51 protein-coding genes and 3 pseudogenes (1 of these 54 only partly in view) are annotated in these 56658 nt (G+C 64.7%); 36 read left to right on the top strand and 18 right to left on the bottom strand.

What is annotated here, in order from left to right; all coding sequences use genetic code 11:
• Positions 1 to 391, top strand: partial view of a pyrimidine dimer DNA glycosylase/endonuclease V gene (locus CSC73_RS17765; protein WP_163843276.1) — the 3' portion only. The gene continues 89 nt to the left of window position 1, outside the view; only the last 391 of its 480 coding nucleotides appear in the window; the start codon falls outside the window, past its left edge; its stop codon occupies positions 389 to 391.
• A 42-nt stretch (positions 392 to 433) separates the two neighbouring features.
• On the top strand, positions 434 to 943 hold the full coding sequence (locus CSC73_RS17760) for a YybH family protein (RefSeq protein WP_163843272.1): 510 nt from the start codon (positions 434 to 436) through the stop codon (positions 941 to 943).
• 203 nt (positions 944 to 1146) lie between these two features.
• Here CSC73_RS17760 and CSC73_RS17755 read toward each other — a convergent pair whose 3' ends face one another.
• The 4 genes from CSC73_RS17755 to otsB are packed head-to-tail and all read right to left on the bottom strand — an operon-like array spanning position 1147 to position 6642.
• Entirely contained in the window at positions 1147 to 3279 is a 2133-nt protein-coding gene (locus tag CSC73_RS17755) for an amylo-alpha-1,6-glucosidase (protein WP_163843269.1), read from the bottom strand.
• Positions 3280 to 3283: 4 nt separating this feature from the next.
• Complete coding sequence (locus CSC73_RS17750; RefSeq protein ID WP_163843265.1) at positions 3284 to 4351, bottom strand: glycosyltransferase family 4 protein; 1068 nt, start codon at positions 4349 to 4351, stop codon at positions 3284 to 3286.
• 22 nt (positions 4352 to 4373) lie between these two features.
• Positions 4374 to 5771 carry an alpha,alpha-trehalose-phosphate synthase (UDP-forming) gene (locus CSC73_RS17745; RefSeq protein WP_163843262.1) on the bottom strand — a complete coding sequence of 466 codons (1398 nt, stop codon included), beginning with the start codon at positions 5769 to 5771 and terminating at the stop codon, positions 4374 to 4376.
• 22 nt (positions 5772 to 5793) lie between these two features.
• Positions 5794 to 6642 (bottom strand): trehalose-phosphatase, encoded by an 849-nt coding sequence (gene otsB / locus CSC73_RS17740; protein WP_163843260.1) that lies wholly within the window; start codon positions 6640 to 6642, stop codon positions 5794 to 5796.
• 296 nt (positions 6643 to 6938) lie between these two features.
• On the opposite strand from otsB, the gene CSC73_RS17735 reads away from it, so the two are divergent.
• Positions 6939 to 7358, top strand: a complete 420-nt coding sequence (locus CSC73_RS17735) for a CBS domain-containing protein (RefSeq protein ID WP_163843244.1) — start codon at positions 6939 to 6941, stop codon at positions 7356 to 7358.
• A 228-nt stretch (positions 7359 to 7586) separates the two neighbouring features.
• Here CSC73_RS17735 and CSC73_RS17730 read toward each other — a convergent pair whose 3' ends face one another.
• Positions 7587 to 8366 (bottom strand): LytR/AlgR family response regulator transcription factor, encoded by a 780-nt coding sequence (locus CSC73_RS17730; RefSeq protein ID WP_163843241.1) that lies wholly within the window; start codon positions 8364 to 8366, stop codon positions 7587 to 7589.
• Positions 8363 to 9502 carry a sensor histidine kinase gene (locus CSC73_RS17725; RefSeq protein WP_163843238.1) on the bottom strand — a complete coding sequence of 380 codons (1140 nt, stop codon included), beginning with the start codon at positions 9500 to 9502 and terminating at the stop codon, positions 8363 to 8365. The genes CSC73_RS17730 and CSC73_RS17725 overlap by 4 nt, the downstream gene beginning before the upstream one ends.
• A gap of 220 nt (positions 9503 to 9722) precedes the next feature.
• On the opposite strand from CSC73_RS17725, the gene CSC73_RS17720 reads away from it, so the two are divergent.
• A complete protein-coding gene (locus tag CSC73_RS17720; protein ID WP_163843235.1) occupies positions 9723 to 10118 on the top strand; it encodes a hypothetical protein in 396 nt (131 codons plus the stop codon).
• An 11-nt stretch (positions 10119 to 10129) separates the two neighbouring features.
• Here CSC73_RS17720 and CSC73_RS17715 read toward each other — a convergent pair whose 3' ends face one another.
• The 3 genes from CSC73_RS17715 to CSC73_RS17705 form a co-directional block, all read right to left on the bottom strand.
• Entirely contained in the window at positions 10130 to 10498 is a 369-nt protein-coding gene (locus CSC73_RS17715) for a hypothetical protein (protein ID WP_211840922.1), read from the bottom strand.
• 360 nt (positions 10499 to 10858) lie between these two features.
• Positions 10859 to 11464: a TetR/AcrR family transcriptional regulator gene (locus CSC73_RS17710; protein WP_163843230.1), complete on the bottom strand. Its 606-nt coding sequence runs from the start codon at positions 11462 to 11464 to the stop codon at positions 10859 to 10861.
• A gap of 7 nt (positions 11465 to 11471) precedes the next feature.
• Positions 11472 to 11957, bottom strand: coding sequence for a hypothetical protein (locus CSC73_RS17705; protein ID WP_163843227.1), 486 nt, complete (start codon positions 11955 to 11957; stop codon positions 11472 to 11474).
• A gap of 394 nt (positions 11958 to 12351) precedes the next feature.
• On the opposite strand from CSC73_RS17705, the gene CSC73_RS17700 reads away from it, so the two are divergent.
• Genes CSC73_RS17700 through CSC73_RS17670 form a run of 7 tightly spaced genes read left to right on the top strand, consistent with a single transcriptional unit; the run spans position 12352 to position 18668 of the window.
• On the top strand, positions 12352 to 13437 hold the full coding sequence (locus tag CSC73_RS17700; protein ID WP_163843225.1) for an alpha/beta hydrolase: 1086 nt from the start codon (positions 12352 to 12354) through the stop codon (positions 13435 to 13437).
• A gap of 13 nt (positions 13438 to 13450) precedes the next feature.
• Positions 13451 to 14506 (top strand): alpha/beta hydrolase, encoded by a 1056-nt coding sequence (locus tag CSC73_RS17695; protein ID WP_163843222.1) that lies wholly within the window; start codon positions 13451 to 13453, stop codon positions 14504 to 14506.
• A gap of 22 nt (positions 14507 to 14528) precedes the next feature.
• Complete coding sequence (locus tag CSC73_RS17690; RefSeq protein ID WP_163843219.1) at positions 14529 to 15266, top strand: SDR family oxidoreductase; 738 nt, start codon at positions 14529 to 14531, stop codon at positions 15264 to 15266.
• Between the two features lie 26 nt (positions 15267 to 15292).
• Positions 15293 to 15763 carry a (R)-mandelonitrile lyase gene (locus tag CSC73_RS17685; RefSeq protein WP_163843217.1) on the top strand — a complete coding sequence of 157 codons (471 nt, stop codon included), beginning with the start codon at positions 15293 to 15295 and terminating at the stop codon, positions 15761 to 15763.
• Positions 15741 to 16526: a carboxymuconolactone decarboxylase family protein gene (locus tag CSC73_RS17680; RefSeq protein WP_163843215.1), complete on the top strand. Its 786-nt coding sequence runs from the start codon at positions 15741 to 15743 to the stop codon at positions 16524 to 16526. Before CSC73_RS17685 ends, CSC73_RS17680 begins: the two co-directional genes overlap by 23 nt.
• Before the next feature lie 29 nt (positions 16527 to 16555).
• On the top strand, positions 16556 to 17431 hold the full coding sequence (locus CSC73_RS17675) for an aldo/keto reductase (protein ID WP_163843212.1): 876 nt from the start codon (positions 16556 to 16558) through the stop codon (positions 17429 to 17431).
• A 49-nt stretch (positions 17432 to 17480) separates the two neighbouring features.
• Positions 17481 to 18668: an aldo/keto reductase gene (locus CSC73_RS17670; RefSeq protein ID WP_281353008.1), complete on the top strand. Its 1188-nt coding sequence runs from the start codon at positions 17481 to 17483 to the stop codon at positions 18666 to 18668.
• A 32-nt stretch (positions 18669 to 18700) separates the two neighbouring features.
• On the opposite strand, the gene CSC73_RS17665 is transcribed toward CSC73_RS17670, so the two are convergent.
• The gene (locus tag CSC73_RS17665) at positions 18701 to 19594 is read right to left on the bottom strand and encodes a LysR family transcriptional regulator (RefSeq protein WP_163843209.1); all 894 of its coding nucleotides are present in this window, start codon (positions 19592 to 19594) and stop codon (positions 18701 to 18703) included.
• 87 nt (positions 19595 to 19681) lie between these two features.
• Between CSC73_RS17665 and CSC73_RS17660 the strand changes: the two genes are divergently transcribed.
• The 3 genes from CSC73_RS17660 (at position 19682) to CSC73_RS17650 (ending at position 21563) form a co-directional block, all read left to right on the top strand.
• Positions 19682 to 20665, top strand: a complete 984-nt coding sequence (locus tag CSC73_RS17660; protein WP_163843206.1) for an aldo/keto reductase — start codon at positions 19682 to 19684, stop codon at positions 20663 to 20665.
• Positions 20666 to 20679: 14 nt separating this feature from the next.
• Positions 20680 to 21273 (top strand): flavodoxin, encoded by a 594-nt coding sequence (locus CSC73_RS17655; protein WP_163843205.1) that lies wholly within the window; start codon positions 20680 to 20682, stop codon positions 21271 to 21273.
• Between the two features lie 119 nt (positions 21274 to 21392).
• Positions 21393 to 21563 carry a hypothetical protein gene (locus tag CSC73_RS17650; protein ID WP_163843140.1) on the top strand — a complete coding sequence of 57 codons (171 nt, stop codon included), beginning with the start codon at positions 21393 to 21395 and terminating at the stop codon, positions 21561 to 21563.
• Between the two features lie 151 nt (positions 21564 to 21714).
• Here CSC73_RS17650 and CSC73_RS17645 read toward each other — a convergent pair whose 3' ends face one another.
• The 3 genes from CSC73_RS17645 to gshB form a co-directional block, all read right to left on the bottom strand.
• Positions 21715 to 24417 carry a bifunctional diguanylate cyclase/phosphodiesterase gene (locus CSC73_RS17645; RefSeq protein WP_246197568.1) on the bottom strand — a complete coding sequence of 901 codons (2703 nt, stop codon included), beginning with the start codon at positions 24415 to 24417 and terminating at the stop codon, positions 21715 to 21717.
• A gap of 308 nt (positions 24418 to 24725) precedes the next feature.
• Positions 24726 to 25598 carry an energy transducer TonB gene (locus CSC73_RS17640; RefSeq protein ID WP_163843202.1) on the bottom strand — a complete coding sequence of 291 codons (873 nt, stop codon included), beginning with the start codon at positions 25596 to 25598 and terminating at the stop codon, positions 24726 to 24728.
• A gap of 225 nt (positions 25599 to 25823) precedes the next feature.
• Positions 25824 to 26789, bottom strand: a complete 966-nt coding sequence (gene gshB, locus CSC73_RS17635; protein ID WP_163843198.1) for a glutathione synthase — start codon at positions 26787 to 26789, stop codon at positions 25824 to 25826.
• Positions 26790 to 26976: 187 nt separating this feature from the next.
• Here gshB and CSC73_RS17630 point away from each other — a divergent pair, with 187 nt between their 5' ends.
• The 8 genes and pseudogenes from CSC73_RS17630 to CSC73_RS17600 all read left to right on the top strand — a co-directional run bounded on the left by CSC73_RS17630 (position 26977) and on the right by CSC73_RS17600 (position 38965).
• Positions 26977 to 27375: a response regulator gene (locus CSC73_RS17630; protein WP_163843194.1), complete on the top strand. Its 399-nt coding sequence runs from the start codon at positions 26977 to 26979 to the stop codon at positions 27373 to 27375.
• Positions 27376 to 27392: 17 nt separating this feature from the next.
• A complete protein-coding gene (locus CSC73_RS17625) occupies positions 27393 to 27926 on the top strand; it encodes a chemotaxis protein CheW (protein WP_163843190.1) in 534 nt (177 codons plus the stop codon).
• A gap of 219 nt (positions 27927 to 28145) precedes the next feature.
• Positions 28146 to 30182, top strand: a complete 2037-nt coding sequence (locus CSC73_RS17620) for a methyl-accepting chemotaxis protein (protein ID WP_163843188.1) — start codon at positions 28146 to 28148, stop codon at positions 30180 to 30182.
• Between the two features lie 89 nt (positions 30183 to 30271).
• Positions 30272 to 33265, top strand: a pseudogene (locus CSC73_RS18710) (FimL-related protein); the annotation flags it as partial.
• Between the two features lie 558 nt (positions 33266 to 33823).
• A pseudogene (locus tag CSC73_RS18705) lies at positions 33824 to 36577 on the top strand (response regulator); the annotation flags it as partial.
• On the top strand, positions 36564 to 37871 hold the full coding sequence (locus tag CSC73_RS17610; RefSeq protein WP_246197566.1) for a chemotaxis protein CheB: 1308 nt from the start codon (positions 36564 to 36566) through the stop codon (positions 37869 to 37871). The pseudogene CSC73_RS18705 and the gene CSC73_RS17610, both read left to right, overlap by 14 nt.
• A 53-nt stretch (positions 37872 to 37924) precedes the next feature.
• Positions 37925 to 38395 carry a chemotaxis protein CheW gene (locus tag CSC73_RS17605; RefSeq protein WP_093287339.1) on the top strand — a complete coding sequence of 157 codons (471 nt, stop codon included), beginning with the start codon at positions 37925 to 37927 and terminating at the stop codon, positions 38393 to 38395.
• 246 nt (positions 38396 to 38641) lie between these two features.
• Complete coding sequence (locus tag CSC73_RS17600) at positions 38642 to 38965, top strand: EF-hand domain-containing protein (protein ID WP_163843186.1); 324 nt, start codon at positions 38642 to 38644, stop codon at positions 38963 to 38965.
• A gap of 81 nt (positions 38966 to 39046) precedes the next feature.
• Here the strand turns inward: CSC73_RS17600 and CSC73_RS17595 are convergent, their stop codons facing one another.
• Together CSC73_RS17595 and bioA are read right to left on the bottom strand one after the other, a co-directional pair.
• Complete coding sequence (locus CSC73_RS17595) at positions 39047 to 39775, bottom strand: 16S rRNA (uracil(1498)-N(3))-methyltransferase (protein WP_163843184.1); 729 nt, start codon at positions 39773 to 39775, stop codon at positions 39047 to 39049.
• Positions 39772 to 41154 carry an adenosylmethionine--8-amino-7-oxononanoate transaminase gene (gene bioA, locus CSC73_RS17590; protein WP_246197565.1) on the bottom strand — a complete coding sequence of 461 codons (1383 nt, stop codon included), beginning with the start codon at positions 41152 to 41154 and terminating at the stop codon, positions 39772 to 39774. The genes CSC73_RS17595 and bioA overlap by 4 nt, the downstream gene beginning before the upstream one ends.
• 56 nt (positions 41155 to 41210) lie before the next feature.
• On the opposite strand from bioA, the gene nudE reads away from it, so the two are divergent.
• The 4 genes from nudE (at position 41211) to CSC73_RS17570 (ending at position 44409) form a co-directional block, all read left to right on the top strand.
• Positions 41211 to 41765, top strand: a complete 555-nt coding sequence (gene nudE / locus CSC73_RS17585) for an ADP compounds hydrolase NudE (protein WP_163843180.1) — start codon at positions 41211 to 41213, stop codon at positions 41763 to 41765.
• The gene (gene cysQ, locus CSC73_RS17580; protein WP_163843178.1) at positions 41762 to 42559 is read left to right on the top strand and encodes a 3'(2'),5'-bisphosphate nucleotidase CysQ; all 798 of its coding nucleotides are present in this window, start codon (positions 41762 to 41764) and stop codon (positions 42557 to 42559) included. The genes nudE and cysQ overlap by 4 nt, the downstream gene beginning before the upstream one ends.
• A 442-nt stretch (positions 42560 to 43001) precedes the next feature.
• A complete protein-coding gene (gene mazG, locus CSC73_RS17575) occupies positions 43002 to 43817 on the top strand; it encodes a nucleoside triphosphate pyrophosphohydrolase (protein WP_163843175.1) in 816 nt (271 codons plus the stop codon).
• A 289-nt stretch (positions 43818 to 44106) separates the two neighbouring features.
• Entirely contained in the window at positions 44107 to 44409 is a 303-nt protein-coding gene (locus CSC73_RS17570; protein WP_163843171.1) for an Mpo1-like protein, read from the top strand.
• Here the strand turns inward: CSC73_RS17570 and CSC73_RS17565 are convergent.
• Complete coding sequence (locus CSC73_RS17565) at positions 44399 to 44755, bottom strand: DMT family protein (RefSeq protein ID WP_163843169.1); 357 nt, start codon at positions 44753 to 44755, stop codon at positions 44399 to 44401. The genes CSC73_RS17570 and CSC73_RS17565 overlap by 11 nt on opposite strands.
• Positions 44756 to 44874: 119 nt before the next feature.
• On the opposite strand from CSC73_RS17565, the gene CSC73_RS17560 reads away from it, so the two are divergent.
• The 7 genes from CSC73_RS17560 to CSC73_RS17530 all read left to right on the top strand — a co-directional run bounded on the left by CSC73_RS17560 (position 44875) and on the right by CSC73_RS17530 (position 53236).
• Positions 44875 to 45576: a response regulator transcription factor gene (locus tag CSC73_RS17560; RefSeq protein ID WP_093287368.1), complete on the top strand. Its 702-nt coding sequence runs from the start codon at positions 44875 to 44877 to the stop codon at positions 45574 to 45576.
• A 44-nt stretch (positions 45577 to 45620) separates the two neighbouring features.
• A complete protein-coding gene (locus CSC73_RS17555) occupies positions 45621 to 46904 on the top strand; it encodes a sensor histidine kinase (protein ID WP_163843165.1) in 1284 nt (427 codons plus the stop codon).
• A gap of 103 nt (positions 46905 to 47007) precedes the next feature.
• A complete protein-coding gene (locus tag CSC73_RS17550; RefSeq protein WP_163843162.1) occupies positions 47008 to 48549 on the top strand; it encodes an efflux RND transporter periplasmic adaptor subunit in 1542 nt (513 codons plus the stop codon).
• Positions 48546 to 49277 carry an ABC transporter ATP-binding protein gene (locus CSC73_RS17545; protein ID WP_163843160.1) on the top strand — a complete coding sequence of 244 codons (732 nt, stop codon included), beginning with the start codon at positions 48546 to 48548 and terminating at the stop codon, positions 49275 to 49277. The genes CSC73_RS17550 and CSC73_RS17545 overlap by 4 nt, the downstream gene beginning before the upstream one ends.
• Positions 49274 to 50509 (top strand): ABC transporter permease, encoded by a 1236-nt coding sequence (locus CSC73_RS17540; protein ID WP_163843158.1) that lies wholly within the window; start codon positions 49274 to 49276, stop codon positions 50507 to 50509. The genes CSC73_RS17545 and CSC73_RS17540 overlap by 4 nt, the downstream gene beginning before the upstream one ends.
• Positions 50510 to 50659: 150 nt before the next feature.
• Positions 50660 to 51610, top strand: a complete 951-nt coding sequence (locus CSC73_RS17535; RefSeq protein ID WP_246197564.1) for an isoaspartyl peptidase/L-asparaginase family protein — start codon at positions 50660 to 50662, stop codon at positions 51608 to 51610.
• A 252-nt stretch (positions 51611 to 51862) separates the two neighbouring features.
• Complete coding sequence (locus CSC73_RS17530) at positions 51863 to 53236, top strand: S8 family serine peptidase (protein WP_163843153.1); 1374 nt, start codon at positions 51863 to 51865, stop codon at positions 53234 to 53236.
• Positions 53237 to 53340: 104 nt separating this feature from the next.
• On the opposite strand, the gene CSC73_RS17525 is transcribed toward CSC73_RS17530, so the two are convergent.
• Positions 53341 to 53802 carry a VOC family protein gene (locus CSC73_RS17525; RefSeq protein ID WP_163843151.1) on the bottom strand — a complete coding sequence of 154 codons (462 nt, stop codon included), beginning with the start codon at positions 53800 to 53802 and terminating at the stop codon, positions 53341 to 53343.
• A gap of 74 nt (positions 53803 to 53876) precedes the next feature.
• The gene (locus CSC73_RS17520; protein ID WP_163843148.1) at positions 53877 to 54578 is read right to left on the bottom strand and encodes an SGNH/GDSL hydrolase family protein; all 702 of its coding nucleotides are present in this window, start codon (positions 54576 to 54578) and stop codon (positions 53877 to 53879) included.
• Between the two features lie 146 nt (positions 54579 to 54724).
• Here CSC73_RS17520 and CSC73_RS17515 point away from each other — a divergent pair, with 146 nt between their 5' ends.
• The 3 genes and pseudogenes from CSC73_RS17515 to CSC73_RS17505 all read left to right on the top strand — a co-directional run.
• Entirely contained in the window at positions 54725 to 55111 is a 387-nt protein-coding gene (locus tag CSC73_RS17515) for a diacylglycerol kinase (protein WP_163843146.1), read from the top strand.
• A gap of 14 nt (positions 55112 to 55125) precedes the next feature.
• Complete coding sequence (locus CSC73_RS17510) at positions 55126 to 55869, top strand: TerC family protein (protein WP_163843144.1); 744 nt, start codon at positions 55126 to 55128, stop codon at positions 55867 to 55869.
• Between the two features lie 162 nt (positions 55870 to 56031).
• Positions 56032 to 56499 (top strand): annotated as a pseudogene (locus CSC73_RS17505) (LemA family protein); the annotation flags it as partial.
• Positions 56500 to 56658: the final 159 nt, after the last annotated feature.

The following is a 56658-nucleotide window of genomic DNA, read 5'->3' as shown; positions in this document are numbered from 1 at the left end:
TCGCGGAGAGACCCGCGGTTACAAGCATCATCCGCAGCTCGAGCGTTTCAGAGCGCATCCGTTTCCGCTGTCGGCAATGAACTCCTACCTGGCCAGCGTTCATGCCGAGGCGACGGCGCGCGGCTATGCGTTCGACCGCAGCAAGATCGGCCCGGTCCGGGCCATCGAGCCCATTCCGGTTACCGTTGGTCAGATCGATCGCGAATGGAGCCATTTGCTGCAGAAGCTCGCCATTCGCAGCCCCGGCCTGTGCTCCCGCTGGCGTAGCATAAGAACACCGGTTTGCCATCCGTCGTTTCGTGTACGTCAAGGCCCGGTGGCATCATGGGAGCGGGCGCCGGTGGCGCCCGTCGATTCATCCATTCCGAAGCCGCATCGCGGCTCTACTTGATTCAGGGGTCAAGCATCGTTCCAACACTACCGGGAGCCGAACATGAAATCGTTGCGTTCCTTTGTTTTCGCAGCCGCCCTCCTTGCCGCGGCGTATACAGGTTCCGCCGCAGAAACTTCAGTGCAGTCGGTACCCGACGCGGAGTTGCAGGCCATGCTCGGCAAATACGCCGATGCGGCGACATCGTTCTATAACGGCAAGCCAGAGGCGGTGAAGGCGCTTTGGTCGCATTCGGATGATGCGACGCTGTCGGGTGCGGCTGGCGGCCCTACGGCGAAAGGCTGGAGCGATGTCGGCTCAAGGCTCGACTGGGCGAGCTCCCAGTTCCTCGGCTCCGACGGTTCCAAGACCATCGAGCAGATCCAAACGGCTGTCAGCGGCGACTTCGCCTACATCGTGCAGTACGAACATATCCGCTATCGCCGCCCTGGACAGCCGGAAGTTTCGAAGCGGGACTACCGCGTGACCACCATCTTCCGGCGCGAGGCAGAAGGCTGGCGTGTCGTCCACAGGCATGCCGACACCCTTATGGAAAGACAGGATATCCGCTAGGCAATGCTGCCGGAGCCTGGCAATACATGAAGCCAGTTGCTTCGGCTTGAGGCGAACTCATGCGTTAATGCATGGACAGGGAAGGTGTGGCTGGCCCGCGATCGCGCCAACGTCGCCGGTTTCGACCTGCATTCGGGGCACTGATCGATCTGCGGGATGGGCGTGACATGAGCGTGCTTCAACGCATTCCGGAGATGGCAAGATCAATTGCGGATCTGCAGCGAGACTTGTCCGTTATCGTCGGCATCGAGGAAGGCGGCCACGCGGTCGCCCATTTTGCGGAACGCCAGATCCACGCGGTGTTCTCCCACCGCAAGGCCGGTGATGACGACATCCTGGATACCCTGCGGAAGTTCCGGACGGTGTACATGGATGGTGTGCGAACCGCCGTCGATCTCGACGCCCAGGCACGCTTGAAGGAGCATCAGCCCGGACCCCGCCGCCCAGGCCTGCGGCAGACAGGCGATGGGATAGGCCACGGGCGGCGCGCCCTGTGTCCGCGAGAAGCCGCAGAACAGCTCCGGCACCCGCATGTCGAAATGGACCGCAGCTTCGAATGCCCCGCGCAGCAGCAGGTTGGCCGCTCCGCGCACGCCCTGGCGCGCCATGCCGAAGGCGCACAAGGCGGAGTCGTGCGGCCATACCGACCCGTTGTGGTAGGAGATGGGATTGAAGCGCGCTTCGCCGCGCGCCACCGTGCGCACTCCCCAACCCGAGAAAAAAGCAGGCGACATCAGTTTCTCCGCGACGCTCGCCGCGCGCTCGGCAGAGGGCAGCCCGACGAAAAGCAGATGGCCCGCATTGCTCGCGCGCACGGCGCACAGCTCGCCGGCGCCGTCCACGGCCATGCCGTAATAGCCGGCGTCCTCCATCCAGAACAGTTTTTCCACCGCGGCGCGCAGTTCGTCTGCGCGCAGATTCCATCGCGCGGCCGCATCCGGGTCCCAGCGTTCGTCCAGATCGGCCATCTCGCCCAGTTCGGCCATGGTGCGCAAGGCGGCATAGACGTAGCCTTGCACCTCCACCAGCGCGATGGGGCCCTGCGCAAGCCGGCCATCGGCATGGAAGACCGAATCGCCGCTGTCCTTCCAGCCCTGGTTGGCCAGGCCCCGCTCGCTGGCGCGCGCATAGGCGAGAAAGCCGTTGGGGTGCGAGTCGCAAACGCGCTCTATCCATTGGATGGCCGCCAGCAATGCCGGCCATAGCGCCCGAATGGTGGCTACGTCGCCGGTACGCCGCAGATAGGCGCCGGCCAGTGCGATGAACAGCGGAGTGGTATCGACGCCGCCGTAGTAGAGGCCGAAAGGAAGCTCCTTCAATGCGGACATCTCGCCCTTCCGCGTTTCGTGCAGGATCTTGCCGGGCGCCGCATCCAGAAAAGGCGAGTCTTCCTGCGCCTGGTGCTTGGCCAGGAAGCTGAGCACTCCTTTGGCCAACGCGGGATCCAGCCACAGAGTCTGCAGCGCGGTGATCACCGCATCGCGTCCGAACGGCGTGGAGAACCAGGGGATTCCGGCGTAAGGATAAGGGCCCGTTTCCAGTTCGCTGGTTAACAGCGCCAGGTCCGAGCGGGAACGGCGCATCCACTGGTCGAACAGCGGGCCGCCGCTGGCCACCCGTGCGCCGCGCCGCTGCCGCCGCCGCATGCGCCGCCGTGCGGTCGCGGCTTCGTCGCGGTACCGTTCGCGCGTCGGCGTGCCTTCCGGCATCGCGCCTATCTCGACGTACAGCTCGTCGCTGCCGCCCGGCTCCAGCGCCACGGCCAATTCCAGCAAGCCGGACTCCAGGAACCGCGGCGTACGCGAGAAAAGCACCGACGACGTGCGCACCACGGCGTCGAGTCCCTCGTAGCGGAAACCGTATCCCCAGTCGCCGGTCTCGGACTCGAACAGGCGACCGCGCGCGGAGCGTTTGCTGCCGCGCACTTCGAACATGTCCACGAAGTCCGCGGCCAAGCGGAACCGCAAAGGCAGGCGTGCGGGCCGGGCTCCGTAATTGACGCAGGTGATGCGTTCGAATATGCGTTCCTTGCACAGGAAGCGGCTGCGGGTCAGGTGGATAAGCCCTTCGGGCGCACCCATTTCGTCAAGCGCCGACAGCGCGCGATTGGTCATGTGGGCGACGAACAGCACGTTGTCCTGGGTGACCGCTGCGCTGAGCAGCGCCGGCTCCTGGTCGCCCAGCAGCAGTTGATAGGCCGACAGGATGCGCGTGTCCTGGATGAAGAAGCCCTCGCTGAGGGACACGACGTTGCCCAGGCTGTTGGCGACCAGGAAGCTGTCGCCGTCCTTCAGCACGTAGCGCGTCTGCAACGCGGCATCGGTGGTGGATTCCATCGCGTCAGGCCTTCTTCAAGACCGGCTGCTTCAAAACCGGCTGCTCTTGCGTCAGGCGCAGATACAGTGATTCGTAGCGGTCCACCATGCGCGATGCGTCGAAACGCCGGTCGAAACAGGCGCGTATGCGGCGGCGGTCGTAGGTGCGCACTTCGGCCACCGCGGCCACGGCTTCCTCCATTCCGTCCACGACCCGGCCGCTGATGCCGTCGTCCACGATTTCCGGCACCGACCCTTCGCGCCAGGCCACCACCGGCGTGCCGCAGGCCATCGCTTCGATCATGACCAGGCCGAACGGCTCGGGCCAGTCGATCGGGAACAGCAAGGCCGCGGCGTTGCCGAGGAATTCGCTCTTCCTGGAATCGTCTATCTCGCCGATGAATTCCACATCGGCGCCTTCCAGCATGGGCGCGATGGTCTGATGGAAGTATCGTTGGTCTCCCGCGCCCACTTTCGCGGCGATCTTCAGCGGCATGCCGACTCTTCGGGCGATCTCTATGGCGCGGTCGGGGCGCTTTTCCGGCGAGAGACGCCCCAGGAAAGCGAGATAGTCGCAGGCAGGCCGGGAGGGAGGGATGCACAAGCCGGGCGGCAGTCCATGATGGATCGTATCGAACCAGTTGGCCCAAGGCATGGGTTTGCGCTGGCTGTCGGAAATGGAAACCAATGGGAAACCGGACCAGCGACGGTAGGCCTGTGCCAGGTCCTGCTTGTCCTGGCGGCCATGCAACGTGGTGACGGTCTTGTGCGCTACCGTCTCGAATATGGGGAAGGGCAGCAAGTCGATATGGAAGTGCAGCACGTCGAAATCGTCAGCGCATTGGCGGATGCCGTGCAGCATGGACAAGTGCGCCGCAAGCGCCGACTTTTGCGGCGCCGGGTCCAGGCGCAGCGCCTGTTCCCTGAAACTGGTCAGGTCGCCGGAGGTCGCCGAATCGCCGGAAGCGAACAGCGTCACCTGGTGTCCGCGCTCCACCAGCGCTTCGGTCAGGTAAGACACGACGCGCTCGGTTCCGCCGTACAGCCGCGGAGGTACCGATTCAAGCAAAGGCGCGATCTGCGCGATTCTCATGGGTTCTCCTTTGATTTCTTTCCTAGGTGCGGCGCGTCGCCAGCATCAGCGCCGTCTTGGGCGGTGCCGCGGCATCCAGCCGTGCCGACGGTGCGGTGGCGGGTCCGCGAAGGCGTTCGAGGAAATCCGACGCCCAGCGTTTGATGTCGTTCCGCCGCAGGTTTTCCATCATCGCTTGCCAGCGGCGGCGCCGTTCCGGGGCGGGCATCGATACTGCGGTGTCGATGGCGCTCGCCACCTCGTCCATATCGTGCGGATTGACCAGCAGCGCTTCGGGCAGCGAGTCGGCGGCGCCTGCCATCCGGGACAGCACGAGTACGCCGGGATCGGAAGGATCCTGGGATGCGACGTACTCCTTGGCCACCAGGTTCATGCCGTCGCGCAGTGGTGTCACCAGCGCCAGATCGGCCGCGCGATAGAAGCCGGTAAGGACGCTGTGCGGATAGCTGTGGTTGACGTACCGGATGGGCGTCCAGTCCGGACGGGCGTGCGTGCCGTTGATATGGCCGGCCAGGCCTTCCAGTTCTTTCCGAAGCTTCTGGTATTCGGGTACCGCGGTGCGCGTCGCAGGAGCGATCTGCAGGTAGGTCAGCGGTTCGCGGTGCGCGCGCTTGCGTTCCAAATAGCGCGCGAACGCCCGGAAACGTTCCGGCAGGCCCTTGGAATAATCGAGGCGGTCGACGCCTACGGCCAGCCGTTTGCCGGAAAGGCTGGCCCTCAGCTCCTCGGCCGCCGATAGCGCCACCGGAGCGGCAGCGACCTGCGCAACGGCGTTGGCGTCGATGCCGATGGGGAATGTCGCCAGTTCGCAACGGATGCCATTCCTGCCGATGGTTTCCAGGGAAGCGCGGAGGTTTTCCCTGTCTCCGTCCGTCTGCAGGCCGACCAGATCGTAGTCGGCCAGGCAACCCAGCAGTTCCTCATGGCCCGGCAGCATGGACAGCACGTCCCACGACGGCATCGGGATATGCAGGAAGAAGCCGATGCGCTGGGCGAAGCCCAGCTTGCGCATTTCCTGCGCCAGCGGGATCAGATGGTAGTCGTGAACCCAGACTACGTCGTCCGCGCACAGCTCGCGTGCAAGCGCACGGGCGAAGCGCCGGTTGACGTCCCGATAGCCCTCATAAGCCTCGCGCCGATAATCCACCAGATCGACCCGATAGTGGAAGAGCGGCCACAGCGTACGATTGGCGAAGTGATGGTAGTACGCGTTGAAATCGGGCTCCGGAATGTCCAGCGTGCAATAGCGGATGCCTTCGCCTATGTGGACGTGCGGCGGCCCTTCGCCATAGCTGCCGCTCCATCCGACCCACACCCCTCGCTGTTCGCGAAGGACGGTCTGCAGCGCTGTGGCCAGGCCTCCGGTCTGGACGTCGCCCGGTTGGGCGACGCGGTTGGACACTACGAACAATCTTCCCACGCCGTTTCTCCTGTGCGGCCTCTCATGCGAGCTCTTCCACAAGCCGCGCTTCACGCTTCGCCAGCCATGCCAGCACCGCATCGACATCGGGCAGCCCGAAACGGGCCGACGTCGCGCGTGGCGCGCCCACCAGCACGCTGATTCCCCGCATTTCGTTGACCGCGGCGAAGCCGGGTTCGTCCGCGGGATCGTCGCCGGCGAACGCGGCGCGTCTTCCCGCGAATGGCGGGCTGGACATGAAGTGGCGGATGGCCTCGCCTTTGTCGACGCCGGCGGGGCGAATCTCGATTCCGTGCAAACCGCGGTGCAGGCGATACGAGGGCAGGGCGCTTTCCAGATCTTCGGCAAAGCCGGTAAGCGCAGGCGCGGCCTCGGGCGCCGAGCGCCAGTGCAGGTAAAGGCAGGGACCGTTGTGTTCGACGCTGGCTCCCGGGAAGTGGGCAGCCAACTCGTTGGCGTATTTCGCATGATCGGCAAGCGCATCGTCGTCCCATTGCGCTGCCCGGTAATCCCCGGCCTCCGTCCGGCGCTGGATGCCGTGAAGGCCAGCCAGGCTAACGAGCCGCAGGGGGTGCAGCAAGGCGTCGAGCGAAGCGATGCTGCGGCCGCTCACCAAAGCCAGCGCGCCGCCCAAATAGCCGGAAAGGCCGGTCAGGAGGCGGCGCAGCGCATCGTCCAGCACCACGCCGTCGGGCCGCTCGACATGCGGCGCGAGAGTTCCGTCTACATCCAGAAACAACGCCCAATTGCGGTTTATCGAAGGAGGAATCCGAGATTCATCATCGTTATCCATGGCGTCCATGTTAAAGATGCGCATGTAATGGATTTGTGCACTGCGATGAAGGGAGGCTGGCGAACCGGAATTCTTCATCGGTTACATAAAGCATCCGTGAAGAAGAAAGCGCATTCCATGCGCTAGCGCTATCTTCGAATCCGCATTTTCCGCGGCGAACCTAACGGAAGCGTCCAGCCGACGCTAAATATTCCGTAAGGCTGAATATTCCGTAGGGATCCATCGGCCAATTCATGGCGGTGCTATCGCATGATCCGCGCCGCCGATGCATCGTCGGACATCATCTCCATAGATCACCGGGGGTTAACGGCAGGTTGACGGTCTTTTGATTTCGCTTGCGCGAGGATCGGACGCCCGCCCGAAAGGAAAGATCAGTGAAAGTCAGAACCGTAATGACGCCTAACCCCGTCGCCGCCGCCGCATCCACCTACTTGAGCGAGGTGGCGCGCAAGATGCTCGACAACGACGTCGGCGAAATTCCGATACTGCATGAAGGAAAACCGATCGGCGTGGTCACCGACCGCGACATCGTGGTCCGCCTGGTCGCGTACGGACAGGATCCGAAGCAGGTGCGAGCGGAAGACTGCATGACCAGTCCGGCGATAACCATAGAACAGAACGCCGATATGAAGGATTGCGCCGAACTGATGGTCCGCGAAAAAATCCGTCGCATACCGATAGTCGACGACCAAGGCCTGCTGTGCGGTATCGTGGCCTTGGCCGATCTGGAGCGCAGAACCGACATGCGCTCGCTGAAGGCGGAGGTTTTCCGGCACGTTTCGCAGCCCCATTGAACGATGGCCGGTGCGCTCAAGCGAACCGGCGTCGGTCCACCTATGTGTTTCCTGTCCGTGAAAGCGGCATTGGCGTTCCGATATGCGATGCGGAAAGGCATGGCCGGAATGCGAACGACTCCGCAATTCAAATTGGATTAAGTGCGTAGGAGCGACGTGAGTCGCGAATGCATGTCCCTTCGCGAATCGCGTCGCTCCTACGCGCGCCAGGAGAAACGTCGATTCGAATCACTCCTCCTTGCGGGTGGAAACCAGCCGCAAGAAGGTCTCGTGCTGGTAACGGCTCATGCGCAGTTGCTGGCCGGTATCCATGGTGACCACGTGATGGCCGTTGAACCAGGGGTGGATGGCCTTGACCCGGCGCACGTTGACGATCGCCGAGCGGTGCACGCGGGCGAAGTGGCGCGGGTCCAGGCGGGCGGCCAGCGTGGCCATGGTCTCGCGTAGTTCGTGCGCGCGGTCGGCAAGATGGATCTGCACCGTGTTGCGGCTGGCCCTGATCCAGACGATGTCGTCGACGGCCACGAAGACCACGTGTTCGTCCACGCGAACCGGTATGCGGTCCAGATAATCGTCGCGCTGGCGCAGCGCGTCCAGCGCCTGCAGGATGCGCGCCGAGGCCTGCGGCCCCACGGCATCGGGCGTGGACAATCGCGTCTTCGCGCGTTGCAGCGTGGCGGCGAAGCGCTCGCGGCTGAACGGCTTGACCAGGTAGTCCACCGCGTTCGCCTCGAACGCGCGCACCGCGTACTGCTCGTAAGCGGTGACGAACACCGTCGCCGGCATGCGCTCGGCGCCGATGGTGGCCACCACGTCCAGGCCGGTGATAGCCGGCATCTGGATGTCCAGGAACACCAGGTCAGGCGACTGGTTGCGGATCGCCGACACAGCCGACACGCCATCGCCGCATTCGCCCAGCACTTCGATGTCCGGATCGTCGCGCAGCAGACGCACGATCGCGTGGCGCGCGATCGGCTCGTCGTCCACCACCAGCGCGCCGATGCTCATGCGGAGGCCGGATCCGGTGAGAACTCCGGCGAAAATTCCGGCGCGTCGTCCGGTCCTTCCAGTTCGCGGAAGGGAATGCGGATGCGGCATACCACTCCTTCGGGAAAGATCATTTCCAAGCGTACCTGCGCGGAATCGCCGTAGAGCTCCTTCAATCGCAAGCGCGTGTTCGACAGGCCGATACCGTGTCCGGCCGAGTCCGCAGGTCCGGCGGCCAGCGTGCTGTTGCGGTTGCGCACGTCTATGCACAGCGTATCGCCCTCGCGCCGGCTTTCGATCTCGATATTGTCGCTGCCCACGCGCTGGCCGATGCCGTGGCGGATCGCATTCTCGACGATGGGCTGCAGGATCAGGCTGGGCACCGCGCAATCCAGCGTATCGGGCGCGATGTAGATCTGCGTGGTCAGGCGGTCCTTGAAGCGGGTGCGCTGGATGCCCAGGTACAGTTCGATCAAAGTCAGCTCGTGGCGCAAGCTGATCTCCTGCCCGTCGTAATCTTCCAGAAACGCGCGCAGCAGTTCGCTCAGCCGCAGCAGCATGTCTTCGGCCGACACTTTGTCTTCGTCGAGCAGAGTGATGATGGCGTGCAGCGTGTTGAACAGAAAATGCGGTTGAAGCTGCGACTTCAACGCCAGCAGCCGCGACTGCGCCAGTTCGGTGGCCAGACGGCTCGCCTCGACCTCGCGGCGCGCTTTTTCGGCGTGGAAATGGATCGCCTGCTGGATGGCGAACAGTGCCCAATAGGTCAGCAGCCCGGTGGCGAAGTGCTGGGCCAGGAAGTACCACAGTTGCTGGCTGAACCCGCTGGGTTCGAACACGGTGGAGACCATCGCCCCGATCACCATCGCCAGGAAGGTGACGCACAGGCTGGCCAACAGTTGCGCACCGAGCCCGCGCAAGCGCAGCGGCGCCCGCACCGGATAGCGCTCCGCAAGACGGAATACGGTGGGCGCCAGCGTGGCCCAGGTGTACCACTGGATCATCGACCAGCGCAGATACGTGAATATGCCGAAGCTGGGGCCGTCGTCCAACCCCGCGGTCAGCGATCCTTGTATGGCGAACACCACCGCCACCGCCGTCCAGAGGGCGAAGTAGCGCCAGAAGCCTATTTCCGTAGTGCCGAGGCGGATCTTCATTGCAAGTGTCCTGACCATCCCGGGTATCGGGACAAGGCCATCCTAGGCGCGGGGCGCTGCCCTGAAAAGCGCGGCGACGCGCGGCTACGATTGGCAACCGCGTAGCGACGATTCGTCCCGATCCGGTTGCCGGAGACGTCTTGGCCTGGGTCTGATGCATGCGCCGACCTGCCATCGCAGTGCCATCGGTGTCCATCCATCCCGACCGGAGACCTTCGCCATGCGCCTGACTCGCCCCGCCGTTCTCGCCACCTTCTTGTTCGCCGCCGCCGCGCACGCCGGCGGGAAGAACATCCGCTATCTGGACCTGATCAATCGCGCGCACGACAGCGTGATTTCCCTCGAAGTCGCGCCCGCAGGCAGCGACGCGTTCCAGGAAAAACCGCTGGGTGCGCCCCTGCGCGGGGGCAGCGATTCGACCACCATAGAAATCGCGGGCGAGAGCTGTCTATACGATATCCGCTTCAAATTCCGCAACGGCAGGACGCTGGTCTACAAGGACGTGGACATCTGCAGCGGGGGAAAACTCGCAATTCGTCCGCTGCCGCGGGACACAAGCTGGCTGGTCCGTTCGCAACTGCCGGCTGCGCAATACGCTGGCGGGCAGGTTCCATGACGCGCATGGTTTCATGGTTCGGCGTCGGGTATTTCCTCAAGCGAGAAGTACACCGTCTTGCCGTGCCGACGCGCCAGCTCGACCATTTCATCTGCGCCGGCGGACGGTCCGCCGATGCGCAGGCAGCCGTCGCATTTGGCGACTACACGGCGTGAGACGGGGTGGAATATTTCGTTGAAGACCGGGTCGCCCACGCCGGTGGAGCCGGCGTGCTCGATCAGCGGCAGGGCGTACCACTCGCCCATGACGGGCAGGTGTCCGGCACGGAACAGGCGAAGCGACGCTTCCGTCATCGCCTCCACGTTCTTCGCGATAAGAAGGGGGTCGTCGTTGGTGCCCGAGCGGTACGGGCCGGCGACCAGGATCATTTGGGGTTTCACGAGTACTCCAGATAGAGGTCTGAGGCCTGGGAGCAGGCCGAACCGCGAGGCGGATCCGGCCCGAACGGATTGTCGCGCGTCATTGTCGGTCTGCCTGACGAATAGCCGGGCATAGGAACCCGACCGCCGAACAGCTTGCTCTCTTGCCCAGCTCGGCAGGGATGGTCGCTTCCGACCCGGAGCAGACGGTCGCTGCTGCCGGGTGCCCGTTTGGCAGCGGAAGCGGACATGCATCGGCCTTCAACAGGAAATGGCCGGTATAGCGTGTCCCATCTAAAACCACGGATCAACCGCACATGACGAGATGGTGCGATCAAGCCCTGCACATGCCAAGTGCCTGCGTGATTGCGTCCTTGACCGCTATGTCACCCTCAACCGGTTGGTAGCCGTCTTCGCGATCTCCCAGAAAAGCGGCGCATTACCGGTGGCGCGCGCAGAAAGCATTGCGCCGTGTATCGAAGCCATGAACATGGACGCTTCAGCGGACGGCGTGTCGCTCAACTGCATTTTTCCCTGTGCCACTCCTTGCTCCATGGTCAGGGTAAGCCAGGTATGGAGATCCTTGAAATGCGCTTTGACTTCATCTGCCACTTCGGCCGGCACCGCCGGCAATTCCGCCGCCAGCAGCGCGCAGATGCAGATCGGGGGATTGGAGGCTTGTATGCAGTCCGCCCAATAGCGCGAGTAGGTGACAAGCCGTGCGAAGGGGTCCGGCGTGGATTCATCGAGTGCCTGCAGGCCACGTTGCGTTGCTTCCCTATGCCGCGCCACTGTTGCCTTCACCAAATCCGCCTTGGCGGGAAAGTGATGATGAATGCTGGCTTTGCGTACCTCAACCAGCTGCGCAATGTCCGCGTAGCTGAAGCCGTTGTAACCACCGGAGGCCAGCAGCTCGTTCGTCCGCTGGAGGATCTCCTGCGCTTTGGCCGAGTACTGCAACTGCGAATCTGGTTCTGAAGTGGACATCAACCGATCACCTGGTCTGGAGATGTTGTTGCTTGCGTAGCGCGAGAATCTGCAACGGAATGCCGACGATCAGCGCCAGGAACAGCGCGCCCTGCACGCCAAGCAGTAGTGGGTCTTTCAAATCGGTCACCAGCGGATTGCCGACCGGCAGCCTGCGCAGACTCTCGCTGACGGTGGGGATCATCAGCAGGAATACGCTGATGCTCAGAGAAATCGTCTGGACGTACTTCCAGAAATTCCTCGCCGTTCGCCATCTTGCGATGCCGTATCCCACCAGCAACATCGCCAACGTGACGGTGGCAACGACCACGCTGACCGGCTGGTGCGCAATCGGATACACCGTCAGCACGCCCAGCAGCATGAACCATAAATACGCACGGCCAGCCCCAGTCTCGGGAACAATCCGCCCATGCTTGACCAGCATGTAAGCGGCAAGAGGAATGGCCGGGAGGCTGCCCAGCGTGTGGAGCCAGCCAATTGGAGAGATGCCCACGGGAGTCGTTCCTGTCAGAGGGGAGCGATATCAGCCTACCTACTGGTAGGTAGATAGTCAACAGGCCGTGCGGTGCCCCGTCAGCCATCGGCTGAACGGGTAAGGGGTTCCCACCGCGCTACCGCACAGACAGCCTGGCGCTACCTACCTTTCCTCTCACTGATACAGCATTCGCCACCCACTGCCCGCATCCGTGATCGCTTGAGGCGATGGACTGCATGCGTTTCATCGGGTTGCATGTCATTGAGTTGCAAGTCCGCTTCCGACCCATTGCGGAGATCGGCAACTTGGCTCGACTTATACAAATAACGCATTAGTTCTATTCAACTAATGCTATTTATTTATTAAATGCCGGGGATTAAGTTGCTTCAGCCTATTAGGGTCTGGAGTAACCATGAAGACGAGCGTCGTCCGCAACTTCCTTTTCAGCATTGTCGCGCTCGGGCTAACGCTGGACATCTGCATTGCTGCGGTGGCTGCAGAACGCAGCCCGTTGGCCATCCAGGACCAAGGCAGCGTTGTTGCCGGCGGCACGGTGGCGACGCAGCCGGGCACGTTTGACCCCTACAACCCAATCAAGCCCGATGGCCAGACCTACCACGGTGATCATGTCTATGCGTTCTATCAGGTCCCCGTAAACGCTCGTCCACTCCCCATCGTCATGTGGCACGGTGCAGGCCAATCGGCGAAGACCTGGGAAACGACGGCCGATGGGCGTGAGGGGTTTCAGAACATTTTCCTGCGCCGCCGCTTCTCCACGTATCTCATCGACCAGCCTCGCCGCGGCGATGCGGGACGCACCATGGTCGAATCCACGATCAAGCCGGTGCCCGACGAGCAGCTCTGGTTCAACCAGTTCCGGATCGGGCTGTGGCCCAACACCTTTGAAGGCAGCCAGTTCCCACGCGGGCAAGCAGCGCTGGAGCAGTTCTTCCGCTCGATGACGCCCAACACAGGGCCTTACGACATCGAGGTTGTGTCCAATGGTGTGTCCGCGTTGTTGGACAAGATCGGGCCCGCCATCTTATTCACCCATTCGCAGGGTGGCGGCCCGGGTTGGCTGACTGCGACCAAGAACCGCAACGTGAAGGCCATCGTTGCCTTCGAACCCGGCAGCGACTTCGTGTTTCCAGAAGGTGAGGCGCCCGAGCCCATCGCCAGCGCGTTCGACACCCTCAAGCCGCGCGTCGTATCCAAGGCACAGTTCGAAGCGCTGACGCGCATCCCCATCGTCATCTTCTACGGCGACAACATCCCGGCGCAGCCCGTTCGCTTGCCCGCGCAAGACAGTTGGCGCGCCCGCCTTGAAATGGCGCGCCAATGGCGGGATGCGGTCAATCGCCACGGCGGCGATGTCCAGCTCGTCCATTTGCCGGACATCGGCATCACGGGCAACACCCACTTTCCATTCTCAGACCTCAACAACGTCCAGATCGCAGACTTGGTGTCCAAGTTTCTCGCCGATAAGAACATGGATTGACAGGAGCACTTACATGAAGCGAAAAACCTTCCAGGCAACCCTTCTGGCGGCCATGATCGGGCTGTCGGTCGGCAACGCTGCGGCGGCGGACTACAGGCTCAACCCGTTCACACTGGCCTACGAAGGCGCGATCGCGAAGAACGAACCGGGCCAGGTCAACATCCATCCGGTTTCCTACCAGCTGGATGGTTTGGAAATCGCCGCCAACGTCTACACGCCGGCGAATCACGACCCCAGGAAGAAATACCCGGCGGTGGTCGTTGCGCACCCGAACGGCGGCGTCAAGGAACAAGTCGCGGGCTTGTATGCCCAACGCCTGGCGGAACACGGTTACATCGCGATCACCGCGGATGCTGCCTATCAGGGCGCGAGTGGTGGCCGGCCGCGCAACGTGGACAAACCCACCCACCGGATCGAGGATATCCACGGCATGGCGGACTACATCGCCCGCTATCCGGGTGTGGACGCCGCGCGACTGGGTCTTCTGGGTATTTGTGGCGGCGGTGGCTATTCGCTGGCCGCGGCGCAAACCGACAAGCGGTTCAAGGCGATTGCGACCATCAGCATGTTCAACTCCGGTCGTGTCCGACGCAACGGCTACGTGGATTCGCAATTGGACACGATCCAACAGCGGTTGCAACAGGCCTCCGAAGCCCGCGCGCAGGAGGCGGCCGGTGGCGAAACGCTTTATTCGGGAGACGCCAACCTGACCGATGAGCAGATCGCCAAGCTGCCGTTCGATCTGTATCGCCAGGGTTACGAGTATTACTGGAAGACCCACGCGCACCCGGGCTCGACCTTCAAATACACCACCAGCAGTTTGTTGGATCTGATGCGTTGGGACGCTACCGACCAGATCGAGTTGATCGCTCGGCCGTTGCTGATGATCGCCGGCAGCAAGGCCGACAGTCTGTACATGAGCGAGGACGCGTTCGCCAAGGCGACCGGCACACAAGACAAGGAGCTGTTCAAGCTCGATGGCGCCACCCATATCGAGACCTACTGGGTTCCGAAATACGTAGACGCCGCCGTGGCCAAGTTGGCCGAGTTCTACGGCAGGACCCTCTAAACCTACAACGATGGGCACAACAATGGACAATATTGCAGGCAAAGCGGTCGCCATCACGGGGGCCAGCTCGGGCTTGGGCGCGGAGACCGCGCGCCACCTTGTGAAGGCCGGCGCCAAAGTGGCACTCGGGGCCCGTCGACTGGACCGACTCGAAGCGTTGGCCCAGGAGCTTGGGAAAGAGAATTGCACGGTCTTCCAGGTGGATGTCGTGGACCGTGAACAAGTCGCGGCCTTCGTCGATCACGCGGTGAAGGCCTTCGGGCGGATCGACGTGATGATCAACAACGCCGGCGTGATGCCGCTCGCGCCGCTGGAGATGTTGCGCCTCGATGAGTGGGACCGAAGTATCGACGTGAACATGAAGGGCGTCCTGTGGGGCATCGCCGCCGCTCTGCCCCATTTCAAGGCGCAGCAGTCCGGCCATTTCATCAACGTGTCGTCTGTCGCCGGGCACAAGGTCGGCGTTGGATCGGCCGTCTACTCGGCCACCAAGCATTCGGTGCGCGTGATTTCCGAAGGACTGCGACAAGAGGTGAAGCCCTACAACATCCGCACCACCGTCCTGTCGCCGGGGGCGGTCGATACCGAGCTTCCAGCGTCGGTCAAGGCCGCAGGCGTTTCCGAAGGCGTGGCCCGGTTCTACGAGGCCACCGCCATTCCCGCATCGAGCTTCGCCCGTTGCGTGCTGTTCGCGATGAGCCAACCCGATGGCGTGGACATCAACGAGATCCTGTTCCGTCCGACGAGGCAGGAACTTTAAGCACGATGAACCCTGGAGGATCCACCATGACCAAGACCCTGTTGGGAATTGCGGTATGCGCCGCAGCTCCCTTCGCCCAGGCCGGCGAAGCGGCCACGCAGCAGATCGCCCGCGCAGGTGCCCAAGCCTCGGCTGCCGGGCCTGCGGAGAATTTCACCGGGCGCGTCCGTGTCGATCCTCTGTTTCCCGCCACCGACGAAATTAAGGCATCCGGCGCTTACGTCACGTTCGAGCCGGGTGCGCGCTCGGCCTGGCACACGCATCCGGCCGGGCAACGGCTCGTCGTGGTGTCCGGCGTCGGCCTCATCCAGGAATGGGGCAAGCCCGTGCAGGAGATCCGCCCTGGCGACGTGATCGTCTGCCCGTCGGGCGTGAAGCATTGGCACGGTGCCGCGCAGACGGCCGCGATGACCCATCTGGCCGTGACCGGCTCGGTGGACGGCAAGAGTGTCGAGTGGATGGAGAAAGTCAGCGATGACCAATACAACGCCCGCTAAGCCTTGGCTGGGTGCATTGGCCGCTACGTGGGCATTGAGTCTGGTGCTGGCGACCTCGCCGACCTGCGCCGCCCAGCAAATCGAGGAACCACAAGCCATGACTTCCGTTCCGCCCGCCTCCGAAACGCTCACGGCCAGGCAGAAAGCGATCCCGTTGATCGCGGCCGCCATGGCCACCAGCGACATGCCCCGGCTCAATGTTGCCTTGAACCGGGGGCTCGACGCAGGCCTGACTGTCAGCGAAGCCAGGGAGATCCTGGTACAGCTTTACGCCTACACCGGCTTCCCACGCAGCCTCAATGCGCTGGGCGAATTGTTGAAGGTGGTCGAGGCACGCAAGGCCCGCGGCATCGAGGATGCGCCGGGGCGCGAGCCCGGCCGGGCCATTCCGACCGGCGATGAGTTGATCGCAGTCGGCACGGCCAACCAGACCAGGATTTCAGGCGCTCCGGTCAAAGGCCCGGTGATGGACTTCGCGCCGGTCATCAACCAATACCTGCAGACGCATCTGTTCGGCGACATCTTCGAGCGCGACAACCTCGACTGGCAGAACCGCGAACTGGCCACGGTTGGTGCCTTGGCCGCCACGCCCGGCGTGGAGGCGCAGTTGCGTTCGCACATGGCGGCCAGCTTGCGGGTCGGCCTGACCGTTGCGCAGTTACACCAATTGATCCAGTTGCTCGCCGAAGGCGGAGATGCCGATGCGGCACGGCGGGCCCGCGAAGCGTTAGACCAGCACCTGGCCGCAACGCCGAAGCCGTAAACACGGCGCTCATCACCGAGAACAACACCATGCAAACGATCACATTGAACAACGGCGTCGTTATGCCAATGCTGGGTCTGGGAGTGTTCCAGTCTCCGCCCGATGCCACGGCCGCTGCCGTCCAGGAAGCCTTGCGACTGGGCTACCGCCTCATCGACACGGCGGCCTCCTACGGCAACGAACGCGAGGTGGGCGAGGGCATCCGCCGTTCCGGCCTCGCCCGGGGGGATATCTTCGTCGAGACGAAGGTGTGGATCAGCGACTACGGCTACGACGCCACGCTGCACGCGTTCGACAAGAGCGCCGGCAAGCTTGGAGTCGAACAGCTCGACCTGTTGCTCTTGCACCAACCGTTGACCAGTCGCTTCGATCTCACCAACGGTGCTTACAAGGCGCTGGAAAAGCTCTTGGCCGATGGCCGGGTGCGCGCCATCGGCGTCAGCAACTTCATGCCGGACGCACTGCGACGCCTGTTGGCGGAAACGTCGGTCATGCCCGCGGTGAACCAGATCGAGGTCCACCCCTACTTCCAGCAGAAGGAATTGCAACGGCTGCACGCCGAACACGGCATCCTGACCCAGGCCTGGTCGCCCATCGGCGGCATCACGTCCTACCGGGGTGGCGAGAAAAGCACGTTCGATGATCCCACTTTGCAGCGGATCGCGCGCGAACACGACAAGTCGCCCGCGCAGGTGATGCTGCGCTGGCACCTGCAAGAGGGCCGTTCGGCGATCCCGAAATCCACCAAGCCCGCGCGCATCGCCGAGAACCTGGATGTGTTCGACTTCGAACTCACCCAAGAGCAGATCGCTGCGATCGATACGCTCGACACCGGCGTTCGCGGCGGACCCGAGCCGGACAGCATCACCTTGGAGAACTACGGCCGCGAGATTCCGGAGGCCTGAAACCACCGCAAGCGACCGCCCCAGAGACCCTCAGCCACGAGTGAAGAGCATGGATAACGACCCGACCAGTACCGACCGCCGCAAATTGCTCATGGGAGCCGCGACGCTGGCCGCTGCGGCCCCATTGGCAGCCGGATTGGCGGCATGCCAAGGCCCGCGCGAGCAGGAAACGAAGACCAAAGCCAGCAGCGCAGCAGGAGCTTCGAAGCCGGACGCACGCGTTGCCCTGACCGATCGTCGCAAGCTGGGGAAGTTGGAAGTTTCCAGCTTGGGCCTCGGCGTGCAGAACATGCACCGAACCTACCAGACGACCGTTCCGTACCGACCCGAGATGATCAACATCATTCGGGCGGCCTATGAGCATGGCGTAACCTTTTTCGATACCGCCGAAGCCTACGGCCCGTTTGAGAACGAGCGGATCCTCGGCGAGGCCATCGAACCGTTCAGGGACAAGATCAGGATTACATCCAAGTTCGGTTGGAACATCGATCCGGTGACCGGTGAGCGCGGCCCCGGACTCAATAGCCGCCCTGGACACCTCAAACGGGCGGTCGAAGGCATGCTCAAGCGCCTGCGCACCGACCGCATCGATCTTCTCTATCAACACCGCATCGATCCGCAGGTGCCTATCGAGGATGTCGCGGGAGCGATCAAGGATCTGATGGATCAAGGAAAGGTCCTGCATTGGGGACTTTCCGAGCCGGGGGTACAGACGATCCGTCGCGCTCATGCCGCATTGCCGCTGACCGCGATCCAGAACGAGTACTCGATGGCGACCCGATACCCGGAAAATGAAGTGATCCCCCTCTGCGAGGAGTTGGGCATCGGCTTTGTGTCCTGGTGGCCGCTCGACTGCCAGTTGCTCACCGGCTCGATCGACGCGGACACGCGATTTGCCGCTGGTGATCTGCGCGCCATCACGCCAAGGTTCTCCCCGGAAAATCTCCGGCACAACATGCCGCTGATCGACCTGATCAAGACCTGGGCCCAACGCAAGAAAGCGGCGCCTGCGCAGATCGCGTTGGCCTGGCTGATGGCGCAAAGGCCGTGGATCGTGCCCATTCCAGGAACCACCCAAATGGCGCACATGCTTGAGAACATCGGAGCGGCGGACGTGGCTTTCGACGCTGCGGAACTCCAGGAACTGAACGGTGCCCTTGAGGCTATTGCCATCCAAGGTGAGCGATTGCCGCCGGCAGTGCTCGCTTTTAGCGGCGTGGAAGCCCCTAAGAAATAGCCACTGCATCCATCGGGAACAGGGCGACGCGCTCAGCCGGAGTATCGGAGCGCGTCGCGGAACAGCGTAAAGGCCGGCGAGGTCTGACGCCGGCTCGGGTAGTAGAGGTGATAGCCCGGGAATGGCTCGCACCAATCCGAAAGCACGCGAATCAACCGGCCCTCTGCCGCATGCGTCTCCACCAGGTCCTCCGGCATGTAAGCCAGGCCCAAACCTTTCAGCGCAGCGTCCAGGCGCATGGCGATGTTGTTGAACACCAGTTGGCCTTCGACGCGGACCTTCAGCTCCTGCCCCTTCTTCTCGAATTCCCAGGCATAGATGCCGCCGTAGGTCGGCAGGCGGATGGTGATGCAGTTGTGTCCGGTCAGATCGTGCGGGGTCTTCGGACGCGGGTGGCGCGTGAAGTAATCCGGAGAGCCGACGACGGCCATGCGCATATCGGGGCCGACACGCACCGCGATCATGTCCTTGGCGACCTGTTCGCCCAGCCGGACACCGGCATCGAAGTTCTCGGCCACGATGTCGGTCAGGCCGTAGTCCACGATGACTTCGATATGGAGATCGGGGTTATCGGGCAGCAGCCTCTCGAGCACCGGCTGCAGGACCGTGACCGCCGCGTGTTCGCCGGCGGTGATGCGCAGCTTGCCCGCGGGTTTGTCGCGGAACTCGCTGAGCAATGCAAGTTCGGTGTTGATCTCCTCGAACCTGGGAGCGACCACTTTGAGGAGGTGTTCCCCTGCTTCGGTGGGGGACACGCTGCGGGTCGTGCGCGCCAGGAGCCTGACCCCCAGCCGCTCTTCCAGCTGGCGCATGGACCGGCTCAAAGCCGGCTGGGACATGCCGAGCTTCGCCGCAGCGCGGGTAAAGCTGCGTTCGCGGGCAACGACCGAGAAGATCGCGAGTTGGTCGTAGCTCTCCGTCGGCATTTATGCGGCCTTGTTATCAACCAATTCCGATTATGCCACCTAGTGCCGGCAATGGATCGGGCCTAGATTGGACCTACGGAGGACACCATGAAGACCCGGCGACTCGGCAACAGCCAACTGAACGTTTCCGCCATCGGCCTGGGCTGCATGGGCCTGAGCTACGGCTATGGGCCCGCTGTGGACCGCGCGGACGGCATCGCTCTCATCCGCAACGCCTTTGAGCGGGGCGTGAACTTCTTCGACACCGCAGAGGCTTATGGCCAAGGGGCGAACGAAGAACTGCTGGGCGAGGCGCTGGCGCCGGTACGCAACCAGGTCGTCATCGCCACCAAGTTCGGTTTCAAGAACGGCGACACGGCGCAAGGCTTGGACAGCAGGCCGGAACGCATCCGCGAAGTAGCCGATGCCGCGCTCAAGCGCTTGCGGACCGACTGCATCGATCTGTTCTACCAGCACCGGGTGGACCCGGACGTGCCGATGGAGGACGTGGCCGGTGCCGTCAAGGACCTCATCGCCGAAGGCAAGGTCAAGCACTTCGGATTGTCGGAGGCGGGGGTGGACTCCATCCGCCGTGCGCACGCCGTGCAGCCCGTGGCGGCTTTGCAAAGCGAGTATTCGCTGTGGTGGCGCGAACCTGAGCGAACCGTTCTGCCGATACTGGAAGAACTCGGGATTGGTTTCGTTCCCTTCAGCCCGCTGGGGAAGGGTTTCCTCACGGGCGCGATCGGCGTGGACACGACGTTCGGCAGCAACGACTTCCGCAGCATCGTGCCCCGGTTCTCGCCGGAAGCGCTCCAAGCCAACCAGGCCCTGGTCGAACTGCTTGGCGCTATCGCGGCAGGCAAGGGCGCGACGCCTGCGCAGATTGCGATCGCTTGGTTGTTGGCACAGAAGCCGTGGATCGTCCCCATCCCGGGTACCACCAAGCTCCATCGTCTTGAAGAGAATTTGGGTGCGGAAGCCGTGGTGCTTGCCGATGCGGATCTCCGTCGAATCGATGAAGCATTGGCGAAGGTGAAGATCGAAGGAAACCGCTATCCGCCCGCGCTGCAAGCGCGCGTGGGCCGCTGACGCGAGGCCTAGCGATGACATCGCCACATGACCACACACGCCGAGCGATGATGACCGCTTTGGCGAGCCTGCCCCTGAGCTGTTGCGCTGCAAACACTGGCAACGGTGGTGAGATGCGACAGGTTGGATCGCGAACGCTGGTTGCCTATTTTTCGCGCTCCGGAAACACGCGCGTCGTGGCGGGCCTAATCCACCGTGGGCTCGGCACGGACCTGTTCGAAATCCGGCCCGCTTCCCCTTACCCGGAAGACTACTTGGCCACCGTCGAACAGGCGCGCCAGGAACGCGACCGGGGCTTCGAGCCCACCCTGGAAGCCCAGGTTCCCGATATGGCTGCCTACGACACGGTGTATCTGGGCTTCCCCATCTGGGGCGAAACTGCTCCGCCTGTGGTCCGGAGTTTCTTGAAGGCGCACGGTCTGGCGGGGAAGACCCTGATTCCTTTCATCACCCACGGGGGTTACGGGCTCGGAAACAGTCAATCGGTCCTCGTCGGCCATGCGCCCGAGGCGCGGCTCCAACGCGGCTTCTCGATGGAGGCGGATCAGGAGCGGCGGACAATGAACCGTGTGAAGAATTGGCTCAGCGGGACCGGCTCCATGATCTGAGTTGCACCGAGCGGGCAAGCGCGGACGGCCGCTCTGGCCGGAAGTGCTCCCACAGTGCAGGTCAGGTCGTGTGTGTTCCTTCTCGGGAATCGAACATCGTGACGCCGGCGCGGGCCGCCGTGACAGGCACTATCCGCCCACCCAGCCCGCATCCGGCACGCAAGGTGCGGGCGCTCACCGAACTGCTGATCGCGTGCTTCGACCAGGGGCCTGATTTTTCCTCTGTCGTCGGCCAGAGTGTTGCCGGAAGCGCGCGGGCGGTGCGCAAGCTTCGTAAGCCGGGCGATTGATTCGGCTGAATCATTAATCGCTCAAGTCGAGTGCGGAGTATTCAGCCTAAGACCGGATGGTTGTGGACGTCCGATTCCGACCGCGGATTCAATCGATCGATGCGACCGCGGAACGCTCCGCCCGCATTGGAACACGCGAAGCAAGACAGAATCAGTGACCCACCGCGCGTCGCCACTGCGAACCCGCGCGCTGGAACAGCACGCGTTCGGGACGGTGCAGGGCGAAGCCCTGGCCGTAGTCCACGCCCAGCGAATTCAGGGCCTTCGACATGTGGCTGGCGCTGACCCATTCGGCCACCACTTTCAATCCGCGCTGGTGGCCGATCTGGGTGATGGCGCTGATGATGGTGCGGCTCATCGGGTCGGTGTCCAGATCGCGGACGAAGCTGCCGTCGATCTTGATCATGTCCACCGGCAGATTCTTCAAGTAACCGAACGAGGACATGCCGGCGCCGAAATCGTCCAGTGCGATCAGGCAACCGGCCTGGCGCAGGCGTTCGATCATGTGCACCACCTTGAGCAGGTTGCGCACCGCCACGGTTTCGGTGATCTCGAAACAGAGCTTGTGCGCCGGCACTCCGTATTGGGCCATCAACCCGAGAATGTAATCGGCCAGTCCCTCGTCCTCGATGCTGGCGCCGGACAGATTGATGGCGCAAGTGCCCAGGCGCGCGCCCGCCGGATGCAGCTCGGAAAAATGCGCCAGCGCATTGCGGATCACCCAGCGGTCGATGGCCGGCATCAATCCGTAGCGTTCGGCCGCCTGCAGGAAAGTGCCGGGAAGTACGATGCTGTCTTCCTCGTCGCGCAGCCGCAGCAGCAGCTCGATGGTGGGCGCGTCGGCACGCGCTGCGCCCAGCGGAACGATTTCCTGGTAATCCAGCAGCAGGCGATCCTGCTCCACCGCCCAGCGCACGCGGTTGGCCCATTCCATCTCGCTCTGGCGACGCGTGGTCTCGTCGTCCTCGCGATAGATGTGCACGCGATTGCGGCCGTTCTCCTTGGCCAGGTAGCAGGCGGTGTCGGCCCAGGCCAGCAGATCCTTGAGCGTCGGTTCGCCATGATCCACCACCACCACGCCGATGCTGGCGCTGATCGTGTAGGTATGCGTCTGCCAAGTGAACATCAGCGCCTCGATGCATTCGCGCAGGCGCTCGGCCAGGACGCGTGCGTCGTCGGCGTCCACATCGAACGCCAGTAGTCCGAATTCGTCGCCGCCCAGCCGCGCCAGGACATCGCCGAGGCGCTGTTGCTGGCGCATGGCCAGCGCCAGTTGCGCCAGCAGCTGGTCGCCGGCCATGTGGCCGGAGACGTCGTTGATCAGCTTGAACTGGTCCAGGTCGATGTACAGCAGCGCGCAAGGGCGGGAGTCGGGGTGGAGCTTGCGTTCGGCCAACGCAAGTTCGACCCGTTGCTCGAACTCGCGGCGGTTGCATAGTTCGGTCAGTGCGTCGTGGGTGGCCTGGTAGATCAGGCGTTCGGTCAGCTCGCGATGCTCGGAAATGTCGGTGGCCACCATCAGCAGATGCGGAACGCCGTCCATGTCCACCTGCGCGATCGATGCCTTGACCCAGAATGGCTCGCCGCCGTGGCTCAGCAGCGCCGCATCCACGCTGCTCCAGTCCTCGCCCAGCGTCCGGGGATCGCTGGCGCGCCGCCTCAGCAAAGGATCGGCGAACAGATCGGCCAGCAACGGCCGGCCGGCTTCGCCCAGACGCAGACGCGCGGCCTGATTGGCGTAGACGATCCGTCCATCGCTGCCGTCGGCAAGCAGTACCAGCGCCGGTAGAAGCTCGTTGAGCGTGCGGAAACGGGTTTCGCTCTCGCGGAAACGTTCGCTCATCCGCTGGCCCATTTTCACCGCGCGCCGGCGGGTGGTGGACAGAGACCAGAGCAGCAGCGACAGCAGCAGGCTGATGGTCACGCCCGCGCCGACGACGGCGCGGACGCGCGTGGCGTCCAGCACGTGCACGCGTGGCCGCAGTTGCATTTCCCAGCGGCGGCCGCCGAAGTCCAGGGTCCGCGTCTGTACCGCCGCATCCGCAATGAACGGAGTGCCGGAGTCGAAAAAGGCTTCGCTCCGGGGCGCGTCGAGGTCGTGGATGCGCACATGGAAACGGTCCAGCACCGAGCTGCCCAGCGCCTCGTACACCAACGGTTCCAGGCGCAGGCTGATCGCCAGCGCGCCGATTTCCCGGCTGCGCCGTTCGGCTACATTCGTCGGGATGGGTCCGCGCGAATACACGGGCAGGCGCACCGTCACTCCGAGCGCGGCGGGGCCGGCGTACTGTTTGAACTGGCGCAGCGCGAAGGGTGCGGAAATCACCGGAACGTCCGCGTCCCGCGCGCGCTCCAGCGCCAGCAGATTCGGTTTCTGCGCGGCGATGTCGAAGCCGATCAGCGATTCGTTGCCGCTCAACGGGGCGGCCAGTTCATAGGGATACGCCACGCGCTGCGGATCGTCCGGGTCGGACTGGCGGCGTGCGAAGACGGTGGCGACGTAGCCGGGATGCTTGGCCGATATGCGCAGGTTCTCGCTGTATTGCTCGAACTTCCGCTGGTCCATGCGGTCGTTGGACAGGAACACCGTCTGCATCGCGCGCAGCACGGCGGCAGCCTTCTCCAATGGCGCCTGCAAACGCAATGCGCTGCTGTCGGCCAGCGCAGCGTATGCGGCCTGCGTACGTTCGCGCTCGTCGAGCTGCACATGGTGCGCCACCCAGGCCGTGAACAGCAGGCCGCCGACCAGCAAGGCCAGGGCCCAGACCGCAGGCGGCGGACCCAGGCGTCTTGGCAGATCGTCGGCGGGCATAGGGCCGGCCGATGGCTGCGGCGGGGGAGAAACTGCGTTCACTGCGATACCTGAACTCCTTTTGCGGGGGGAAGGGACAAGGGAAGCACCATGCCCGCGGTCAGACCTCAGCCAACTCAGGCATGCATGCTGCATGCCAAACCCTTGCCGCAGCGTGATGCAGCGCGTAGATCCAGTATCCGCCGATACCGCAGCAATGTGGGCCGGCATCGGCCGGGGGCGCCAGTGTCAGGTTTTGTCCCGCAGCGTCGATCCTGGCCCGCGCATCAGCGCCAGCCGGGCAAGGGCCATCCGTTCATGGAGGAAGCTGCTGGACGGGCGCACAGCCGCCCGAAGCCCAGCGGTGTCGGCTACTGGTCGCGCACTTCGCCGCCCGGCAGGAACTGCCAGGTGCGGGTGACGTGCAGGATGTCGATGTTCTCGTCGGTCTTGGGCAGCGGCGGGAACGGCACCGACAGCTGCACGATGCGCAGCGCGGTGGAATCGAGCAAGGGAATGCCGCTGGACTGGATGATGCGGGTGTTTTCCACCGAACCATCGCGGCGCACGGCCACGCTGATCACCAGCTGGCCTTTGAGGCGTTTGCGCCGGGCCTCGTCGGGATAATTGAGATTGCCCACGCGCTCGGCGCGGTCCACCCATGCGCGCAGGTAGTTGGCGTAGACGTATTCCTTGGTGCTGGCGGAAACGAATTTGCGCTTCGGGCGTTTGGCGTAGAGATCGGAGCGCAGATGGATCTCCGCGGCCAAGCGCGCCATTTCCGCATCGCGGTCGATCTTCAGGTCGCCGCGCGGCAGTTCCGGCCGGTCGGGTTCGGGCCTGGTCTGCGCGGGTGGCACGGAAGTGTCGCCGTTCCTCGAGGCGACCACGCGCGTTTCCGGCGGCGGGGCGACGTCGGGCGACTGCGCACGCAAGGGTTGCGGGGCCACTCCGGTCTGCGTCTGCGGCACCCAGCCGGCCTGGCTGTCGCGCGGACGCTGGGCTTTGTCGTGGTCGCCGCCACCCTGCTGGTTGGCGGCCGCCAGGAAATCGGCCTGCTTCGGCGTGAGCGGGGTCTGGGTCTGGCTGAGGATCACATCCAGCGTGGGCACCACCGGCGCCGCATCGTCCAGGGCGAAACCCAGGCCCAGCACCAGCATGCCGTGCACGATCAACGACAACGCCAGCGTGGCGGTGAGGCGTTCGTTGGAGCCGATCTTGGGCGGGGCGACTACTGCGGACATTTCTAGTGAAGTTTTAAGAGCCCCTCTCCCATCGGGAGAGGGGTTGGGGTGAGGGTACGGCGAAGTGAGAATGCCGCAGATCCTTGTTCGCGGGCCGCGATCAGATTGGCGCTTGCTGTTTTGCCATCGAGCGCTGCCAGTGCGCCACTTCGCCGTACCCTCATCCGCCCTTCGGGCACCTTCTCCCGAGGGGAGAAGGGAGCAAGCCGCAGCGTCAGCCTCCAATCACCCATTCACGACTCTGCTTTCGATCGCATCAAACAACAACCCCGCAATATTCAACCCGAACTGCGCATCCAGTTCGCGGGCGCAGGTGGGGCTGGTGACGTTGACTTCGGTCAGATAGTCGCCGATCACATCCAGGCCCACGAACAGCATGCCGCGGCGCTTCATTTCCGGCGCCACCTGTTCGGCTATCCAGCGGTCGCGGTCGGAGATCGGGCGGCCTTCGCCGCGGCCGCCAGCGGCCAGGTTGCCGCGGAACTCGTCGCCCTGCGGGATCCGCGCCAACACATAGTCCACCGGCACGCCGTCGACCAGCAGGATGCGCTTGTCGCCGTCCTTGATGCCCGGGATGAAGCGCTGCGCCAGGGTCAGGTTGCCGCGGCCGGCCTGGCCCGCTCCTACCAATGTTTCCAGGATGACGTTGAGGTTGGAGTCGCCGGCGCGGGCGCGGAAGATCGAGCGGCCGCCCATGCCGTCCAGCGGCTTCAGCACGGCCTCGCCATGTTCGGCCACGAAGGCCTTGAGCGCCGCCGGATCGCGGCTGACCAGGGTCGGCGGGCAGCATTGCGGAAACAGCAGGGCGGCCAGCTTCTCGTTGAAGTCGCGCAGGCCCTGCGGATCGTTGACCACCAGCGCGCCGGCGCCTTGGGCGATGCTGAGGATGTGGGTGTCGTAGAGGAACTGATCGTCGAACGGCGGATCCTTGCGCATCAGCACCGCTTGGCCCGGGCCGAAGGTCAGCTCAGCTGTCTGGCCCAGGGTGAACCAGCCTGCTTTGTCGTCCTTCACCGTCAGCGGTGCGGCCCGCGCCAGCGCCTGGCCGTCGCGCAAAAAGAGTCCCCCGGGCTGCACATAGTGCAGGCGGTGGCCGCGGCGCTGGGCCTCCAGCAATAAGGAAAAAGTGGTGTCCTTGGCGATCTTGATGGCCCCGATGGGGTCCATCACCACGACGACATCGAGAGGCATACAGGGCGTTCCAGGGGGCATTTCAGGGCAAAGATGTTAGCAGGCGAAAAATGAGACGCAGTTCGCATCGCGGCGTTCAGCTTTCCCCGGACGGGAAGCTCAACTTGACAGTCTGCGCTGGTGCTGGGATATAAGATGCTTCGCAGCGGTGCCGATTAAGAAGCGCCGCGCTTGGGGAAAGAAGGTAATGACAGAGCATGACAACCCGGCCGGGGGGTTCAGCGGCCTCCGGGTGATGGTGATTGACGACTCGAAAACCATTCGTCGCACTGCTGAAACCCTGCTGAAGCGGGAAGGCTGTGAAGTGGTCACGGCAACGGACGGCTTCGAGGCGCTCGCCAAGATCGCCGACCAGCAGCCCCAGATCATTTTCGTGGACATCATGATGCCGCGCCTGGATGGCTATCAGACCTGCGCGCTGATCAAGAACAACCAGGTCTTCAAGAACACGCCGGTGATCATGCTGTCTTCCAAGGACGGCCTGTTCGACAAGGCGCGCGGCCGCATCGTCGGCTCCGAGCAATACCTGACCAAACCCTTCACCCGCGAAGAGCTGCTCGACGCGATTCGCACCCACGTCGGCTGACGGGGAGGAACGACGCCATGAGCCGCACTCCTTTCGACATCCTGGCCGACTACGAGCGCCGCAGCCTGGCCCACGCCGTGGCCCTGCCCGCGCGCGAAGCGGCCACCGAGCAATGGCGCGGCGTCGGTTACCGGGTCGGCCAGCGCCGCCTGGTGTCCGGTTTCGAGGACGTGGTGGAAATCGTGCCGATACCGCCGACCACGCCGGTGCCGGGCGCGCAGCCGTGGTTGCTGGGCATCGGCAACCTGCGCGGCAATCTTTTCCCGGTGATCGACCTCAAGCATTTCCTGGAGGGCGAACGCACCGTATTGCACGAAGGCCAGCGCGTGCTGGTGGTGCGCCAGGTCGGCGGCGACGTCGCCCTGACCATCGACGAATTGTATGGCCAGCGCAGTTTCACCGAAGACCAGAGCGTCGAACCCGGCGCTTTGGCGGAAGGACGTTACGGGCATTTCGTGGAGCGTGCGTTCCATGGCGACGAGCACGACTGGGGAGTCTTTGCATTGTCGCTATTGGCGCGTACACCGGAATTCCGTCAAGCCGCGCTGTAGGGCAGGTTCAAGCGGAAGTGGAGACAAGGGCCGTTGGGAACGGCCCGGGAAAGTCCGCCAGGAGGGCGGCGACAGGGATCCGGCGCATAGATGCGGGATTCGTGGGAAAGAACAAGGTCCGGAACCACCGGACCGCGTATCGGGCGGCGCACGGGGAGTGCATGGCCGGATAAAAGCGAACCATTGCTGCACTTTGTCCAATTTTCAGGGGTTTGAAAGATGAGCACTGCACCGGATTCTCCCAAAGCCAGCAAACTCGGCAGTCTGGGAAGCAGCTTCTGGCTGGTCCTGCTGGCACTGTCGGTGATCCTGTTCGGCGCCAACACGGGCGTGGCCACCTACACGGGCAGCCGGTTGTCCGGCGCTTCCACCGGCGCCGCGGACTTGCAGGTGCTGTCCCAGCAGCTGGCCAATCAGGGCCGCGAAGCTGTCGAGGGCGATGCGGAAGCGTTCAAGTCGTTCAAGGCCACCAAGGCGCAGATCGAGTCGACGGTCGCCACCACCAATAGTCGCTACGGTTCCGAGGGTACGGTGTCCGGCCCGCTGAGCCAGTTGACCGCCACCTGGACGCCGCTGGGCAAGAGCGCCGATCAGCTGATCAGCAGCGAACCGGCGGTGCTGGCCTTGGCCGGCAACGCCGACCGCTTCACCTCCCAGGTGCCGCAGCTGCAGGCGCAGTTGAACGAAGTGGTGCGCGCCATGTCCGCTGGCGGAGCGCAGTCCTCGCAGATCTACAACGCCCTGCAGCAGGTCGTGGTCGCCGGCACCATGGCCCGCCGCGTCACCGAAATGCGCGCAGGCGGCAGCGGCGCGGCGATGGCCGGCGACGCGCTGGTCCGCGACGCGGTGGTGTTCGGCCAGGTGCTGGAAGGCCTGCGCAACGGCAACGCGGACCTGGGCATTGCACCCCTGCGCAACGCCGACGCGCTGTCCGCGCTGACCCAGTCGCAGACGCTGTGGGCCGCCATGAAGAAGGACCTGGACGCCATTACCGGCAGTTCCAAGAACCTGTTCGCCGCCCAGTCCGCCGCCACGGCCATCACCAATGGCTCGGGCAAGATGCTGGACGACAGCAAGAAACTGTTCGACGCGTTCTCTTCGTTCGGCTCGGCGCGCGACACGCGCATTTTCCCGAACTTCTGGCTCGGCATCGTTTCCGGTATCGCCGCGCTGGTCTCCATCGTCGGCTTGCTCTGGTCGCTGTACCGCAACCGTCAGCGCGAGCAGGAAATGCGCTACCAGACCCAGGTGGAATACAACAGCCGCAACCAGCAGGCGATCATGCGGTTGCTGGACGAAATCAGCTCGCTCGGCGAGGGCGATCTGACCGTGAAGGCCACGGTGACCGAAGACATGACCGGCGCCATCGCCGACGCCATCAACTACGCCGTCGACGAACTGCGCCACCTGGTCACCACCATCAACGACACCACCGTGCAGGTGGCCGCGTCCACCCAGGAAACCCAGGCCACCGCGCTGCAACTGGCCGAAGCGGCCGGGCACCAGTCCGACCAGATCAACAGCGCCTCCGAGCGCATCAACGAAATCGCGGTCAGCATCGACCAGGTTTCGCGCAACTCCACCGAGTCGGCCGAAGTGGCGCAGCGTTCGGTGCAGATCGCCACCGAGGGCGCCGGCGTGGTCCGCGAAACCATCCGCGGCATGGACCAGATCCGCGACCAGATCCAGGAAACCTCCAAGCGCATCAAGCGCCTGGGCGAGTCCTCGCAGGAGATCGGATCGGTGGTGGAACTGATCAACGACATTTCCGAACAGACCAACATCCTGGCCTTGAACGCCGCGGTGCAGGCGGCTTCGGCCGGCGAAGCGGGCCGCGGTTTCGCAGTGGTGGCCGACGAAGTGCAACGCCTCGCCGAGCGCACCTCCGGCGCCACCCGGCGCATCGAATCGCTGGTGCAGACCATTCAGGCCGACACCAACGAAGCGGTCAGCTCGATGGAACAGACCACTTCCGAAGTGGTGTCCGGCGCGCGCCTGGCCGAGGACGCCGGCACGGCGCTGGGCGAGATCGAACGCGTGTCCAGCGATCTCAACGAACTCATCAAGAGCATCTCCGGCGCGGCGCAGAAGCAGTCCGCGGCGGCCACCGACATCACCCAGACCATGGGCGTGATCCGGCAGATCACTTCGCAGACCTCGCTGGGCGCGGGCCAGACCGCCGAGTCCATCGGCCACCTGACCGAACTGTCGGCCGAGCTGCGCCGCTCGGTCGCCGACTTCAAGTTGCCGGGCTGAGGGCAGGGAAGCACACGAATGGAAGTCAGGAATTCCCGAGGGGCATCACCATTGCGCGGCCCGCGTGCCGCCGTCATGGGGGCACGCCGATGAGCGCGCTGCGCGATGCCATGAGCCATGCGGTACTGGGCTGGGTGAAACCCGAGCTGGACGAAACCCTGCGTCTGGCGCGGTCCGAAGTGGAGTTCTTCGCCGAAGATCCCGCCGACACTTCGCGCATGCATTTCTGCGCCGGCTATCTGCACCAGGTGCAAGGCACCTTGCGCATGGTCGAGCTGTACGCCCCGGCGATGGTGGCCGAAGAACTGGAACTGCTGGCGCGCGCGCTGCAGGAGAAAACCACGGTCGACCAGGACGAAGCCTGCGGCACGCTGATGCGCGGCACCGTGCTGCTTCCCGATTACCTGGAACGCCTGCAGGGCGGCCATCGCGATATCCCGATCGTACTGCTGCCGCTGCTCAACGACATCCGCGCCGCGCGCGGCGCGCCGGGCCTGAGCGAAAGCGTGCTGTTCGCGCCCGACCTGGAACAGCCGCTGCCGCAGGAGCTGCCGTTGCCGGAAGTGCTTTCCTGGCAGGCGCGCCAGGCGCGCGTGGGCGAAGCGCAGGAGCAACTGGACCAGGCGCTTTCGGCCTGGCCGGAAGACGGGGCGCCGGCCGACGCGGCCGCATTGTCCAAGGCGGTCAGCCGTTTGCTGGAAAGCGTCGAACACATCGCCACCCGACGCATGCTCTGGGTAGCCTCGGCGGTGTCCGAAGCCTTGCGCGACGGCGCGCTCGCTTCGACGCCCGCATTGCGTCAGGCCTATACCGGCGTCAGCCGCGCGGTGCGCGCATCGCAGGAAGGCGCGGCCGGTTCCACGCCCAGCAGCCAGGAACCCACCCGCCAGCTGTTGTATCTGGTCGCGCAGTCGCCGGCGCGCCATGCCGCGTTGGACCAGTTGCGCGAAGCGTTCGCGTTGGACGCCGAACTTCCCAGCGAAGAAGAACTCGACCACGCCCGCGGCAGCGTCAGCGGGCGCAACCGTGCGCTGCTGGATACCGTGGCCGGCGCGGTGAAGGAAGAACTGCTGCGCATCAAGGATGCGCTGGATCTGCACTTGCGCACCGGCGCCGAAGTCGGCGCCCTGCAAACGCAGGTCAGCGAACTGGGCAATGTCGCCGATACCCTGGGAATGGTGGGTCTGGGCGTGGCGCGCGGTGTAGTGGTGCAGCAGCGCGATGCGCTGCGCGAAATGGTGGAAGGCCAGCGCGTGGCCGACGAAGGCGCGTTGCTGGATATCGCCGGCGCACTGCTGTACGTGGACGCCTCGCTGGACGATCAGGTCTCCCGGTTGGGCGAGGCGGCCGTCGGCACGGCCGACGCGAGCAGCTCCGAATCGCAGCGCACGGTCGAGGTGCTGGCGCAGGAAGCCATGCGCAACTTCTCCGCCGCGCGCGAAGGTTTCGTGGCCTTCATCGAAACCAACTGGAGCCATGCCGAACTGGAACAGGTGCCGCGCCTGCTGTCCGAAGTGGCGGGCGCTTTGCGCATGCTGGAATTGCCCGAGCCGGCCGATTATCTGCTGGGCGTGCGCCAGTACGTTGCGGTCGAACTGATCGGCAAGCGGCGCGTGCCCGGCGGCCAGCAACTCGACACCCTGGCCGATGCCATGGCCAGTCTCGAGTACTACCTCGAAGCCCTGCGCGAACGCCGCCCCAACCGCGACGAGATCCTGGACATCACCCGCAGCAGCCTGGAGAAATTGCGCTACTGGCCGGTGCCGGCCGAAGCGCCGATCGTGCAGGAAACGGTAGTCCTGGCAGAGGTGGAAACGCCCGCCGTAATTTTGGAAGAGGCCGAATCCGCTTCCTTCGATGCACCGTTGGAAAGCGCCGCCGAAGCGGTCGAATTCGATCGCACGGCCGTCGATGCCGCGGCCAACGATGAGGAAAGCGTCGAGGTCCTGCCGCTGGATACCGCCGCGCTGGAAGCGCTGGAAGTGGAGGAGGCGCTGCAGGCGCTCGAATTGGAAGCCGCTTCGCTGGCCGAGGCCGAGGAGGAGCAGACGCTGGAAGTCGAAACGACGCCGGTGCGGGCAGAGGCAGACGTCGCTGCGCCGGCGGCCAGTGTGGCCGTGCAGAACGAACCGGCGCTGGGCGGTTTCGAAACCGCCGCAAGCGATATCGACGACGACATCCGCGAAGTGTTCCTGGAAGAGTTCGACGAGGAAATCGTCAATCTCAAGCAGATGCTGCCGGCCTGGAGCGCCGCTCCCGACAACATGGAGCGCCTGCGTTCCATCCGCCGCGTGTTCCACACGCTCAAAGGCAGCGGCCGGCTGGTCGGCGCCAAGTTGCTGGGCGAGTTCAGCTGGAAGATCGAGAACATGCTCAACCGCGTGCTGGACGGCACGCGCGCGCCTTCGGCCGCGGTGATCGCATTGCTGGAGCATTCCACGCAAGTGCTGCCGCAGCTCAACGCCGCACTGCGCGGGCAGGGACGCGTCAGCGCGGACCTGGCCGGTCTGCAGGATCTCAGCGACCGCGTCGCCGCGGGCGAGGAGGCGTTCTACAAGGCGCCCGCCGCAGCCGATGCGGTTGCCGTAGAGCAGGAACCGGAAAGCGAAACCCTGGCCGAATTCGCGCCGGAGACCGAAGGCACACCGGCTTCGGTGGATGGAGTCCTGCGCGAGATCCTGGAAACGGAAGTCGGCGCGCATCTGGAAACCGTCGACGCTTGGCTGGCGCGGGCGCAGGCTGCGCCTGTCCACGCCGACGAATCGCTGCTGCGCGCGTTCCACACCATGAACGGCGCCTTCGCCATGGCCGACGTGCCCGAGATCACCGAGGTCACCGGCGCCGCCGAGCAGTACGTGAAGCGTCTGTCTTCCGCCAAGGAGGCCGCATCGGCCGAAGGCGTGGCCGCATTGGCCGACAGCGCCTATGCGATCCGGCGCAGCATCGCCGCCTTGCAGGCGCCTTCGCCGCGCATTCCGGTATTCGCCGCGCTTGCGGCGCAGCTGATCGGCCTGCGCGACAGCCTGCCGGAAGTCAGGTCTTCGGCGGTCATCATCGACGACTCGGCGCAAGGCACTTACACCGAGGCCATGCCCAGCATCGCACCGCCGATATCGCCCAACGAGGTCGAGCTCTCGGTGCACGATCTGTCCGCCTATCTCGGCCATGAGGTCGAAACCACGGCGCCGGCGTCAAGCGACGGATCCACGCTGGAGATGGGCGACGAGTTGACGTTCGACGATCAGCCGATCGTGCTGGAAACCGAAGAAGCGTCGCCAGGGCAGCAGGCGGTGACGTTCTACGACGTGGAACTGACTTACGTACGCGAACCGGTCGAACGGCCGCTCGTGTCCATCACCGAAGGCAACGAAACCGCGGAGAGCGCCGGACAAGCGTTGCCCGAATTCGAGGAAGCCGCCGGGAGCGCGCAGGAAGAAGAGCCCGTGCTCGAGGAAATGGCGACAACCGAGCCAGACGTGGCAGAAGACGTTGTGGTCGAGGGGCTCGCTGTGGAAGAGCTTGCCGTCGAGGATCTCGTTGTCGATGAACCCGTCACGGAAGAGCCTTCCATCGAGGAGCATGCTCCCGAAGAGACGACAGTCGAAGAGACCGCTCTTGATGAGCCCACTCTTGTCCTCGAGGAACCCATCCTCGAAGAGCCAGCCGTCGTCGAAGAGATCGCCGTCGAAGAGGCTGTCCTCGAAGAGCCCGCCATCGACGAAGTGGAGTTCGAAGCCCCCGTCGAAACGGTGCAGGCCGAAGACACTAGCGGAACCGCGGAAGCCGAGGCTATCGAAGCCGGTTCCGCGCAATCCGATGTGGAAGTAATCGAAACAGTCGAAGCAGTCGAAACAGTCATCGATACCGTCGAGCCCCCGAGCGACGTCATGCCGGAGCAGCCGGCAGTGGAGACAGGGGGGCAGGAAATGGTGGATACCGTGGCGGCAGGACCCGACCAGCCAGGCGATGCATCGCCGGCCGAGGACCTTGCGGAAGAACTGGAAACGGCGGCGCCCGCCGCTGCCGCAGCGCTCGCAGCAACGCCCGCGGCGCCCGACGATGCGCTGGATTTCACCGAGCTGGATCTGGATCTGGTGGATATCTTCGTCGAAGAAGGCAACGATCTGCTCGACCACTCCGACGGCTTGCTGGCCAAGCTCCGCGAAACCCCCGACGACCGCTCGCTGGTCACCGGTCTGCAGCGCGACCTGCACACCATCAAGGGCGGCGCGCGCATGGCAGGCATCAACGCCATCGGCGACCTGGGCCATGCGATCGAATCGCTGCTGGAACAGGTGGCCGCGCAGCGCGTCGACCTGGATGGCGACAGCGTGCGCCTGCTCGAACGCGGCTTCGACGGCTTGCATGGCCTGGTGACCAAGGTCGGCGCGCACCGCAAGGCGCCCATGCCGACCGAGCTCATCGCCGAATTCGAACAGCGCGCGTATCCGCAAGCTGCGGCTGCGGTCGCAACCGACGCATCCGGCGAAAATGCCGTTGCCGCACCCGCGGTCGTCCTGGCCCCGCTGTCCGCACCCATCGACACCGCCTTCCCGGGCGACGACGAGGCGATGCCTTACGCGGCGCAGGAACAGGTGCGCGTCCGCGCCGATCTGCTCGACCGCCTGGTCAACCATGCCGGCGAAGTGGCGATCTACCGTTCGCGCCTGGAACAGCAGTTGGGCGCGTTCCGCGGCGCGATGTCCGAACTGGACCGCACCAACATCCGTCTGCACGACCAGCTGCGCCGCCTGGATCTGGAAACCGAAGCGCAGATCGTCGCCCGCTACCAGCGCGAGCAGGACAAGCGCGACCCGACCTTCGACCCGCTCGAGCTGGACCGCTTCTCCACCCTGCAGCAGCTCAGCCGCGGTCTGGCCGAATCGGCCGCCGACATCACCGGCCTGCAAGGCGTGCTCGACGATCTGGCCCGCCAGTACGACACCTTGCTGCAACAGCAGTCGCGCGTGAGTTCGGAACTGCAGGACGGCCTGATGCGTGCGCGCATGGTGCCGTTCGACGGCCTGGTCCCGCGCCTGCGCCGGGTGCTGCGCCAGGCGGCCACCGATACCGGCAAGCAGGTCAAGCTGCACCTCGACGGCGCCCACGGCGAACTCGACCGCAACGTGCTGGAACGCATGACGGCACCGTTGGAGCACCTGCTGCGCAATGCGGTGGCCCATGGCCTGGAATCGCCCAAGCAGCGCCGCAAGAAGAACAAGCCGGAAGAGGGCACGGTGCAGATCGTGCTGCGCCGCGAAGGCGCGGAAATGGTGTTCCAGGTGTCGGACGACGGCGCCGGCATCGACCACGCCGCGATCCGCCGCCGCGCCGAACAGCGCGGCATGGTGCAGTCCGATGCGCAGCTGACCGACAGCGATCTGGAACGCCTGATCCTGGAATCGGGTTTCAGCACCTCCGACAGCATCAGCCAGCTCGCTGGCCGCGGCGTCGGCATGGACGTGGTGTACAACGAAGTCCGCCAGCTCGGCGGTTCGCTGGAAATCGCTTCCGAATCCGACAAAGGCACCACCTTCACCCTGCGCCTGCCGCAGACCCTGGCGGTCACCCAGGCGGTGTTCGTGCAGATCGGCGAGACCCAGTTCGCGGTGCCGGTCGCGGCCGTGGGCGGCGTGGGCCGGATTTCGCGCGACCGTTTCGAAACCGCCGGTGCGGTCTACGTCTACGGTGGCGAGGAATACGTGCTGCACGACCTGGGCGCGCTGATCGGCCAACCGCCGGCGCGCGCCGAAGGCCAGCCGCAGGTGCCGTTGCTGCTGGTGCACGCCGGCGACCTGCGCGCTGCGGTGGCGGTGGACCAGGTGCTGGGCAACCGCGAAATCGTGGTCAAGCCGGTCGGTCCGCAGATCGCCTCGGTGCCCGGCATCTACGGCGCCACCATCACCGGCGACGGCCGCATCGTGGTGATCCTGGACGTCGCGCCGCTGGTGCGCCGCCATATCCTGCAGCCCAACCTGTTCGTCAGCGATACGCCCGCGCCGGAAGAGCGCCGCGTGCCGCTGGTGATGGTGGTGGACGATTCGCTGACCATGCGCAAGGTCACCGGCCGCGTGCTGGAGCGCCACAACTTCGAAGTGGCCGTCGCCCGCGACGGCGTCGAAGCGCTGGAGCGCCTGGAAGAACGCGTGCCCGACCTGATGCTGCTCGATATCGAAATGCCGCGCATGGACGGCTACGAACTGGCGACGGCGATGAAGGCCGATCCGCGCTTCAAGGACGTGCCCATCGTGATGATCACTTCGCGCACCGGCGACAAGCACCGCCAGCGCGCCATGGAGATCGGCGTGCAGCGCTACATGGGCAAGCCTTATCAAGAGTTGGATCTGATGCGCAACGTCTACGACTTGCTGGGAATCGCCCGTGTCCGCGAATGATTCCCTGCAGGGCGGCGCGGCGGCCGCAAGCTCCAAGCGCGTGGCCCTGCTGGCGCGCGCCGGCGCCGCCCGCGAGCAGTTGCGTGCGGCGCTGCACGAAGCGGGCGCGGAAATCGTGCTGGAAGACGATCCCAACGCCATCGATGGCCGGACCCTGGGCGACGCCGCTCCGGAAGTGGTACTGGTGGCGTTGGAATCGGCGATCGAAGACAGCCTGTCGCGTTTCGACGAGGTGCTGCACGATCCGGCGGTAGCGGTGATCTTCGACGAAGCCGAACTGGCCGCGCGCCGCGAAGGCTGGGAAGCCAAGCGCTGGGCACGGCATCTGTCCGCCAAAATGAACGGCCATGCCGACGTGTTGCCGCCGGGCGGCGAAATCGACGACACCCGCCCGGAACCAGGCCTGCCGCGCACGCCGGCCCAGATCCATGCCCACGCCGATATCGAGCCGCACCTGCAGGAAGCCCAGGGCGTCGCCTTCGAGCTGCCGCGCGGCGGACTGGAGCTGGTGGAAACCGAGGAATCAGGTTCCAGCCAATCCTTCGATCCCGAAACCTGGAAGCCTGCCGCATTCCATGCGCGCGACCTGCCCTTGCAGGAGGGCTTCGGACAGTCGCCGGCTCCCGAACTGGCCGAACCGCCGCCGGTTTCCCAACCGGTTTCCTCGCCGCCGCCGTTGCCGCCCCCGGAACCCGCGAAAACCGGCGGACTCGCACTGGAGCTGGAATCGATCCATGCCGCCGCGGCCGCCTCCACCGGACCGGTCGTTCGCGGCGCTGCGCTGCTGTTCGCCGGCATCGGCGGTCCGGATGCGGTGCGCAAGGTGCTGGCCGACCTGCCTGCGGACCTGTCGCGTCCGGTACTGGTGCAGCTGCGCCTGGACGGCGGCCGCTACGACAACCTGGTCAAGCAGATGGAACGCGTTTCCGCGCTGCCCGTGCTGTTGGCCAAGGCCGGCGAAATCGCGCACGGCGCGCACGTTTACGTGCTGCCCAACGATGTCGCGGTGAATGTGGTGGAAGGCGTGGTCCATTTCGGCGAAGGCGCGCTGCGACCCGAGATGCTGATCGCTTCGCTACCCGCCGCCGAGAGCGCGGTGCTGCTGTTGAGCGGCAGCGATCCTGCGCAGGTGGAGGCAGCCCTGGCGCTGGCGGCGCAGGGCGGCCTGGCCGCGGGCCAGTCGCCGCAAGGCTGCTACGACCCCGCCGCTTCCAAGGCACTGGCGGCCCGCGGCGGAAAGGTGGCGACCACGGCCGAGCTGGCGGCGCATCTCGCTTCGCACTGGGCCGACTGACCGGAACGATTACAGGCAATACCGATAAAGGCAATACTGATAAAGGAAGACCGATGGCGAGTTCCAACGACGAAATACGCGGAGTACTGGTGCAGGTAGGCGAAGAACGCCTGTTGCTGCCGAATGCGACCGTGGCCGAAGTGCTGGCCCGGGTGCCGGTCGAATCCATCGCCGACGCTCCCGCCTGGCTGCCCGGCCAGATCCTTTGGCATGGATGGCAGGTACCGCTGGTTTCCTTCCCGCGCCTGACCGGCCAGGGTCAGGAAAGCGTAGTGGCCAGCAGCAAGATCGTGGTGCTCAAATCGCTGAGCGGCGGCGAAGCCATGCCGTACTTCGCGTTGTTGACGCAATCGTTCCCGCGCCTGATTTCGGTGCCGCGCGACGGTCTGCTGGCAGATGCGACCGAGGAACAACTGCCGGCCGGCGTGCAGATGCGCGTGCTGCTGGGCGATGAGGCGGCCCTGCTGCCCGACCTGGCGAGCATCGAAGCCATGATCGGCGACGCGCTGGCGCAAGCCGCCTGATTTCCTGATTGGCCGGGCGGGCGCCTGGCGAGCATGCGCGGCTCTTCCCCGCGCCTGCGCATTACCTGCCATCCGTCTCTGTTCGCGGCCTGAATCATGGCCATACCGCCCGTATCGGCGAATCCGTCGGATCGCCCTTCTTGCGGGCCGTTTCGCTGAACGGACGCTGCATGACGGCGCCGGATTCACAGCCGGTTTCCAGCTGCGGCGCGAGTCTTCGCTCAGCACTCGATGTGGAGACGAGCGATGAAGAAACCGATATCCGCCTTGATCCTTTCGCTGCCGATCCTGCTGATGGCGAGGCCGGCCTGGACGCAGGAATCGACGTTGCCGAACGCCAAGCAACTGCAGACCGCTACCGGCCCGGTGACGGTACGCTGGGGCCAGCCGGCGCAATCGCCGAGTATCGAGAAATACCGCGCGCAGATCGCCGCACTGGACAAGAACGGCGACGGCAGGCTGAGCCGCGACGAACTACCGGCCGGCAACGAACTGCAAGGCAAATTCAAACTGGTCGATCAGAATCACGATGGCGGTTTGAGCGCCGAGGAGCTTGCGAACTGGTACTGAGCGGGCGTCCGCGGCGCGGGGCATGCGTGATATCGAGGATTTCCGTGTCGGGGGCGTAGCCCCGACCTACGTCGGGTCGCGTTACAGGTCGCCGAATCTGGATTGCAGCGCGGCGATAGCGGCAAGACCTGCGGTTTCGGTGCGCAGCACGCGTGGTCCCAGGCGCAAACCGCTATAGCCCGCCGCCCGCAGGATTTCGCGGTCGCGCGGCGACCAGCCGCCTTCGGGGCCGATGGCCAGCGTGGCGGAAGCAGCGGACGCCGGCAGCGAGGCGAGCGTGTGTTCGCCCACCGGGTCGAGCGTCAGCTTCAATGAGTCCGCGCTCGCCCGGGCCGCACCGGCCAGGGGGGCGGGCGCGCCAAGCTGCGGGACGATCGCACGGCCGCTCTGTTCGCAGGCCGACACGATGACGCTGCGCCAATGCGCCATGCGTTTCCCGGTGCGTTCGGCGTCCAGTTTCACTTCGGTGCGCTCGGCCAGCACCGGTGCGATGGCAGCCGCGCCCAGTTCGGTCGCCTTCTGCAGGATCAGGTCCATTTTCTCGCCGCGCGCGATGCCTTGCAGCAGCGTGATGCGGAACGGGGATTCGTTCTCGACCGGACGCAGGCCGAGGATCTCGACGGCGACCTCGCGCTTGCCGGCAACCGCGATGCGCGCATCGCAGTCGTTGCCGTCGCCATTGAACAGCACGCATCCGTCGCCCTCGCGCAGGCGCAGGACCCGCACCAGATGGTTGGCGGCCGATTCGGGCAGCACGACCCTGGAGCCCACCGGCAGCTGCGTGTCCACATGGCAGCGGGTGACTCTCATGCGATGGCCTCGTCAATGGCGATCCTGGTTACAGAGGCCAGCGATCGCAACTGCTGGTCGTCGATGCAGTACGGGGGCATCCAATACAGCACATCGCCGAGCGGGCGCAGCACCACGCCGTGCGCCAGCGCCGCGCGGTAGGCTTTCAAGCCGACCCGTTGCTGCGCGGGAAAGGGATTGCGCTTGTCGCCGCCGCGGGTGAGCTCGAAGGCCACGATCATTCCCGCCTGACGCACGTCGGCGACCTGCGCATGCGCGGCGAACTCGGCCGCAAGCTCGCCCATCCTGGCGGCCGTGGCGCTATTGCGTGCGAGCACGCCGTCGCCTTCGAAAATGTCCAGGGTCGCCAGCGCCGCCGCGCAGGCCAACGGGTTGCCGGTGTAGCTGTGCGAATGCAGGAACGCGCGTTCGCGCGAATCGTCCAGGAAGGCGTCGTAGATTTCCTGCGTGGCCAGCACCGCCGCCAAGGGCAGGAAGCCGCCAGTCAGGCCTTTGGACAGGCACATCAGGTCCGGCATCACGCCGCTTTCCTGGCTGGCGAACATCGGCCCGGTGCGGCCGAAACCCACCGCGATCTCGTCGGCGATCAGGAACACGCCATGGGCGTCGCAGAGCTCGCGCACGCGCGCCAGATAAGCGGGGTCGTGCATGCGCATGCCACCCGCGCACTGCACGCGCGGCTCCACGATCATGGCGCAGATTTCGCCGGGATGCCGGTCGAACAGATCGGCCAGCGCATCGGCCGCGCGCGCCGCGCAGGCGGCGGACGACTCGCCCGGCTCTGCGAGATAGGCGTCGGGCGAGGGCGCGAACAACGCTTCGGTCAGCAACGGCGCATAGACGCGCCGGTACAGCGGAATATCGCCCACCGACAGCGCACCGATGGTTTCGCCGTGGTAGCCGTTCTCCAGGGCGACGAACTTGGTGCGCCGGTGCTCGCCGCGGTTGTGGAAATAGTGGAACGCCATTTTCAGCGCCACTTCCACCCCGGCCGATCCATTGTCGGCGTAGAACACTTTGGCCAGCGGCTTGCGTCCGTCCTGACGCGGCGCCAGTGTCAACAAACGTTCGGCCAGCCGCACCGCCGGCGCGTGCGAGAAGCCGGCCAGCATCACCTGTTCCAGCGTCTGCGCCTGGCGCGAGATCGCGTTCGCGATGCGCGGTTCGCTGTGGCCGAACAAATTGGTCCACCAGCTGCTCACCGCATCCAGGTACCGGCGCCCGTCGTAACCCACCAGCCAGGCGCCTTCGCCGCGTTCGATCGGCACCAGCGGCAGGGTGTCCGGGTGTTCCCGCATCTGCGTACACGGGTGCCACAGCACCGACAGATCGCGCGAACGCCAGTCGCCGGCCTCCGTCAGCCCAGCCTCTGTTAGCATTCCGGCTTCATGATCTTTTTCCTGCATCCGCACATCATACGCACCGGGATCGGCCGATGAGCCGCCGCCTGCCCATCATCCACTCCATCACCGAACGCACCGAAGGCCCCTCCGACCGCACGGTGGAAGTGTTGGATCTGGAGTTCAGCAACGGCGAGCGCCGGCATTTCCACCGGCAGAAACCGCATGGCCATGGCGCCGTGGTGGTGGTGCCGATGCTGGACGATGACACTGTACTGCTGGTGCGCGAATACGCCGCGGGCGTGCACCGCTACGAGCTGGGCCTGGTCAAGGGCCGGATCGATGCCGGGGAAACTCCGGCGCAAGCGGCCGATCGCGAATTGAAGGAAGAAGCCGGCTACGGTTCGCGCCGTATCGACGTGCTGCGGGCCATGAGTCTGGCCCCCACTTACATGAGCCACCAGTCGTGGCTGGTGCTGGCGCGCGACCTCTACCCCGAGCGCCTGCCGGGCGATGAGCCGGAGGAGTTGGAGGTAGTGCCGTGGAAACTCGATGCACTGGATGAATTGATGCTGCGCGAGGATTTTTCCGAAGGGCGGTCGCTGGCCGCCTTGTTCATAGCGCGCGAATGGCTGAGGAGTCCATCATGAGTTTTCCGGTGACCACCGATCTGCAGGAAGCGGTGATCGTGATCGCGCGCGAAGCGGGCGCAGCGATCATGCAGGTCTATGCGAACGCGTTCGAGGTCGAAAGCAAGTCCGACGCCAGCCCGTTGACCGCGGCCGACATGGCCGCCCACCACGCCATCGTCGACGGTCTGCAGAGGCTGACCCCCGACTGGCCGGTCCTGTCCGAGGAAGCGGCGGACATCCCCTGGGAAACGCGCCGGCACTGGACGCGCTACTGGCTGGTCGACCCGCTGGACGGCACCCGCGAATTCGTCAAGCGCAATGGCGAGTTCACCGTGAACATCGCGCTGATAGACGGCGGCGTGGCGGTGTTCGGGGTGGTCCTGGCTCCGGTCGGCGGCGCTTTGTGGCACGGCGCGCTCGGCCAGCAGGCCTATCGGCGCGACGGCGAAGTCGATGTGGAATTGCGGACGCGCGCGCCGGCGACCGGAACGCTGCGGGTCGCCGCCAGCCGTTCGCACCGCGATCCGCGTACCGATGCGCTGCTGGCGCGTATCGGCGACGCGGAGACCATCGGCCTGGGTTCTTCGCTGAAATTCTGCCGCATCGCAGAGGGCAGCCTGGACGTGTATCCGCGTTTCGGCCCGACCTCGGAGTGGGATACGGCCGCGGCGCAATGCGTGCTGGAAGCGGCGGGCGGCGCGGTCATCGCGCCGGACGGCAGGGCGTTCCGCTACAACCAGCGGCCGACTTTGCTCAATGGCGATTTCCTGGCATTGGGCGATCCGGAGTTGCCTTGGAAATCCTGGCTATGAGTATTGCCATCAGTTATTTCTGCAAAGATGAAGGTCAGCATCTTCACATTGGCAATGAAAACCTCATGGCGTCATCCCAGCGTAAGCTGGGATCCATCTTGATCTTGCTCTAGTTCCATAAGCGTAAGGCGTTTCGCGCTTTGCGCGAGTCACTTTCTTTGCTTGTGCAAAGAAAGTAACCAAAGAAACACACCCTAACGTCGCGCCCAACGATGAAGCCGTTGGGTCCGCAAGCGGGGCAGGAATTTTTGGAAGCAGCATCCTGCTGCTCCAAAAACGGCGCACATCCCTGTGCGCCGCCCCTTCGGGGTTTGCCTGCCCCGCTTGCCGCGACTCACGGGGTTCTAGAGCAAGAGCCCAGTGTTTTGAGATTTCCTATGCTTTCTTCTACTAAGTCCGACAAAGTTCCGGGTATGTCCCGTCCAAATTCGAGAACCGCCCTTTGAGCGCCAATCCCGACATCAACGACCTCCTCACCATCATGTCCCGCCTGCGCGACCCGCAGAGCGGCTGTCCTTGGGATATCGAACAGGACTTCGCCAGCATCGCGCCCTACACCATCGAAGAGGCCTACGAGGTCGCCGACGCCATCGACCGCAACGATCTGCGGGATCTGAAGGACGAACTGGGCGATCTGCTGCTGCAGGTGGTGTTCCATGCACAGATGGCGAAAGAGCAGGGCGCGTTCGATTTCGGCGACGTGGTCGCATCGATCTGCGACAAGATGACCCGCCGGCACCCGCACGTCTTCGCGGACGCGAGTGTCGAGGACGCCGAAGCGCAAACCCGCGAATGGGAAGCGCAGAAACGCCGCGAACGCGAGGCGGCGGGCGATACGGACGCTTCGGCACTTGCGGGAGTTTCGCGTGGCATGCCGGAATGGCAGCGTGCGGTCAAATTGCAGTCGCGCGCGGCGCGCGTGGGTTTCGACTGGCCCGGCCCGGACCCGGTGATCGCCAAACTGCACGAGGAAATAGAAGAGGTGCGCGTGGAGTTCGCGCACGGCGATGCGCGGGCCAACCACGAACGGCTCCAGGACGAGATCGGCGATGTCCTGTTCGTCTGCGCCAATCTGGCGCGGCATGCCAAGGTCGACGTGGGTGCCGCGCTTCGGCATGCCAACCTCAAATTCGAGCGGCGTTTCCGATCGATGGAATCTCTGGCGGCCGAAGACGGCGTCCACCTGTCCCGGTTGCCCCTGGACCAGCAAGAGGCCTATTGGAATCGCGCCAAGGGCATGGAGCGTAAGCAGGAATGACATGGAAAAGTCCGAACAAGCAATCCGTTCGTGGTGAGCCTGTCGAACCACGCTCTGTGCGACCTGTTTCAGTGCACGATGACTTGTTTTCCCCTCGGAAGGCGTGGTTCGACAGGCTCACCACGAACGGGCTTTCTGTTTCCGGATGCTCACCAGTCCGCAGCCTTGGGGAGGGGTTCGACAAGTCGGCTACGCCTTTGAGGTTCATTACCGACCTGTCGATGAGGTGTTGTGCTCGCCGGTCGGCGCCCGCATCATCCGCTGGTGCCAACCGCCTCCGGTGCATGCCATGAACCGTTTCGCCAGCTTCCGCGAGTTCTACCCGTTCTACCTGCAAGAGCACCGCAACCGGATCTCGCGCCGGCTGCATTTCATCGGCAGTTGGGGGGTGCTGGGGTTGCTGGCGACCGCCCTGTTCACCGGCAATCCCTGGTGGGCGCTGGGCGCGCTGTTCTGCGGCTATGGATTCGCATGGGTAGGCCATTTCTTCTTCGAGAAGAACCGGCCGGCCACCTTCAAGCATCCGTTCTATTCCTTCGCCGGCGACTGGGTGATGTTCAAGGACATACTGACCGGCAAGGTCAAACTGTAGCGGCCGCCGGCTCGTAGAACATCAGGAAGGCCGCGCCCACGATCAGCGCGAACGCCGCGTAGTGGTTCCATTTCAACGGCTGCCCCAGATACCAGGCCGAGAATCCCGCGAAAACCACCAGGGTGAGGATTTCCTGGACGGTCTTCAGCTGCACCACCGTGTAAACGCTGCTGCCCAGCCGGTTGGCCGGCACCATCAGCGTGTATTCGAAGAAAGCGATGCCCCAGCTGGCCAGGATGGCCACGATCAGGGGCGAACCCTTGTATTTCAGGTGGCCGTACCAGGCGAAGGTCATGAAGATATTCGAACCGAGCAGCAACAGCAGGGGCAGGAGACGTGCGGTCATAGGGCTGGCGAGTAGGGGAAATCGCTAGCCTAACGTCTTGACCGGTACAGTTGCCGCCTTCACATGACCTCAACTCGCGAGCGGGTAGCTTCACAAACCTGAAGCGATGAGGAGACGGCATGCGTCATACACAGGAAACGGCCGGGCTTGTGCTTGTGGTGGAAGACAACCGCAACATCTCGGAAATGATCGGGGAGTACCTGGAAGGCCGGGGGTTCGAGGTGGATTACGCCACCGACGGCCTGGACGGTTACCGGCTTGCGGTCGAGAACAGCTACGACGTGCTGGTGCTGGACCTGATGCTGCCGCGCATGGATGGCATGGAGGTTTGCCGCCGCCTGCGCAACGAGGCGCGCAAATCCACCCCCGTATTGATGCTGACCGCCCGCGACACCCTGGACGACAAATTGACCGGGCTGGGCTCGGGCGCCGACGACTACCTCACCAAACCCTTCGCCATCCAGGAGCTGGAAGCGCGCCTGCGTGCCCTGATCCGGCGCGAGCGGCGCCAGGTGGGCGCCGAGGTGTTGAAGGTCGCGGATCTGGTGCTGGACCCGGTGAGCATGCGGGCCACGCGCGGCGGCTCGGAGCTGATGCTGTCGCCCATAGGTTTGCGCCTGCTGACCATCCTGATGCGCGAATCGCCGCGCGTGGTCACCCGGCAGGAGATCGAGCGTGAGATCTGGGGCAACGGCCTGCCCGATTCGGATACGCTGCGCAGCCATCTGTACAACCTGCGCAAGGTGATCGACAAACCCTTCGACAAGCCGCTGCTGCATACCGTGCAGAGCGCGGGCTATCGCATCGCCGATATCGCCTGACCGCGGCTGTGACTGCAGCCGCCCGCACAGTTACGGAACGAAAAATGCCGCAGGGGCTGCCACGCAAAATCCGGATCGCCTTCATCGTGCAGGTGGCGCTGGCCAGTCTGGCGATCGTGCTGGGCGTTTTCCTGGTTTCGGCGGTGATCAAGCAAAGCCTGATCAACGCGGCCCTGCAGGAAGAGGCCGCGCATTTCTGGGACCTCTACGGCGCCTCCGAAGCCCAGCCGCCGCCCAACACCTACAACATGCGCGGCTACCTGGTGCTGCGCGGACGCTCCAATCTGCTGCTCCCCGAGAACCTGCGCGCGCTCAAGCCCGGCTTCCACGAATTGAAGGACGACGACCTGCTGGTGCTGGTCGACGAGAAACCCGCCGGCCGCCTGTACCTGGTATTCCTGCGGTCGCAAGCCACGCGCCTGGCGTTCTACTTCGGCACGCTGCCCATCATCATGACCCTGGTCACCATCTACTTCGTTTCCTGGTTGACCTACCGCGCCTCCAAACGCCTGATTTCGCCGGTCACCTGGCTGGCCCGGCAGGTCACGCAGTGGGACCCGCGCCATCCGGACTTCAGCAAGCTGGCGCCCGACAAGCTGCCGCCGGAAGTGCAGGGCGAGGCCCGCCAGCTCGCCTCGGCGCTGCATGGCCTGGCCCATCGCGTGGCGGCGCATGTGGCGCGCGAGCGCGATTTCACCCGCGACGCCAGCCATGAACTGCGCACTCCCCTGACCGTGATCCGGGTGGCCAGCGACATGGCCATGACCGAGGACTCCTCGCCCCGGGTGACGCGTTCCCTGCAACGCATACAGCGCGCCGGACGCGACATGGAGGCGGTGATCGACGCCTTCCTGATCCTGGCGCGCGAGAACGAGGTGGAGCCGCAGAGCGAGGATTTCGAGCTGGCCGACATCCTGCTGGACGAAGCCGACAATGCGCGCGCGCTGCTGGTCGGCAAGCATGTGGACCTGGAAGTGACTTGCAACGCCAAGCCGCGCCTGCATGCGCCGCCCCGGGTGATGCAGGTGGTGATCAGCAACCTGCTGCGCAATGCGTGCAGCTATACCGACCGGGGACGTATCGATGTGGTCCTGGAGCAGGACCGGGTCGTCGTCCGCGACACCGGCATCGGCATGAGCGGGGATTCGATGGCGCGCGCTTTCGAGCCGTTCTACCGGGCCGATCCTTCGCGTCCGCAAGGGACCGGCCTGGGCCTGTCGATAGTGCGGCGGCTGTGCGACCGTTTCGGCTGGAAGATAGAGCTGGAAAGCACGATGGGCGCCGGCACTACCGCCACTATCCGCTTCCGCGACTTGAGCCTGGGATGAACGCGGCGCGGATCGGGAACTGAGGCCACGCCCACGCTGTCAACGCTGACCGCAGCCGTGCGTTAATTGCCCGACTCCCATTTCCCCCAGGTCCGACTTCCGCATGAGCCAGACGCGACGCAGCGCCCCGAATTCCCGCAAACTGGCTTCAAGGATCGCGCTTGCCGTGGGTGCGCTCGTGCTGTTCGCGGCGGGCTTGTGGTACTGGGACAACCGCGAAAGCAAAGCGGCCGAAGGCGCGTACCGGACCACGCCGGTGGAGCGCGGCGATATCCGGGTCGCGATTTCGGCGACGGGAACCTTGAGCGCCATTTCCACGGTCACCGTGGGCAGCCAGATTTCCGGCCAGGTCACCGATGTGCTGGTCGATTTCAACAGCCAGGTGAAAAAAGGCGACGTGCTGGCGCGCATCGACCCCAGCACCTACGAGGCGCAGATCGAACAGGGCACGGCGCAGATCGCCAGCGCCAGCGCCTCCCTGGCGCAGGCGCGGGCGACGCTCCGCAACGCCGAACTGGATTACCAGCGCAAGGCGGACCTGGGCAAGCAGAAGCTGGTCGCCCAGAGCGATGTCGACTTGGCCCGCTCGGCGCTGGACCAGGCGCGCGCGCAGGTCAATTCCTCGCAGGCGCAGATCCGTCAGCAGACCGCTTCCACCCAGACCACGCGGGTCAACCTGCAACGCACGGTGATCACTTCGCCGGTGGACGGCGTGGTGCTGACCCGCACCATCGAGCCCGGACAGACGGTGGCCGCCAACTTCTCGGCACCGGAACTGTTCACCATCGCCGAGGATCTGAGCAAGATGAAGATCGAGCTGGCCGTGGACGAATCGGACATCGGCCAGGTCAAAGTGGGGCAGGTGGTTTCCTTCACCGCCGATGCGTTCGCCGACCGCCAGTTCAAGGGCACGGTCGAGCAGGTGCGGCTGGCGGCCACCACCACCAATAACGTAGTGACCTATCCGGTGGTGGTTACCGTCGACAACAGCGACGGCACGCTGCTTCCGGGCCTGACCGTCAACGCGGAGATCGAAGTCAGCAAGCGCGACAAAGTGCTGAAGATCTCCAACGCGGCGCTGCGCTACAAGCCGGCGGTGAGCGCTACCGGTGCGGCTCAGCCGCCGGCGCAGGGCCCGCAGCGCATCGGCGGCAGCGGCATCATCGACGATCTGGCGCGCACGGTCGCCGAGCTGAAGGTCGATCCGCAGCAGCAGGCCGCATTCGACGCGGCGGTGGCAACGGTTCGCGAGCGCCAGGCCGCGCGCCAGGCGCAGGCGGCGCAGGGCGGCAACAGCATGTTCGGTGGCGGCCGCGGCGGACCGCCGCAAGGCATGGTCGTGATTGGCGGCGGCAGCGGCGCCGGCGCCATGCAGGCGCAAATGCGCCAGCGCATGGCCGAACGCTTCCAGCAGGATTTCGCCGCGTTCCGCGGCAGTCTGGACGATGCGCAGAAGCAGCGGTGGGATGCCGCGCTGGGCGCATTGCTCAACGCCAAGCGCGCCTCCCTCTACCGGCTGGTCGATGGCAAGCCCGAGACGGTGATGGTGCGCATCGGCGCCAGCGACGGCACCGCCACCGAAGTCTCCGGCGGCGGTTTGAAGGAAGGCGACCAGATCATCACCGGCGAGCGCGCCAAGGAATGAGCGCGTCATCCCCTGCAAGGGCCGCCGACACACCGGTCATCCTGACCCGCGCGCTTTCCAAGATCTATTCGCCGGGCACCGAGGCCGAGGTCGCCGCCCTGCAGGGCGTGGACCTGCGCATCGGCCGCGGCGATTTCGTGGCCATCATGGGGCCGTCGGGCTCGGGCAAGTCCACCCTGATGAACCTGATCGGCTGCCTGGACACGCCCACTTCCGGCGTATACGAATGCGATGGCGTGGACGTGTCCACGCTGGATGCCGAAGAGCTGGCGATCCTGCGCCGCGACAAGATCGGTTTCGTCTTCCAGGGGTTCAACCTGTTGCCGCGGATGAACGCGCTGGAGAACGTCGCCATGCCGCTGGGTTACGCGCAGGTGAAGCCGGCGGAGCGCACCAGGCGCGCGCAGGAGGCATTGGCGTCGGTGGGATTGGGCGAACGCTCGTCGCACAAGCCCAGCGAGCTGTCCGGCGGCCAGCAGCAGCGGGTCGCCATCGCGCGCGCGTTGATCAACCGCCCGCCGATCCTGCTGGCCGACGAGCCCACCGGCGCGCTGGACAGCAAGACCGGCGAGGAGATCCTGGCCCTGTTCAAGCAGCTGCGCGACGACGACCACACGGTGGTGCTGATCACCCACGACGCGGAAGTGGCCGCGCACGCGGACCGCATCTTCGTGATGCGCGATGGCGTGCTGTTGGATGAGAGCGCGCATGCGGAGGGGACCGCATGAACTTCACCGATATCCTGCGCACCGCCATCCACGCCCTGCGCGGCAATTGGATGCGCAGCGCATTGACTTCGCTGGGCGTGATCATCGGCATCGCGGCGGTGATCGTGATGGTGTCGGTGGGACAAGGCACGCAGGCGGAAATCGACAAGATGGTTTCGGGCCTGGGTTCGCAGCGCCTGGACATTTCGCCGGGCGCGGGCCGCGGCGGCGGCGGCGCGCGCATGAGCGCCAGCAGCTTCTTCACTCTCAACGAGGGCGATGCGGAGGCGATCCGCAGCGAAATTCCCGAAGTGCAGTACGTAGCGGGGGCGCTGCGCGGCAACACCCAGGTGGTGTACGCGGAAAACAACGCTTCCACCAGCTGGCAGGGCGTGCAGACCGATTTCTTCGACATCAACGGCTGGTCCATCGCCAATGGCGACGGCTTCGATGCGCAGGATTACACCAGCGCCGGCAAAGTGGTGATCCTGGGCGAAACCGTGCGGCGTACGCTGTTCGGCGACGATCCGGGCGTCGGCCAGACCATTCGGCTGGGGCGGGTGCCGTTCACCGTGGTCGGCACGCTCAAGCCTAAAGGACAGGGCGGCTTCGGCCAGGATCAGGACGATGTGGTCATGGTTCCGCTGGAAACCGCGCGCCGGCGCCTGATGGGCGCCATGGGCCTGCCGTCGGGAGCGGTGATGCAGATCGCTTTGACCGTGGCCGACGCCAAGGACCTGACTTACGCGCAGGGCGAGGTGGAAGCGCTGCTGCGCCAGCGGCACAAGATAGCGCCCGGCGAGGACGACGATTTCAACGTGCGCAACATCTCCGAGATCGTCGCCACGCGTACCGCCACCACCAACCTGATGTCGAAACTGCTGGGCGCGGTGGCCACCATCTGCCTGATCATCGGCGGCATCGGAATCATGAACATCATGCTGGTGTCGGTGACCGAGCGCATCCGCGAAATCGGCCTGCGCATGGCGGTGGGTGCGGGGCCTTCTGACGTGCGCCGCCAGTTCCTGGCCGAAGCCATGCTGATTTCGCTGGTCGGCGGGGTGATCGGGATCGTGATCGGGGTGGTGGGCGCGCTGCTGGTGGGCAAGTTCAGCGAACTGCCCATCGTGCTCAACGGGCAGGTGGTGGCGCTGGCGGCGGCGTTCTCCATCGCCACGGGGCTGTTCTTCGGCTACTACCCGGCCAGAAAGGCTTCGCAACTCGATCCCATAGAAGCCCTGCGCCAACAGTAAGGCATGTTGTAGGAGCTGCGTACGCTGCGACCTGTTGCGTTTGGCCCCGAGTAGAGAGTGAGTTCACTCTTTTCGGTCGCAGCGTACGCAGCTCCTACAATGCGTTCGGCATCAGTTATCCTTCGCATCGACTCTCTGCCGATGCGCTCGATGAACAACACGACCCGCCCCTTCGCACTCGTCATCCATGGTGGCGCCGGCGTGATCGAGCGCGACCAGCTTTCTACCGTCGAAGAAGCATCCATCCGCGCCGATCTGGACGCCGCGCTCGAAGCCGGGCGCCGCATTCTCGCCGCGGGCGGCAGCGCGCTCGATGCGGTCGAAGCGGCCGTCGTCGCGCTGGAGGAATCGCCGCGTTTCAACGCCGGCAAGGGCTCGGTATACAACGCCGACGGAAAACATGAACTGGATGCGTCGATCATGGAGGGACAAACGCGCCGCGCCGGCGCGGTGGCGGGCGTGGAAACCATCCGCAATCCGGTGCGGCTCGCCCGCGCGGTGATGGAACAGTCGCCGCACGTGATGATGATCGGCGCCGGAGCCGAGCGCTTCGCCGACACCCAGCCGCAGATCGAACGCGTGGCCAACCACTGGTTCGACACCGGCACCCGCCGCGCGCAACTCGACCAGGAACAGGCGCGCGAACGCACCGAGGCGGGCGACGAAGGCCTGCGCGGAAAGTACTTCGGCACCGTCGGCGCCGTCGCGCTGGATTCGCAAGGCGATCTCGCCGCCGCCACCTCCACCGGCGGCATGACCAACAAGCGTTACGGACGCGTCGGCGATTCGCCCTTGATCGGCGCCGGTACCTGGGCCGACGAACGCTGTGCGGTTTCGGGGACCGGCTGGGGCGAATTCTTCATCCGCAATGCGGTCGCGCACGACATCGCCGCGCGCATGGCGTACGGCGGCGACACTCTCCTCGCGGCAGCCGAAGCGGTGATCATGCGGCGCGTGCCCGAGCTCGGCGGCGACGGCGGCGCCATCGCGGTGGATCGCGACGGCAACATCGCCATGCCGTTCAGTACGGCGGGCATGTATCGCGGCTGGATCGCAACGGACGGCTCGCGCGGCACGGCGATATTTCTTCAGGGCGACTAGGGCCTGTTAACGCTATTGGAAGGGGTCACGCCGAGTGTCGCGAAGCGCCGCCATTCCATCCATGCCGCCCATTAAGCATGCGGGTGCAGTGGAAACGGTTACCTCTTAATGTGAGACACGCGTTCAGCAAAATATTTTCCACAGCCGAGCACAAATTCCGTTGCAGCACCATTGCATGAGCACCATGGATGACTTAGGTTGCCGGTAGGCCGTCCATTCCGGGCGGCCAAAATTCAACACGGGGCGTCACTCATGAAGGGTAAGCATCGTTTCGGTTTGCTGGCGGGTTCGGTATTGATCGCACTGGGTACTTCATTCGCAGTCCAGGCGGGCGGACGCCCGGATCTGGTGTTGCAGTCGCTGGGCAACGGTCGCGCGCATGCAAGCGGCGAGTTGCTCGTCAAGTATCGCGATGGCGCCAGCGCGACCGACCGGCAGGCGTTGAACCAGGGGTTGGGAGCGCAGAAACTGGAAACCGTGCGCGCCGGCAACTCGAAGAAAGGCGAGCTCGCGCTGCTCAGGCTTCCCCCTGGCCTGGACGTCGCCGCGGCCGTCAGCGCGATCAGCAACGACCCTGCAGTGGAATACGCGGAGCCGAACTGGACGTACCAGCATCAGGCGACCTCCAACGATACCTACTACACCAACGGTTCGCTGTGGGGCATGTACGGCGACGGTTCTTCGCCGGCCAACCAATACGGTTCCCAGGCGGCGGAGAGCTGGACCGGCGGCCACACTTCGTGCGGCAACGTGATCGTGGGCGTGATCGACGAAGGCATCTACTACCAGCATGAAGACCTCGCCGCCAATATCTGGACCAATCCCTACGATCCGGCCGACGGCGTCGACAACGACGGCAACGGCTACATCGACGACGTGCGCGGTTGGGACTTCGACGGCAACAGCAACAACATCAATTCGGGCGGCGCCAACGACGACCATGGCACCCATGTATCGGGCACCATCGCCGGAATCGGCGGCAACGCCAAGGGCGTCGCGGGCGTGTGCTGGAGCGGCATCAAGCTGATCAGCGGCAAATTCCTGGGCCGTCGCGGAGGCACCACCGCCAATGCGATCAAAGCCATCGACTATTTCAACGATCTCAAGACCCGGCACGGCCTGAACATCGTCGCCACCAACAATTCGTGGGGCGGCGGCGGGTTCTCGCAGGCGTTGCAGGACGCCATCGGCCGCGCCAATACGGCCAACATCCTGTTCGTGGCCGCAGCCGGCAACGACGCCTACGACAACGACGCCACCGCCAGCTATCCCTCCAACTATCCCAACGCGAACATCATCGCCGTAGCGTCGATCACCAATACCGGCGCCTTGTCGAGCTTCTCGCAATGGGGCAAGACCACGGTGGATCTGGGCGCACCGGGTTCGGGCATCTGGTCGACCGTTCCCAAGAGCTCGAAGGGTTCGCTGATCTCCAGCTACGCGAGCTATAGCGGCACTTCCATGGCGACGCCTCACGTCACCGGTGCTGCCGCCCTGTACGCCTCGACGCGTCCGGGCGCGACCGCTGCCGATATCAAGGCCGCCATTCTTGCCAACACGGTGCCGACGGCTTCCCTGCAGAACAAGACGGTGACCGGCGGCCGTCTCAATACGACCGGCTTCTGATTCGCGGTCGCATGTTCTTTGCCAGAAGGCCCGGCCAAAGCCGGGCCTTCTGCATTTATCGGCGCTCGTTCGGCGTTCCGACGGGAGCTTCTGCGAACGGTTTCCTATTGCTGCTTGTTCCACTCTTCCATGCGCCGCTGCATTTCCTCCGGCGGCACTTCTTCCTTGTGCGTGGCCAGCGACCATTTGTGGCCGAACGGATCGATCACGGTGCCGATTCGGTCGCCCCAGAATTCGTCCTTCAGCGGACGGTCCGCTTTGGCTCCCGCTTTCACGGCCTTGTCGTAAGCCGCGTCGGCGTCGGACACGTAGATCACGAAGCTGGCGGTCGGCCCGCCGCGCTTGTTCGGTCCCAGCGCGTCCATCTCGGGGAATTCGTCGGCCAGCATCAGGTGGGTGTCGCCGATCATGATCTCGGCGTGGCCGATCTTGTCGCCCATGGGCAGGCGGAAGAGTTCTTCGGCGCCGAACGCGTCGCGATAGAAATCCAGCGCCTTGGCGGCATCGTCCACCATCAGGTAAGCGGTGACGGTGTGGTAGCCGTCGGGAATGTAGTTCACGGCCATGTCCTGGCTCCTTATGCGGTGCGAGAGCCGGGAATCTATGCCTGATCGGGTTACGGATTCGTTACCGGCGGACTTCAATGGCCGGTCAGATAAGGGGCGATCTTCTGCCGCCAAAGTTCGTACCCGGCGCGATTCATATGCAGCCGGTCTTCGACGAAGAGTTCTCCGCGCGGCTGGCCGTTCGCATCGAGCATGGGCGTGAAAACGTCGATGTAATCGACGTGCGATCGTCCCGCTTCCGCCTTGATCAGCGCATTGGCCTGTCGTTGCGCCTCCAGCAGCCCTGCGCGCAAGGGGCTGGGTTTGTTGGAGATGTAGGCGATGCGCACCTTGGGCAGATCGCGGCGCACGCGCTCGACGAAAGTGCGGAAATCGGCCACCACCTGCTGCGGCGTGCGGCCGGACTGAAGGTCGTTTTCGCCTGCGTAGAGCACGATCTGCCTGGGCGCATACGGAATCACGATGCGGTCGGCATAGAAGGTGCTGTCGCGTAGTTCGGATCCCCCGAAACCGCGGTTGATCACCGGTACGCCGGGAAAATCGGCCGCCAGCGTCTCCCACAACCGGATCGACGAACTGCCGACGAAAAGCACGCCATGCCGCGGCGGCGGGGATGCCGCATCCATGGCCGCGAAGCGCTGCATGTCCTGTTCCCAGTCGGCCTTGGAGACCTGCTCGGGGATGCGCGGCGGCCCCTGGGGGGCGGGCGGAGCGCTGGCGCAGGCGGTCAGCAGAATCAGCAGGCTGGCGAGAATTAGATGGCGCGGTAGCAGCATCAGAGACGGGTCCTATGGTTTTAGCTAGTGAAACAGCCCGCGCCGGCCAGTGCAAACCGGGTGACGGCAGCCGCCTTGTGGCAAAATCGACGCCTCACCCGCGAATTCCTCCCAGCCCATGCCCATTTCCGCTGAGCTTTTTCGACATGGCCGATGAAAAAGGGCATCTGCCGCGGGGACCGGGCAGGATATTGAAGGCTGCGGTCTGGTCGTTCCAGGGCCTGCAGGCGGCTTGGCTGCACGAATCCTCGTTCCGCCTGGAGTGCTATCTGCTGGCCGTGCTGGGGCCGCTGGCGATCTGGCTGGGCGAAAGCGGCGTGGAACGCGCGCTGCTGATCGGCAGCTGCCTGCTGGTGCTGTCGGCCGAACTGCTCAATTCGGCGGTGGAAGCGGTGATCGAACGCTACGGTCCCGAGTTCCACGAGCTGGCCGGGCGCGCGAAGGATATGGGCTCGGCCGCCGTGTTCGTGCTGATGATGAACGTATTGCTGTGCTGGGGCCTGATTCTGGGCCCGCGACTTTTTTCGCTTTGAAGGACTGATTGACGATGAGTTTCGAATTTCTCGCCGACCCCAACGTCTGGCTCACCCTGGTTACTTTGAGCGCGCTGGAAATCGTGCTGGGCATCGACAACCTGGTGTTCATTTCCATCGCCGTGGGCAAGCTGCCGGAGCACCAGCGCGACGTCGCCCGCAAGTTCGGCATTGCGGTGGCCTGCATCACGCGCATCGCGCTGCTGATATCGCTGGCGTTCCTGGCGCGCATGCAGCACGACCTGTTCAGCGTATTCGGCATGGGCATTTCGGTGCGCGACCTGGTGTTGATCCTGGGCGGCATCTTCCTGCTGGTGAAAGGCGGCATGGAAATCCGCGAGCTGATCACCGGCGGCCACGACGAGGATCCCAACACCACCAGGACTTCGGGCGTGTTCGCCATGGTGATCCTGCAGATCGCCGTCATCGATATCGTGTTTTCGCTGGATTCGGTGATCACCGCGGTGGGCATGGCGCAGCACATCCCGGTGATGGTGGCCGCGATCCTGCTGGCGGTGGCGGTGATGCTGCTGGCGGCCAATCCGCTGGGCCGTTTCATCGATGCCAACCCCACCATCAAGATGCTGGCGCTGGCCTTCATCGTGCTGATCGGCGTGGTGCTGATACTCGATGGTCTTGAAGTGCACGTACCCAAGCCGTACATCTACTTCGCCATGGGTTTCTCGGTGATGGTCGAATGGCTGAACCTGCTGATGCGCCGCCGCGGCGCGCAGCACCAGCATCCGATCGTGCCGTAACCGGGATTTTTGTAGAGCCGAGCTTGCTCGGCTGCTCTTAATCCCGATATCCGGCGTAAAGACAGCCGAGCAAGCTCGGCTGTACAAGGCGGCGCCCCGGCAGTTGCGCCGGGGCCGGCGCGGTGCTGCAATGGCCGCAATCCAACCGGAAGGACTTCCGCCATGCGCCTGCTTTCGCGTTCGTTCCTGATCCTCGCCTTGGCCGCGCTGCTGTCGGGCTGCGGCTACAACGCCATCCAGCAGAAGGACGAGGCGGTCAAGGCCGGCTGGTCCGAGGTGCTGAACCAGTACAAGCGCCGCGCCGACCTGATCCCCAATCTGGTCAAGACCGTGCAGGGCTATGCCCAGCAGGAACGGCAGGTGCTGACCGATGTGACCAATGCGCGCGCACGCGTGGGCCAGATCCAGGTCAATGCCGACGATGCCGAATCGCTGAAGAATTTCCAGGCCGCGCAGGGCGAGCTGTCCAGCGCGCTGTCGCGCCTGCTGGTGGTCACCGAGAACTACCCCAACCTGAAGTCCGACCAGTCCTTCCGCGATCTGCAGGCGCAGCTGGAAGGCACCGAGAACCGCATCACCGTGGCTCGCGGCCGCTATATCGAAAGCGTGCAGGGCTACAACTTGTTTCTTACACACATCTGACGATGCAGACGAAGGGGATAGTGTAGGTGACGGTGGTGCCTGTTACATTAAGAAAGAACTAGAGTGAGTACATGAGTCGCGAGGAGAACAGCTATGATGGTGCAAGAGTAATATGTGTCGCAGCTGTAGAGAGAAACGAATTATGAA

It is taken from the genome of Pseudoxanthomonas sacheonensis, from assembly GCF_010093305.1.
Lineage (GTDB): Bacteria > Pseudomonadota > Gammaproteobacteria > Xanthomonadales > Xanthomonadaceae > Pseudoxanthomonas_A > Pseudoxanthomonas_A sacheonensis.
The sequence above is the reverse complement of the archived record's forward strand: the minus strand, read 5'-3'. Positions and strand labels throughout refer to the sequence as shown.

What these genes read in the sequence shown, in the direction of transcription:
- CSC73_RS17700 (WP_163843225.1), top strand. Translation starts at nt 12,352, where the DNA reads ATGAAGACGAGCGTCGTCCGCAACTTCCTTTTCAGCATTGTCGCGCTC.
- CSC73_RS17690 (WP_163843219.1), top strand. Translation starts at nt 14,529, where the DNA reads ATGGACAATATTGCAGGCAAAGCGGTCGCCATCACGGGGGCCAGCTCG.
- CSC73_RS17595 (WP_163843184.1), bottom strand. Translation starts at nt 39,775, where the DNA reads ATGAGAGTCACCCGCTGCCATGTGGACACGCAGCTGCCGGTGGGCTCC.
- otsB (WP_163843260.1), bottom strand. Translation starts at nt 6,642, where the DNA reads ATGAAGAATTCCGGTTCGCCAGCCTCCCTTCATCGCAGTGCACAAATC.
- CSC73_RS17620 (WP_163843188.1), top strand. Translation starts at nt 28,146, where the DNA reads ATGAGCACTGCACCGGATTCTCCCAAAGCCAGCAAACTCGGCAGTCTG.
- CSC73_RS17530 (WP_163843153.1), top strand. Translation starts at nt 51,863, where the DNA reads ATGAAGGGTAAGCATCGTTTCGGTTTGCTGGCGGGTTCGGTATTGATC.
- nudE (WP_163843180.1), top strand. Translation starts at nt 41,211, where the DNA reads ATGAGCCGCCGCCTGCCCATCATCCACTCCATCACCGAACGCACCGAA.
- CSC73_RS17600 (WP_163843186.1), top strand. Translation starts at nt 38,642, where the DNA reads ATGAAGAAACCGATATCCGCCTTGATCCTTTCGCTGCCGATCCTGCTG.
- CSC73_RS17710 (WP_163843230.1), bottom strand. Translation starts at nt 11,464, where the DNA reads ATGTCCACTTCAGAACCAGATTCGCAGTTGCAGTACTCGGCCAAAGCG.
- CSC73_RS17605 (WP_093287339.1), top strand. Translation starts at nt 37,925, where the DNA reads ATGGCGAGTTCCAACGACGAAATACGCGGAGTACTGGTGCAGGTAGGC.
- CSC73_RS17520 (WP_163843148.1), bottom strand. Translation starts at nt 54,578, where the DNA reads ATGCTGCTACCGCGCCATCTAATTCTCGCCAGCCTGCTGATTCTGCTG.
- CSC73_RS17665 (WP_163843209.1), bottom strand. Translation starts at nt 19,594, where the DNA reads ATGCCGACGGAGAGCTACGACCAACTCGCGATCTTCTCGGTCGTTGCC.
- CSC73_RS17525 (WP_163843151.1), bottom strand. Translation starts at nt 53,802, where the DNA reads ATGGCCGTGAACTACATTCCCGACGGCTACCACACCGTCACCGCTTAC.
- CSC73_RS17720 (WP_163843235.1), top strand. Translation starts at nt 9,723, where the DNA reads ATGCGCCTGACTCGCCCCGCCGTTCTCGCCACCTTCTTGTTCGCCGCC.
- CSC73_RS17680 (WP_163843215.1), top strand. Translation starts at nt 15,741, where the DNA reads ATGACCAATACAACGCCCGCTAAGCCTTGGCTGGGTGCATTGGCCGCT.
- CSC73_RS17695 (WP_163843222.1), top strand. Translation starts at nt 13,451, where the DNA reads ATGAAGCGAAAAACCTTCCAGGCAACCCTTCTGGCGGCCATGATCGGG.
- CSC73_RS17655 (WP_163843205.1), top strand. Translation starts at nt 20,680, where the DNA reads ATGACATCGCCACATGACCACACACGCCGAGCGATGATGACCGCTTTG.
- CSC73_RS17625 (WP_163843190.1), top strand. Translation starts at nt 27,393, where the DNA reads ATGAGCCGCACTCCTTTCGACATCCTGGCCGACTACGAGCGCCGCAGC.
- CSC73_RS17545 (WP_163843160.1), top strand. Translation starts at nt 48,546, where the DNA reads ATGAGCGCGTCATCCCCTGCAAGGGCCGCCGACACACCGGTCATCCTG.
- CSC73_RS17675 (WP_163843212.1), top strand. Translation starts at nt 16,556, where the DNA reads ATGCAAACGATCACATTGAACAACGGCGTCGTTATGCCAATGCTGGGT.
- gshB (WP_163843198.1), bottom strand. Translation starts at nt 26,789, where the DNA reads ATGCCTCTCGATGTCGTCGTGGTGATGGACCCCATCGGGGCCATCAAG.
- CSC73_RS17510 (WP_163843144.1), top strand. Translation starts at nt 55,126, where the DNA reads ATGAGTTTCGAATTTCTCGCCGACCCCAACGTCTGGCTCACCCTGGTT.
- CSC73_RS17555 (WP_163843165.1), top strand. Translation starts at nt 45,621, where the DNA reads ATGCCGCAGGGGCTGCCACGCAAAATCCGGATCGCCTTCATCGTGCAG.
- CSC73_RS17760 (WP_163843272.1), top strand. Translation starts at nt 434, where the DNA reads ATGAAATCGTTGCGTTCCTTTGTTTTCGCAGCCGCCCTCCTTGCCGCG.
- CSC73_RS17515 (WP_163843146.1), top strand. Translation starts at nt 54,725, where the DNA reads ATGGCCGATGAAAAAGGGCATCTGCCGCGGGGACCGGGCAGGATATTG.
- cysQ (WP_163843178.1), top strand. Translation starts at nt 41,762, where the DNA reads ATGAGTTTTCCGGTGACCACCGATCTGCAGGAAGCGGTGATCGTGATC.
- CSC73_RS17755 (WP_163843269.1), bottom strand. Translation starts at nt 3,279, where the DNA reads ATGGAATCCACCACCGATGCCGCGTTGCAGACGCGCTACGTGCTGAAG.
- CSC73_RS17570 (WP_163843171.1), top strand. Translation starts at nt 44,107, where the DNA reads ATGAACCGTTTCGCCAGCTTCCGCGAGTTCTACCCGTTCTACCTGCAA.
- CSC73_RS17660 (WP_163843206.1), top strand. Translation starts at nt 19,682, where the DNA reads ATGAAGACCCGGCGACTCGGCAACAGCCAACTGAACGTTTCCGCCATC.
- CSC73_RS17550 (WP_163843162.1), top strand. Translation starts at nt 47,008, where the DNA reads ATGAGCCAGACGCGACGCAGCGCCCCGAATTCCCGCAAACTGGCTTCA.
- bioA (WP_246197565.1), bottom strand. Translation starts at nt 41,154, where the DNA reads ATGCTAACAGAGGCTGGGCTGACGGAGGCCGGCGACTGGCGTTCGCGC.
- CSC73_RS17670 (WP_281353008.1), top strand. Translation starts at nt 17,481, where the DNA reads ATGGATAACGACCCGACCAGTACCGACCGCCGCAAATTGCTCATGGGA.
- CSC73_RS17685 (WP_163843217.1), top strand. Translation starts at nt 15,293, where the DNA reads ATGACCAAGACCCTGTTGGGAATTGCGGTATGCGCCGCAGCTCCCTTC.
- CSC73_RS17750 (WP_163843265.1), bottom strand. Translation starts at nt 4,351, where the DNA reads ATGAGAATCGCGCAGATCGCGCCTTTGCTTGAATCGGTACCTCCGCGG.
- CSC73_RS17540 (WP_163843158.1), top strand. Translation starts at nt 49,274, where the DNA reads ATGAACTTCACCGATATCCTGCGCACCGCCATCCACGCCCTGCGCGGC.
- CSC73_RS17535 (WP_246197564.1), top strand. Translation starts at nt 50,660, where the DNA reads ATGAACAACACGACCCGCCCCTTCGCACTCGTCATCCATGGTGGCGCC.
- CSC73_RS17630 (WP_163843194.1), top strand. Translation starts at nt 26,977, where the DNA reads ATGACAGAGCATGACAACCCGGCCGGGGGGTTCAGCGGCCTCCGGGTG.
- CSC73_RS17725 (WP_163843238.1), bottom strand. Translation starts at nt 9,502, where the DNA reads ATGAAGATCCGCCTCGGCACTACGGAAATAGGCTTCTGGCGCTACTTC.
- CSC73_RS17640 (WP_163843202.1), bottom strand. Translation starts at nt 25,598, where the DNA reads ATGTCCGCAGTAGTCGCCCCGCCCAAGATCGGCTCCAACGAACGCCTC.
- CSC73_RS17565 (WP_163843169.1), bottom strand. Translation starts at nt 44,755, where the DNA reads ATGACCGCACGTCTCCTGCCCCTGCTGTTGCTGCTCGGTTCGAATATC.
- CSC73_RS17560 (WP_093287368.1), top strand. Translation starts at nt 44,875, where the DNA reads ATGCGTCATACACAGGAAACGGCCGGGCTTGTGCTTGTGGTGGAAGAC.
- CSC73_RS17730 (WP_163843241.1), bottom strand. Translation starts at nt 8,366, where the DNA reads ATGAGCATCGGCGCGCTGGTGGTGGACGACGAGCCGATCGCGCGCCAC.